General features: G+C 57.9%; 45 protein-coding genes. 23 read left to right on the top strand and 22 right to left on the bottom strand.

What is annotated here, in order from left to right:
- From F2P67_RS14180 to F2P67_RS14215, 8 genes are all read left to right on the top strand, one after another.
- Nucleotides 1-1977, top strand: a 1977-nt coding sequence (locus F2P67_RS14180; RefSeq protein WP_343045154.1) for a type VI secretion system Vgr family protein, incomplete at its 5' end; no start/stop codon positions are given.
- Nucleotides 1962-2795 carry a DUF4123 domain-containing protein gene (locus F2P67_RS14185; RefSeq protein ID WP_166221072.1) on the top strand — a complete coding sequence of 278 codons (834 nt, stop codon included), beginning with the start codon at nt 1962-1964 and terminating at the stop codon, nt 2793-2795. The genes F2P67_RS14180 and F2P67_RS14185, both read left to right, overlap by 16 nt.
- Before the next feature lies 1 nt (nt 2796).
- Complete coding sequence (locus F2P67_RS14190) at nt 2797-5805, top strand: hypothetical protein (RefSeq protein ID WP_166221073.1); 3009 nt, start codon at nt 2797-2799, stop codon at nt 5803-5805.
- The gene (locus F2P67_RS14195; RefSeq protein WP_166221074.1) at nt 5798-6766 is read left to right on the top strand and encodes a tetratricopeptide repeat protein; all 969 of its coding nucleotides are present in this window, start codon (nt 5798-5800) and stop codon (nt 6764-6766) included. Before F2P67_RS14190 ends, F2P67_RS14195 begins: the two co-directional genes overlap by 8 nt.
- A 32-nt stretch (nt 6767-6798) precedes the next feature.
- Nucleotides 6799-7818, top strand: a complete 1020-nt coding sequence (locus tag F2P67_RS14200; RefSeq protein WP_343045155.1) for a tetratricopeptide repeat protein — start codon at nt 6799-6801, stop codon at nt 7816-7818.
- Between the two features lie 86 nt (nt 7819-7904).
- Nucleotides 7905-8891 carry a tetratricopeptide repeat protein gene (locus F2P67_RS14205; RefSeq protein ID WP_343045156.1) on the top strand — a complete coding sequence of 329 codons (987 nt, stop codon included), beginning with the start codon at nt 7905-7907 and terminating at the stop codon, nt 8889-8891.
- 133 nt (nt 8892-9024) lie between these two features.
- On the top strand, nt 9025-9993 hold the full coding sequence (locus F2P67_RS14210; RefSeq protein WP_166221075.1) for a tetratricopeptide repeat protein: 969 nt from the start codon (nt 9025-9027) through the stop codon (nt 9991-9993).
- A gap of 300 nt (nt 9994-10293) precedes the next feature.
- Nucleotides 10294-11055: a tetratricopeptide repeat protein gene (locus F2P67_RS14215; protein WP_246226502.1), complete on the top strand. Its 762-nt coding sequence runs from the start codon at nt 10294-10296 to the stop codon at nt 11053-11055.
- Between the two features lie 149 nt (nt 11056-11204).
- Here F2P67_RS14215 and F2P67_RS14220 read toward each other — a convergent pair whose 3' ends face one another.
- Nucleotides 11205-11927: a tellurite resistance TerB family protein gene (locus tag F2P67_RS14220; protein ID WP_166221076.1), complete on the bottom strand. Its 723-nt coding sequence runs from the start codon at nt 11925-11927 to the stop codon at nt 11205-11207.
- Nucleotides 11928-12103: 176 nt separating this feature from the next.
- On the opposite strand from F2P67_RS14220, the gene F2P67_RS14225 reads away from it, so the two are divergent.
- The 8 genes from F2P67_RS14225 (at nt 12104) to F2P67_RS14260 (ending at nt 22217) form a co-directional block, all read left to right on the top strand.
- The gene (locus tag F2P67_RS14225; protein WP_065259672.1) at nt 12104-13018 is read left to right on the top strand and encodes a LysR family transcriptional regulator; all 915 of its coding nucleotides are present in this window, start codon (nt 12104-12106) and stop codon (nt 13016-13018) included.
- Between the two features lie 99 nt (nt 13019-13117).
- Entirely contained in the window at nt 13118-14605 is a 1488-nt protein-coding gene (locus F2P67_RS14230) for a gamma-aminobutyraldehyde dehydrogenase (protein ID WP_166221077.1), read from the top strand.
- Nucleotides 14606-14687: 82 nt separating this feature from the next.
- Nucleotides 14688-15839: a putative ABC transporter substrate-binding protein YdcS gene (ydcS, locus tag F2P67_RS14235; RefSeq protein ID WP_166221078.1), complete on the top strand. Its 1152-nt coding sequence runs from the start codon at nt 14688-14690 to the stop codon at nt 15837-15839.
- 284 nt (nt 15840-16123) lie between these two features.
- Complete coding sequence (locus tag F2P67_RS14240) at nt 16124-17161, top strand: ABC transporter ATP-binding protein (protein WP_166221079.1); 1038 nt, start codon at nt 16124-16126, stop codon at nt 17159-17161.
- 1 nt (nt 17162) lies between these two features.
- Entirely contained in the window at nt 17163-18098 is a 936-nt protein-coding gene (locus F2P67_RS14245) for an ABC transporter permease (RefSeq protein WP_166221080.1), read from the top strand.
- Nucleotides 18088-18915 carry an ABC transporter permease gene (locus tag F2P67_RS14250; protein WP_166221081.1) on the top strand — a complete coding sequence of 276 codons (828 nt, stop codon included), beginning with the start codon at nt 18088-18090 and terminating at the stop codon, nt 18913-18915. The genes F2P67_RS14245 and F2P67_RS14250 overlap by 11 nt, the downstream gene beginning before the upstream one ends.
- Before the next feature lie 171 nt (nt 18916-19086).
- Nucleotides 19087-20511, top strand: coding sequence for a gamma-aminobutyraldehyde dehydrogenase (locus F2P67_RS14255; protein WP_166221082.1), 1425 nt, complete (start codon nt 19087-19089; stop codon nt 20509-20511).
- Between the two features lie 221 nt (nt 20512-20732).
- Nucleotides 20733-22217: an APC family permease gene (locus F2P67_RS14260; RefSeq protein ID WP_166221083.1), complete on the top strand. Its 1485-nt coding sequence runs from the start codon at nt 20733-20735 to the stop codon at nt 22215-22217.
- A gap of 58 nt (nt 22218-22275) precedes the next feature.
- Here F2P67_RS14260 and F2P67_RS14265 read toward each other — a convergent pair whose 3' ends face one another.
- Both F2P67_RS14265 and F2P67_RS14270 read right to left on the bottom strand, forming a co-directional pair.
- Nucleotides 22276-22413, bottom strand: coding sequence for a hypothetical protein (locus tag F2P67_RS14265; protein WP_246226503.1), 138 nt, complete (start codon nt 22411-22413; stop codon nt 22276-22278).
- 464 nt (nt 22414-22877) lie between these two features.
- Nucleotides 22878-23063, bottom strand: a complete 186-nt coding sequence (locus F2P67_RS14270; RefSeq protein WP_102357616.1) for a hypothetical protein — start codon at nt 23061-23063, stop codon at nt 22878-22880.
- Nucleotides 23064-23467: 404 nt separating this feature from the next.
- Between F2P67_RS14270 and F2P67_RS14275 the strand changes: the two genes are divergently transcribed.
- Complete coding sequence (locus F2P67_RS14275; RefSeq protein WP_166221084.1) at nt 23468-25096, top strand: glucan biosynthesis protein D; 1629 nt, start codon at nt 23468-23470, stop codon at nt 25094-25096.
- A 159-nt stretch (nt 25097-25255) separates the two neighbouring features.
- Here the strand turns inward: F2P67_RS14275 and F2P67_RS14280 are convergent, their stop codons facing one another.
- The 4 genes from F2P67_RS14280 to F2P67_RS14295 form a co-directional block, all read right to left on the bottom strand.
- A complete protein-coding gene (locus tag F2P67_RS14280) occupies nt 25256-25789 on the bottom strand; it encodes a GNAT family N-acetyltransferase (RefSeq protein WP_166221085.1) in 534 nt (177 codons plus the stop codon).
- Between the two features lie 89 nt (nt 25790-25878).
- On the bottom strand, nt 25879-26985 hold the full coding sequence (locus tag F2P67_RS14285) for an NADH:flavin oxidoreductase/NADH oxidase (protein ID WP_166221086.1): 1107 nt from the start codon (nt 26983-26985) through the stop codon (nt 25879-25881).
- A gap of 268 nt (nt 26986-27253) precedes the next feature.
- Nucleotides 27254-28963, bottom strand: a complete 1710-nt coding sequence (recJ, locus tag F2P67_RS14290; protein ID WP_166221087.1) for a single-stranded-DNA-specific exonuclease RecJ — start codon at nt 28961-28963, stop codon at nt 27254-27256.
- A 55-nt stretch (nt 28964-29018) separates the two neighbouring features.
- Nucleotides 29019-29561: a YaeQ family protein gene (locus F2P67_RS14295; RefSeq protein WP_166221088.1), complete on the bottom strand. Its 543-nt coding sequence runs from the start codon at nt 29559-29561 to the stop codon at nt 29019-29021.
- A gap of 147 nt (nt 29562-29708) precedes the next feature.
- Here F2P67_RS14295 and F2P67_RS14300 point away from each other — a divergent pair, with 147 nt between their 5' ends.
- Nucleotides 29709-30908 (top strand): CaiB/BaiF CoA transferase family protein, encoded by a 1200-nt coding sequence (locus tag F2P67_RS14300; protein ID WP_166221089.1) that lies wholly within the window; start codon nt 29709-29711, stop codon nt 30906-30908.
- Nucleotides 30835-31815 (top strand): TIGR02285 family protein, encoded by a 981-nt coding sequence (locus F2P67_RS14305; RefSeq protein ID WP_166221090.1) that lies wholly within the window; start codon nt 30835-30837, stop codon nt 31813-31815. Before F2P67_RS14300 ends, F2P67_RS14305 begins: the two co-directional genes overlap by 74 nt.
- A 175-nt stretch (nt 31816-31990) precedes the next feature.
- On the opposite strand, the gene F2P67_RS14310 is transcribed toward F2P67_RS14305, so the two are convergent.
- The 7 genes from F2P67_RS14310 to xerD form a co-directional block, all read right to left on the bottom strand.
- Entirely contained in the window at nt 31991-32272 is a 282-nt protein-coding gene (locus F2P67_RS14310; protein WP_166221091.1) for a DUF3509 domain-containing protein, read from the bottom strand.
- A gap of 163 nt (nt 32273-32435) precedes the next feature.
- Nucleotides 32436-32843, bottom strand: a complete 408-nt coding sequence (locus F2P67_RS14315; RefSeq protein WP_166221092.1) for a response regulator — start codon at nt 32841-32843, stop codon at nt 32436-32438.
- Nucleotides 32844-32960: 117 nt separating this feature from the next.
- On the bottom strand, nt 32961-34334 hold the full coding sequence (locus F2P67_RS14320; protein WP_166221093.1) for a transporter substrate-binding domain-containing protein: 1374 nt from the start codon (nt 34332-34334) through the stop codon (nt 32961-32963).
- A 119-nt stretch (nt 34335-34453) separates the two neighbouring features.
- Complete coding sequence (gene thrC / locus F2P67_RS14325; protein ID WP_166221094.1) at nt 34454-35863, bottom strand: threonine synthase; 1410 nt, start codon at nt 35861-35863, stop codon at nt 34454-34456.
- 66 nt (nt 35864-35929) lie between these two features.
- Entirely contained in the window at nt 35930-37234 is a 1305-nt protein-coding gene (locus F2P67_RS14330; RefSeq protein WP_007908972.1) for a homoserine dehydrogenase, read from the bottom strand.
- 131 nt (nt 37235-37365) lie between these two features.
- On the bottom strand, nt 37366-38097 hold the full coding sequence (gene dsbC, locus F2P67_RS14335; RefSeq protein ID WP_166221095.1) for a bifunctional protein-disulfide isomerase/oxidoreductase DsbC: 732 nt from the start codon (nt 38095-38097) through the stop codon (nt 37366-37368).
- A 320-nt stretch (nt 38098-38417) separates the two neighbouring features.
- Nucleotides 38418-39314, bottom strand: a complete 897-nt coding sequence (xerD, locus tag F2P67_RS14340) for a site-specific tyrosine recombinase XerD (protein WP_166221096.1) — start codon at nt 39312-39314, stop codon at nt 38418-38420.
- A gap of 108 nt (nt 39315-39422) precedes the next feature.
- Here xerD and F2P67_RS14345 point away from each other — a divergent pair, with 108 nt between their 5' ends.
- A complete protein-coding gene (locus F2P67_RS14345; protein ID WP_166221097.1) occupies nt 39423-41228 on the top strand; it encodes a cation:proton antiporter in 1806 nt (601 codons plus the stop codon).
- A 118-nt stretch (nt 41229-41346) separates the two neighbouring features.
- Here F2P67_RS14345 and F2P67_RS14350 read toward each other — a convergent pair whose 3' ends face one another.
- From F2P67_RS14350 to ffh, 6 genes are all read right to left on the bottom strand, one after another.
- A complete protein-coding gene (locus F2P67_RS14350; RefSeq protein ID WP_166221098.1) occupies nt 41347-41760 on the bottom strand; it encodes an acyl-CoA thioesterase in 414 nt (137 codons plus the stop codon).
- A gap of 91 nt (nt 41761-41851) precedes the next feature.
- Nucleotides 41852-42202 (bottom strand): 50S ribosomal protein L19, encoded by a 351-nt coding sequence (gene rplS, locus F2P67_RS14355; RefSeq protein WP_003175895.1) that lies wholly within the window; start codon nt 42200-42202, stop codon nt 41852-41854.
- A gap of 45 nt (nt 42203-42247) precedes the next feature.
- The gene (trmD, locus tag F2P67_RS14360) at nt 42248-43000 is read right to left on the bottom strand and encodes a tRNA (guanosine(37)-N1)-methyltransferase TrmD (protein WP_003221981.1); all 753 of its coding nucleotides are present in this window, start codon (nt 42998-43000) and stop codon (nt 42248-42250) included.
- Between the two features lie 3 nt (nt 43001-43003).
- The gene (rimM, locus tag F2P67_RS14365) at nt 43004-43540 is read right to left on the bottom strand and encodes a ribosome maturation factor RimM (RefSeq protein ID WP_047601381.1); all 537 of its coding nucleotides are present in this window, start codon (nt 43538-43540) and stop codon (nt 43004-43006) included.
- 5 nt (nt 43541-43545) lie between these two features.
- Complete coding sequence (rpsP, locus tag F2P67_RS14370) at nt 43546-43797, bottom strand: 30S ribosomal protein S16 (protein WP_003185073.1); 252 nt, start codon at nt 43795-43797, stop codon at nt 43546-43548.
- Nucleotides 43798-44046: 249 nt separating this feature from the next.
- A complete protein-coding gene (ffh, locus tag F2P67_RS14375; RefSeq protein WP_008081630.1) occupies nt 44047-45423 on the bottom strand; it encodes a signal recognition particle protein in 1377 nt (458 codons plus the stop codon).
- 195 nt (nt 45424-45618) lie between these two features.
- On the opposite strand from ffh, the gene F2P67_RS14380 reads away from it, so the two are divergent.
- The 3 genes from F2P67_RS14380 to F2P67_RS14390 all read left to right on the top strand — a co-directional run bounded on the left by F2P67_RS14380 (nt 45619) and on the right by F2P67_RS14390 (nt 49222).
- Nucleotides 45619-46431, top strand: coding sequence for a cytochrome C assembly family protein (locus F2P67_RS14380; RefSeq protein WP_166221099.1), 813 nt, complete (start codon nt 45619-45621; stop codon nt 46429-46431).
- A 12-nt stretch (nt 46432-46443) separates the two neighbouring features.
- Nucleotides 46444-47679, top strand: coding sequence for a transporter associated domain-containing protein (locus tag F2P67_RS14385; protein ID WP_166221100.1), 1236 nt, complete (start codon nt 46444-46446; stop codon nt 47677-47679).
- A gap of 226 nt (nt 47680-47905) precedes the next feature.
- Nucleotides 47906-49222, top strand: coding sequence for an MFS transporter (locus tag F2P67_RS14390; RefSeq protein WP_166221101.1), 1317 nt, complete (start codon nt 47906-47908; stop codon nt 49220-49222).
- Between the two features lie 88 nt (nt 49223-49310).
- On the opposite strand, the gene purT is transcribed toward F2P67_RS14390, so the two are convergent.
- Nucleotides 49311-50492 (bottom strand): formate-dependent phosphoribosylglycinamide formyltransferase, encoded by a 1182-nt coding sequence (gene purT / locus F2P67_RS14395; RefSeq protein WP_102900595.1) that lies wholly within the window; start codon nt 50490-50492, stop codon nt 49311-49313.
- A gap of 100 nt (nt 50493-50592) precedes the next feature.
- On the bottom strand, nt 50593-51060 hold the full coding sequence (locus F2P67_RS14400) for a VUT family protein (protein ID WP_166221102.1): 468 nt from the start codon (nt 51058-51060) through the stop codon (nt 50593-50595).
- Nucleotides 51061-51124: the final 64 nt, after the last annotated feature.

A 51124-nucleotide genomic window follows, 5' to 3' on the forward strand; every position in this document is an offset into this window, starting at 1 on the left:
CCTTTTGTCTTCGAGGTGGAACTGGTCAGTGAGCAGCCGTCGCTGGACCTCGAAACCCTGCTGCACAAACCGGCCTTCCTGCAACTGTCGCCCGACGGCAGCGGCATCCACGGCCAGATCTACCGCGCCGCCCAAGGCGATTCCGGCAAGCGCCTGACCCGTTATTCGGTGACCCTGCGCCCGCAACTGGCGTACCTCGCGCACCGGATCAATCAGCGCATTTTCCAGAACCTCACGGTGCCGAAAATCATCGGCATGGTCCTCGAAGAACACGGCATCCAGAGCAACGCCTACGAATTCAAGACCGGGTCGATCTATCCCGAGCGCCTCTACTGCGTGCAATACGATGAATCGGACCTGCATTTCATCCAGCGCCTGTGCGAGGAAGAAGGTATTCATTACCACTTCCAGCACACCGCGACGGCACACACACTGGTGTTCGGCGATGACCAGACGGTGTTCCCGAAACTCAAACCGGTGGCCTATCAGCAAGACTCCGGCATGGTCGCCAAGGACCCGGTGATCAAGCGCTTCGACCTGCGCCTGGAAACCCGCACCAGCCGCACCACCCGCCGCGATTACGACTTCGAAAAACCACGGATCACCCTCGAAAGCGAAAACCGTGGCGACGCCCTGCCCGACCTCGAAGACTACGACTATCCAGGCCGTTTCATTGACCGCGAGCGCGGCAAACACCTGGCAAAACGTGCCCTCGAACGTCATCGCAGCGACTTCCAGCTCGCCGAAGGCAAGAGCGATCAGCCGCTGCTGGTCAGCGGCCACTTTCTGGCCCTGACGCAACACCCGAAAGCCAAATGGAATGACCTGTGGCTGCTCACCGAAGTCCTCCACGAAGGCAAGCAGCCGCAAGTGCTGGAAGAATCCGTCACCAGCGACACCACCGCGCTGAAAGACGATTTCCATCAGGGCTACCGCAACCGCTTTCAGGCCACCCCGTGGGACGTGCCCAACCGCCCGCCCCTGCGCCACCCGAAACCGCGCATCCTCGGCAGCCAGAGCGCCGTGGTCACCGGCCCCAAAGGCGAAGAGATTCATTGCGACGAATACGGTCGGGTCAAAGTGCAATTCCACTGGGATCGCGAAGGCCAGGCCGACGACAAGACCAGTTGCTGGCTGCGCGTCTCCAGCGCCTGGGCCGGCGCCCAGTACGGCGGCATCGCCATCCCGCGCATCGGCATGGAAGTACTGGTCACCTTCCTTGAAGGCGACCCCGACCAGCCGCTGATCAGCGGCTGCCTGTATCACAAGGAAAACACCGTCCCGTACGCCCTGCCGACGAACAAGACCCGCAGCACCTTCAAGACCCTTAGTTCGATGGGTGGCGGCGGCTACAACGAACTGCGCATCGAAGACAAGAAAGGTCAGGAACAGATCTACCTGCACGCCCAGCGCGACTGGGACGAAAATATCGAGCACGACCAGAAAATTCGGGTCGGCAACGAACGCCACGACACCGTCGAAAAGAACAGCTACAGCGAGTTCAAGGCCGAAGAACACCACACCGTCTACGCCGACCGCAAAGTTGAAGCGCGCGCCAACGACCACCTCACCGTGGGCGTCAACCAGCACATCAAAATCGGCACCGGCCAGTTCATCGACGCGGGGCAGGAAATCCACCTGAGCAGCGGCATGAAAGTGGTGCTGGAGGCCGGTGCCGAGCTGACCCTGATCGGCGGCGGCAGCTTCATCAAACTCGACGCCGGCGGCGTGACCCTGAGCGGGCCGGTGATCAACATCAACTCTGGCGGCGGGCCGGGCAGCGGCACGGGGGCGGCGCCTTTGTTGCCGGGGCCATTGAAGCAGGCGGATGCGGATAAGGCCGGAACCGTATTAGTGCCGGCCATGCTCAATCCGTTTGTACGAAAAAGCATGCAAGGCCTTCCCCTTGTTCCTGTCTGCGGAAAGCAATCCAACGGCGCTTGCTCACGAGAGGTTTGCCCATGTCTGCATGGTTGAGTCAATTCCTTGAACTACCAGTAGCCGCAGCGCCTTCGAGCAGCGGTGGAAGCCGTTGTCTGTATTGCATTATCGACAGTGTCCGCCAGCCCCGCGCCCTCGAGCAGCTCTATCAGCAATCCGACCTGAACGGAGTGGAAAAACTGTTTCAGGACACGCCTTTTGCTGAAATGGATGATGTCAGCCCGCTTTGGCTTCAACTGAAACCGGGAAGCGCCGCCGCAACCAAGGCCATTGAACTATGCCGAGAGAGTCGTGCAGGCATCCTTCTGACCTCCAGCGATACACCGGAAAATGCCTTACTGCATGCCCGTCGTCTGTTGCGAATGAACTCCCAATCCTACGGAGACTCTCTGGCGCGGTTCTACGACCCGGCTTTCTGGAGCGCATTGGCAATGACCGCCCCCGCACAGGCTCTCTACGGCCCATGGGAAAGTGTCCATACGCCGCCGGCTCATGTCGAAGATCAGAACTGGCGAACCTGGGAACGACCACGCGATGCCAATGGCGCGAAAGATGAGTTCAGGTATCCCCTGCAATTGCACGACGACACGCTTGCCGCGTTCGATGAAATCCGCTGGTGGTATTGGATCAGGTCCCGGGAGGCTGAATCAGCCAATGGGTTGCCCGACAGTGAACTACCTGTGGTGTCAGAAAATTTGCAGTTACTGGTAGATCACGGCATTGACGAGGGGCGACATCTGGAGCGCTTGCTGCCGCAATTGAGGCAGAACCTCTTACAAGAACGCACCGACGCCATGAACGTGCTGAGCAGCGAGATGCCGGCATTCGAGAAAGTACAACGACTGGAAGTCTGAGATGACAGGTACGTCCGAACAAACAACCCCGCAAGAGCCCACACCAGTCGTTATACCGGCGGATCCGCCAAAGACGCCCGCTGATGCCGAGACGTTCTGCAAAGACAAGAAGCCCGGTTGCAGCAGTAGCTACGACGACATCATCTACGTCACCGGCCAACGTCGATTCTGGCTACTGCCCAAACGCACGTCGGAAAAGCTGAAGGAAAGCGTGAGCTTGCTCAAGCAGAAGACCGTCGACACAGACAAGGCCACTCGCATGAGCAACATCGCCGATGCCGGATTGATGGAGTACTTCCTCACACCGGGGCCCGAAGCCTTTCTCGAAGGCGAGCAACGTAGCAATTACTTGGAGTCGAAGTCGGCAATCCCCGAAGACACTACCAAGAAAGCCCAGTGCCGTAAGGATTGGGAGGCGGCAAAAGCCAAGGGTGACAGCGACGCTACGATGCATGCCGAGCGCGAGATGTTCCACGCCGGACAACGCATCGAGAAAAACCAGAAAAACATGGAAACCCTCGAAAAAGTATCCGACGCAAAAGCAAAAACGTTGGGGTACAAACGAGAAAATGGGATCTTCTATACCCCGCGTGCGTTAAAGGCTCGTGACGCCATCGACAAGTACATTGAAGAGCGTGACAAGGCCAAAGCCCATGGCTACAAAATGTTCGACCCAGGCACCAAAAAAATCGCTTCCGCCTGGGAGCACTTGAAAGACTACAAGGCGCTACACAAAAAACTGATTGAAACCGGTGAAGTCGATAAGAAGGCGTTGAGGGGTGTACAGCTCAACATCCTTGCGTTGAAAGACCTGATGTCCAAGTACATCAACTCCATCGTGGAACTCGCTGAATGCGGGATCGCGGTTCCCGAGTTCGCCCTCAGCCCCGACGATCAGTATGCGGGCACCGAAGACTTCCAAGCCTTCGTAGAGCTGACCACCAAGCGAGATGAACTCGAGAAGAAAATTGAAGACCGCTATTCCCAGTGGGTCTCGGCCACTGGAGGCAAATCCGCGCCACCCGGGGTGCTCTTCGTCAAATTGAGAGATCAGTGGTACGAGCTGAATACCGAAGCAGAGCGGATTCAGACGACCGCCGAAGCCCGCGTGCGAGAAATCCGGCCCCCTCGTATGTTTCTATGGGACCCCGAAACCTATAAGCCAAAACCGATTGAGCGCCTTGCCAAGACCAACATTCCTTTGCGCGAACTCAGCAGCGCGTCGTCGACAACGATCCTGAACCACATCAGCCTCAAGCACTTGGCTCAGGTCAGCGGCAATGCATTCAAGGGGCAACTGAAAGAGCTTGCCACCAGCTTGCCCAAGTCAATCGCCAAAGAGGCCGACGACGATCGAGTTTTCAGTGACTGGCTCAATCAGGAGGGCGCACTTCAATTCGATGAGAAAGGTCCGTGGTTCGACGAGCATGGCTTGTTCGTGCCCGACAAATTCTTCGCTGCGCTGGAGGCCAAAGGCTACAGAGTTGAAAGCATCAAGGCTGAAGACAAGCGCAAACGTTGGGGTGAAAACCTCAAAGCGATGGTGTTCGAAGACAAGCAGCTTCGTAATCTCATGCTTTTTGACAACAGCCCGCAGGCGCAACTGGTCAGATGCTTGTTACCAGAAGGCGCCAACCTGCTGACAGAAGTCAAAATGGAAGGCCCCACCTGGAAAAATGGCGCCCCTCAAATTGCCAACGTTGAAGTCGCTCTGGATGTAACGGCATGGCGCGGGGAAGTGACCCTGCTGAAAGTCGAGCTACCAAAACGGGCCAAGGCTGAACCTTGGACCGCCAAATACAAGGCTCACGATGGCAGTATCCGCAGCGTCAATTTCGGCAAATTGTCCCTGGATCTGGAAGCCAAGGCCTGGGGCTTCGCCGGCGCCAGCCTGATGCTTTCCCGCGATCTGTCTCTGGATCAAAAAACCGGTTACACCAGCCTTGTTGGCGTAGACGTTGCCGAAAAAACCGGCGAAGTTGGCAAATACGAAGTGTTTGCTGGCGCCCAGGCTGGATGCAAAGTGACTGGCAAACTGTTCTGGTGCCCGCCTCCCGGCGTCCTCCCGCCTGCGCCAGTGCCGAACCGTCTGGCAGCCAACCAATGGCGCCCGCTGGCAAAGCTGGAAGTCGAAATGGCGGTGGCGGTCGGTGCCGGCATTTCGGGAGATCTGAACCTGCGAATGCACGACGGACGTCTTTTACTGTCGATCAAAGGCGCGCTCGTTTGGGGCGCTGGGGTCAAAGGCTATTTGACCTTTGAGGTCGGATACGAAAGCATCGTAGCCCTGACGGAACTGGTGCGACAGGAAATGGCCGCGAACCAATACAAGGATCTGGAGTGGGTGGAAACCGAAGCCTTGGCCTACGTGAAAAAACTGAGCTTCCTCGGCGCCACGGGAATTGATGTGGCGTTTGCGTATGTGCGTGGGTATGCAATTGTTAAAGAGATTTTTGATGCTCTTACTGCGGGGGATCGTGGGGGGCAGATTGCGTATACCTTAGTGAGAGATGAAAATCAGCAAGCGATGCAGGAGTGGGTATATAACCTACAACCACAAGCATTTGGCCCGCTCCTTTATACTTTAAGCAATCCGCCTATGGCCTTTACTATCGAGGCCGACAACCAGACACGGCAATTTAACCAGGATGAAACTCATCTTCTTCAGCAACAAGCTATTGAACAATGTTTAGACTGGATATCAAAAAAACCAAGAGCCTCCTCTCAATTTGAAGAATCTATAATTCGAATGAATAGAGATGGAGCTCGGCCTGGCCAAGCAGGCCTTATGTACTGCAAAAACAAAATCAGGCTAGACACATTTATGTCCGAACGTGTTTTGGCGCTGAGAGATGGAAGTAATGAAATGCGAGATCGATATCGAGGACTCGTTTCAAAACTTGGAACACGCTTGAATGATCACTGTACTTATCAAATGGAATACAAAGGTCCAGCCTTCGCACCAATTCAAAAAATCAAAAGCACTTACAAAGGACCAAACATTGATTAAGAAATTTTTATTCAGCATTTTAGCTTCATTATTTTTCTGCAATTCCGCCCTAGCGGAGTTAAGCACGGCACAGCGAATAGCCAAAGAATCGGGAATTGTACTTTTCCGCCAGAGTAATTGGCATAGCTCCCAGCCATCTTTAAACATAGCAGCAGAAGCAGGAGATCGTGAGGCCCAATACTACCTAGCTGAAGCAATTCGACTTAGCAAGCGCTATACAACTGAAGAAGCAAAAAAATGGTATGAGGCTGCGGCGGCTCAAGGCGACCTTTATGCAATGCTTCGCTTGAGTAACGAGGATGATCTGTGTAGCGGAATGGGAACCTGTTCTGGGAAAAACGCAGCGGATTGGAGAGAGAAAGTAATTGAAGAGGCGAGCGAGCGAGCTTCTAAAGGTGATACTGAAGCGATGACTGTCCTCTTTACGGCAGGACAGGGTCTGCCATGGTTGGAGCAAGCCTCCGAAGCGGGTGATAGTTACGCCCAACAACTATTAGCCAGTGTTTATAAAAGTGGTGGGGGATGGTTCCTAATCCCAGGCAATCGTGAAAAAGCAATAGCAAAATGGTTTAAAGCATCTTCAGAGGGCGGCAACCCAAGAGGAATGTTTTTTTACGCAAACTATCTATTTGACAACAATGGTGACATGCAGGAAATTGCCCACTGGGTAAAAGAAGCAGCCGAGAAAGGCCATATAGACTCAGTAAGCACCTATGCGGGAAAACTATCCAGAACTGACAATGAACTCGGATTTAAAGTAAATCTAAAAGAAGCCTACGGCCTTAACTATCTCCTTGCAAAAATAAATTCCGGAACTGCCCCAAAAGATGCAAAACGAAAGCTTTCAGAACTAGAAAAAAAGTTGAAGCCTGAAGAAATAAAAGAAAGTATTGATTTCGCTGGAACATGGGAAAAAACACATCCTCCTCTTTCTTACTTCGACCCCATATATGGCTACTAATCCAAAACAAAAACAGAAGCAGGTGAATTTACTTGACTCAAAACCCACTCTCAACCTACGCCTTACCAAATGGCAACGCTTTGATTAGTGGAGTTTTTTTAGGCTGTTTATTTTTGATGTTTTTAACCTGCGCTTCCGCCGCGCAGCTCACAGAAACTCAAACAGCAGCCAGAAATAAGGGTATTGCTCTTTACCAACAAAGCGCATGGACTTCCTCACAACCATTTTTAAAAACCGCCGCTGAAGCTGGCGACCGTAACGCTCAGTATTTTTTAGGCGAGGCGATACGACTGAGTAATCGTTACATGACGGACGAAGCCAAAAAATGGTATGAGGCCGCCGCCGAGCAGGGCGACCTTTACGCCATGCTACGTCTCAGCAATAAAAATGACCTGTGCACAGTATTGGAAGAGTGCACAGGTAAAAATAGTGAAGAATGGAGGGCGCATGCGGTAAAAGTCGCTCGTGAGCGTGCAGACAAAGGTGACACAGAGGCAATGATCGTGCTGTTTACGGCCAAACAAGGATTGGAATGGCTAGAAAGGGCTGCGGAGTCTGGTGATAGCTATGCTCAGCAATTACTCGCCAGTGCCTATAAAAGAGGACAGGGCTGGTTCCTGATTCCAGGTAGTCGCGAGAAAGCAATAGAAAAGTGGTTTAAAGCATCGGCTGAAGGCGGCTACCCTCCGGGCATGTACCTCTATGCAAACTATCTGTATGAACACAATGGAAGCAAAGAGGACGTAGGACGTTGGCTTAAAAAAACGGCCGAATCCGGTCATATTGAGGCACTAGGAGGGTACGCCTTAAACATCGCACACTTACCAGATAGTTATGGATTCCCTCTAGACTTAGTGAAAGCCTACGGATTTACATATTTAATATCAAACCTCAAAGGTGGGGCGACTTCTCCTGAAGAGGCAAGACTCAACCTTCCAGAAATAGCAAAAAAAATGCAACCCAAGGAAATTGAACTTGGAATTTCCTTTGCAAAGGAATGGGAAAAAACACACCCGCCACTCTCCTATTTCGATCCTATATACGGCTATTAAGACCTAGCAAACTCAAGAAAGGCCAGCGCCCCCTAAAGCTGGCCATTTTCAAAAAACAATATACTCCCAACAGAAAAAGAAAAGAGGTGACAGATTTAACTTTGATTAAGAAAATTCTTGCCATAATTTCATGCTCAATTTTATTTTCCGATTCAGTTTTTGCCAAACTAACTACTGAGCAAGAGGCCGCAAAAGAAAAAGGCATTTCACTTTACCAACAAAGTGACTGGTACGACTCCCAACCGCTACTCAAAATTGCGGCAGAGAGTGGAGATAGTGTTGCGCAGTACTATCTAGGAGAAGCCATTCGTCTTAGTAAACGCTACATCACAGAAGACGCAAAAAAATGGTACGAGGCAGCAGCCAGCCAAGGTGACCTTTACGCAATGCTACGTCTAAGCAACACAGATGATCTATGTAAAGAAATGGGTAGCTGTGCCGGTAAAAGCGGTGAAGAGTGGCGAGAGCATGCTTTGAAGATTGCAAAAGAACGTGCCGAAAAAGGCGATTCTGAAGCAATGACTGTTTTATTCACAGCGAAGCAAGGTTTGGAGTGGTTGGAAAGAGCGGCAAACGCTGGTAACGGGTTTGCCCAGAAAGTCCTTGCAGGGCTTTACCAAGACGGTGGCGGATGGTTCCTGACTCCCGGTAGTCGCGAGAAAGCTGTTGAGAAATGGTTTAAAGCCTCAGCCGAGAGCGGTTATGCGCCAGGCATGTATCTTTATGCAAATTTCTTGTACGAACACAACGCAAGTAAAGAAGAAGTTGGATACTGGATTGAGAAGGCTGCTGAGATGGGCCATATCGATGCTGCGGGTGGCTATGCTTTGACGGTAGCCCATCTTCCTGACAGCTACGGTTTTCCATTGGATTTAGTGAAAGCTTACGGAATAACCTACCTTATCTCGAAACTAGAGGGGGGTGGAGTCGCACCGGAAGATGCTCGCAGAAGCCTTCCAGAAATAGCAGAAAAAATGACTCCAGAAGAAATCAAAAAAGGGATAGCTTTCGCAAAAGAGTGGAAAACAAAGCATCCTCCACTATCTTATTTTGTTCCACCTTATGGATACTAACCTAAGAAAAAGGCGGCAGAATTAATTTCTAAAAAAGTTTTTCCACCTTTTTCTTGTCATCTGTTTCTTTCGTATATAAGAGTCGACTCTCGCACCAGTCAAAGGTCTGACGCCGCTTATAAAGGACCAAACATTGATTAGGAATTTTATTGGAGCTTTCTGGCTCTCGTTGATTTTCTGCAGTAGCGCAACAGCTGAGCTCAACCCAGCGCAAAAAACAGCCAGAGATTCGGGCATTGCGCTTTTTCGTCAAAGTGATTGGTACGACTCCCAGCCACTCCTCACGATCGCAGCGGAAGCTGGAGATCGTGACGCCCAATATTATTTGGGCGAAGCAATTCGACTAAGTAAACGCTATATCACTGCCAATGCTAAAAAATGGTATGAGGCATCTGCTGAGCAGGGCGATCTTTATGCAATGCTTCGTTTAAGTAAAGAAGATGACTTGTGTACCATTATGGACAGCTGCTCTGAAAAAGGCGCTAAAGATTGGCGAGAGCAAGTATTAAAAGCGGCAAACGAGCGAGCAGTTAAAGGCGACACTGAAGCAATGACAGTGCTCTTTACAGCTGGCCAAGGGATTTCCTGGCTTGAGAAAGCGGCGGAAGGCGGTGACAGTTATGCCCAACAACTATTAGCCTGCGTTTACAAAAGCGGTGCTGGTTGGTTTTTAGTTCCAGGGAGCCGCGAAAAAGAGATTAATCGATTGTTTAAATCTTCTTCTGAGGGTGGTAATCCGAGAGGAATGTTTCTCTACGCAAATTATTTATATGACCACAACGGCAGCAAAGAGGAAATTGCACACTGGGTAAAAAAAGCTGCAGAAAACAGCCACATAGACTCATTAATTACCTATGCATATAAAATTTCCGACCCTTCCAACGAACTCGACTACCCAGTAAATCTGAAAGAAGCATACGGTTTGATTCTAATACTTTCGAAACTTGAGGCCGGAACGGCTCCAGAGGACGCAAAACGAAAGCTTCCAGAGCTTGAGAGCCAGATGAAACCAGATGAAATAAAACAAGGTATCGAATTTTCCAAAGAGTGGAAAAAAACTCACCCGCCACTTTCGTATTTTGATCTAATTTACGGATATTGACACCCAGCAGAGACAAGCAAGGCCAGTTCAACAACACCAACATAGACCTGGCCGCTTTCAAAAAAACAAGAAACCCTGACAGAGCTGCACTTTGAATATAAAAAACATTGCACTCGCTCTATATTTAACACTTTCATCATACACGGCCTGTGCCCAGCTCTCTGCGGACCAGCAAATAGCTAAAGATCAAGGCCTAACTCTGTATCAGCAAAGTGACTGGTACGACTCTCAACCGCTACTTAAAATCGCAGCCGAAGGAGGAGATCGAGTTGCCCAATACTACTTGGGGAAGCTCTTCGCTTGAGCAATCGCTACACCACTGCCGAAGCAAGAAAGTGGTACGAAGCAGCTGCTAATCAAGGCGATCTTTACGCGATGCTGCGCTTGAGCAGCAAAAGCGATCCCTGCAATGTTTTTGGGGATTGCACAGGAATGAGCGCTGACGAATGGCGCGATCAAGCAATAGAAACAGCCAAGGAACGTGCTAAACATGGCGACACTGAGGCTATGACTGTACTTTTTATCACCAAACAAGGATTTAACTGGTTAGAACAGGCTGCAGAAGCGGGCGACCCTTTGGCACAAAACACACTCGCGGGAATGTACAAAGACGGTGGTGGCTGGTTTTTTATTCCGGGCAGCCGGAATAAAGCCATTAAAAAATGGTATAGAGCATCGGCTGAAGGCGGATACCCACGGGCAATGTATCTATACGCAAACTATCTTTTTGAAAACAACGGCAAAAAAGAAGACGTTGCTTTCTGGCTCAAAAAATCTGCGGAACATGGATATATTGAGGCGGTTGGAAACTACGCCCTGAGTGTAGCTCATATGCCTGACGATCTTGGCTATACAAAAGACCTGACGGAGGCATATGCCCTTGCTTACTTGATGTCTGGACTCAACGGTGGCGGAACGGCTGCTGAAGATGGAAAAATGATACTTTCTGACATCGCCAAAGAGATGACAGAAAAAGAAATAAAGCAAGGCATACTGCTTGCCAAAAACTGGAAAAAATCACACCCTCCTCTTTCATACTTTCCGCCAATCTATGGATACTAAAAAAGCAAACAATTACAACAATCCAAGCGCAAGCCTTGCACACACTAAGTTAGTCCATAACAAAAAAGGAAGATCAATATAAAATATCATCTTCCTCCTTTTTCTTGCATCAAATTACTCATTGCACAGACAAGAGCAGATCACCCCGCTTAAACCAAAGCCACCCTAACCTGCCTCTCCAACTCCACCTTCAACCCCGGCTCCAGCTTCAACTGCCGCGCCAGTTCATCCAGATAGCTCTTCTCCATGAAGTTTTCCTCATCCACCATCATCACGCTCGCCACGTACATCTCGGCGGCCATCTCCGGCGTGCTTGCCGCGCGGGCGACGTCGGTGGGGTCGAGGGGTTTGTTGAGTTCGGCGTGGAGCCAGTGTTTGAGCTCCTGGTCGTTGTCGAGTCGGGTGAATTCGCCTTCGATCAGTTGGCGTTCGCGGTCGTCGATGTGGCCGTCGGCCTTGGCGGCGGCGACCAGGGCTTTGAGGATGGCCTGGCTGTGTTGTTCGACTTGCGCCGGTGGCAGGCGATCGAGGGTTTGCGGTTCGCTTTGTGGGGCGGTGCCTTTTTGGGCGTTCCAGTTGCCGTAGGCTTTGTAGGCGATCACGCCGAGTGCGGCGAGGCCACCGTAAATGGCGACTTTACCGCCAACCTTGCGGGCCTTATTACTGCCAAGCAACAGGCCCATTGCGCCGGCCGCCAGGGCACCGCCGCCTGCGCCTGACAGCAAACCGCCGAGTGCACCGTTACTGGAAGATCCGCCCAGCAAGCCGCCCAAGCCACCGGCAGCCGGCTTGTTCTGCGCCCCGCCGGCCTTGTTCTGCAGCAGTTCCTGGCCGGATTTGAGGAGTTGATCGAGCAATCCACGGGTGTTCATGTTCCGTCTCCAAACAGGGGTTATCCGGATCAATAAGGCCCTCAGCCTAGTTCGAAAGTGCCCGTCACTTGGGTGCGAGTGTGCTTCCAGATGTTGCCTGGCCCACCGCAGCCCTTCGCGAAAATAGATATACACTCGAGGCAATCTATAAAAACCGCCCACCGGGTAAACCTTCCATGATGACCTTGCGTCAGATCCGCCATTTCATCGCCGTGGCTGAGACCGGCTCGATCTCCGCCGCCGCGCAAACCGCGTTCATTTCCCAATCGACCCTGACCCTGGCCATCCAGCAACTGGAGGAAGAAATCGGCGTCAGCCTGTTCAATCGCCACGCCAAGGGCATGACGCTCACCCATCAGGGACATCAATTCCTACGCCAGGCGCACCTGATTCTGGCGACCGTGGACAACGCCAAACGCAGCCTGCAACAGAGCACCGATCAGGTCGCCGGGCAGTTGATCGTCGGCGTGACCAGTCTGGTGGCCGGTTATTACCTGGCGGATTTGCTCACTCGTTTCCAGCGCGCCTATCCGAATGTCGAGATCCGGGTGATGGAGGACGAACGGCCGTACATCGAGCATTTGCTGGTCAGCGGCGAGATCGATGTCGGGGTGTTGATTCTCTCCAACCTCGAAGACCGCCACGCCTTGCAGACCGAAGTGCTGACCCACTCGCCGCACCGTTTGTGGCTGCCGGCCCAGCATCCGTTGCTGGAACACGACAGCATCAACCTCGCCGACGTTGCCCGGGAGCCGTTGATTCAACTGAACGTCGACGAGATGGATCGCAATGCCCAACGCCTTTGGCGCGGCGCCGGGCTGCAACCGAAGATCACCCTCAGAACCGCGTCTACCGAGGCCGTGCGAAGCCTGGTTGCGGCGGGACTCGGCGTATCGATCCAGCCCGACATGACCTACCGCCCTTGGTCACTCGAAGGCGACATCATCGAGGCCCGGCCAATCGCCGACCTCAGCCAGACCCTCGACGTCGGCCTGGCCTGGCGTCGTGGCACCGCGCGGCCCGCGCTGGTCGATCCTTTCCTGACCGTGGCCCGCGAACAGCCTCACGGCGGACGCAAGCCATCTATTTAATCGAATGCCACCTTCAGTATTTAGAATTTGTCGACCCCGGAGCCGCGCACTAGTCTTGCTGCATCTATAAGACGGTCGGCTCCCGGAACAGGGAGCAACATGGCCATACAAGAAAAGAGATCACGGAAAATGGCTGGCGCGCAGACCCACATGCACACCGCATTGCTAATCGACGGCGAACTGGTCGCCGGCCAGGGTTTTGTCGAACCGATCCTCAACCCGGCCACCGGCGAAGTCCTGACCCAGATCGCCGAAGCCAGCACCGAGCAAGTCGAAGCCGCCATCCTCGCCGCCCACCGCGCCTTTGCCGAGTGGTCGCGCACCACCCCGCAACAACGCTCGAATCTGCTGCTGGAAATCGCCAACGCCGTCGAAAAACACGCAGACCACCTCGCCCGCCTCGAAGCCCTGAACTGCGGCAAGCCGCTGCACCTGGCCCGGCAGGACGATTTGACCGCCACCGTCGATGTATTCCGCTTTTTCGCCGGCGCCGTGCGCTGCCAGACCGGCCAGCTCAGCGGCGAGTACGTGCCGGGCTACACCAGCATGGTGCGCCGCGATCCGATTGGCGTCGTCGCCTCGATTGCGCCGTGGAACTACCCGATCATGATGGCCGCGTGGAAGATCGCCCCGGCCCTCGCTGCCGGTAATACGCTGGTGTTCAAGCCTTCCGAACACACGCCGCTGTCGATTCTGGCGTTGGCCCCGGCGCTGGCCGAGATTCTGCCGCGCGGAGTGATCAACATTGTCTGCGGTGGCGGCGAGGGCGTCGGCAGTCACTTGGTCGGCCATCCGAAAGTGCGCATGGTGTCGCTGACCGGCGATATCGTCACCGGCCAGAAAATCCTCCAGGCCGCCGCCAAAACCCTGAAACGCACCCACCTCGAACTCGGCGGCAAGGCCCCGGTAATCGTGTGCAACGATGCCGATCTCAAAGCCGTGGTCGAAGGCGTTCGCACTTATGGCTATTACAACGCCGGGCAGGATTGCACGGCGGCTTGCCGGATCTACGCCCAGGCCGGGATTCACGACAAATTGGTCGCCGAGCTCGGCGCGGCGGTCAGCAGCCTGCGCTTCGCCGGCAAACGCGATGCGGATAATGAGATCGGCCCGCTGATCAGCACCCGCCAGCGCGACCGCGTTTCCAGTTTTGTCGAGCGCGCCCTCGGTCAGCCGCACATCGAACGGGTGACCGGCGCAGCGGTGCATTCCGGCGCCGGGTTCTTCTATCAGCCAACCCTGCTGGCCGGTTGCAAACAGAGCGATGAAATCGTCCAGCGCGAAGTGTTCGGCCCGGTGGTGACCGTGACCCGCTTCGACGAACTGGCGCAAGCGGTGGACTGGGCCAACGACTCGGAATACGGCCTCGCCTCGTCGGTCTGGACCCAGAACCTGGACAAGGCGATGCAGGTCGCCGCGCGGCTGCAATACGGCTGCACCTGGATCAACAGCCATTTCATGCTAGTCAGCGAAATGCCCCACGGCGGCCTGAAACGCTCCGGTTACGGCAAAGACTTATCCAGCGATTCGCTACAGGACTACAGCGTGGTGCGGCACATCATGGCCCGCCACGGCCAGCATCTCTGACTACGCTAATAACAAGCCGACCACGGCATGCTTCACCGCGTTCACAACTGCCCCGACCATAATTTAAAGAAGAGGGTTCACCATGTTCGTGCACAAGACCGCACTGCTCAGTGCAATCACCACGGCCCTGCTGGCCAGCGCCAGCCTGCAGGCCGCCGAGCCGCTGAAAGCCGTCGGCGCCGGCGAAGGCCAGTTGGATATCGTCGCTTGGCCCGGTTACATCGAACGCGGTGAAAGCGACAAGGCCTACGACTGGGTGACCGGTTTCGAGAAGGAAACCGGCTGCAAGGTCAATGTGAAAACCGCCGCCACCTCTGACGAAATGGTCAGCCTGATGGCCAAGGGCGGTTACGACCTGGTGACCGCGTCGGGCGATGCCTCGTTGCGGTTGATCGTCGGCAAGCGTGTGCAACCGATCAACACCGCGTTGATTCCGAACTGGAAATCCCTCGACCCGCGCCTGAAAGACGCGCCGTGGTACGTGGTCAACAACCAGACCTACGGCACCCCGTACCAGTGGGGCCCGAACGTGCTGATGTACAACACCAACGTGTTTAAGACCGCGCCGACCAGCTGGAACGTGGTGTTCGACGCGCAGAACCTGCCTGACGGCAAGCCGAACAAGGGCCGCGTGCAGGCCTACGACGGCCCGATCTACATCGCCGACGCGGCGCTCTACCTTAAATCCACCAAGCCTGAGCTGGGCATCAAGGATCCGTACCAACTCACCGAAGATCAGTACAAAGCTGTGCTGGAACTGTTGCGCGCCCAGCAGAAGCTGATCCACCGCTACTGGCACGACACCACCGTGCAGATGAGCGACTTCAAGAATGAAGGCGTGGTCGCGTCGAGTGCCTGGCCGTATCAGGTCAACGGCCTGATGAACGAGAAGCAGCCGATTGCTTCGACCATTCCGAAAGAAGGCGCTACTGGCTGGGCCGACACCACCATGTTGCACGCCGAGGCCAAGCACCCGAACTGCGCGTACAAGTGGATGGACTGGTCGCTGCAGCCGAAAGTCCAGGGTGATGTGGCGGCATGGTTCGGCTCGTTGCCGGCGGTTCCGGCGGCTTGCCAGGGCAGTGAGTTGCTCGGCGCCGAAGGTTGCAAGACCAACGGTTTCGACCAGTTCGACAAGATCGCTTTCTGGAAAACCCCGCAGGCTGAGGGTGGGAAGTTTGTGCCTTACAGCCGCTGGACCCAGGACTACATCGCGATTATGGGCGGTAGGTAAAACCTGGAACAACGCGGTCTGCTCCCTTTCCCCCTCGCCCCCCTGGGGGAGAGGGCTGGGGTGAGGGGGTGGCTTTTGATCTTGCTCTTAATTTCAGGGCAAAGGCCGAAACCGCTGCCCTCACCCCCCGCCCTCTCCCGGAGGGATAGGGAGCTAAAAGCGAACCGCGTCGCCCTCATCAAACAGGTGAGCCAACACGGGCATACACCGCCAAACGATCCAGTTTTTTCAGAAGTCCAGGCAGGGCCGCTGCGACGGCCCTCGCCTTTTCGGAGCACCGCATCATGACGCTTGCAGTCCAGTTCACCAACGTTTCCCGGCAGTTCGGCGAGGTGAAGGCCGTTGACCGGGTTTCCATCGACATTCAGGACGGCGAGTTCTTTTCCATGCTCGGCCCCTCCGGTTCGGGCAAGACCACCTGCCTGCGCCTGATCGCCGGGTTCGAACAACCGAGCGCCGGCTCGATTCGCATTCACGGCGCCGAAGCCGCCGGTCTGCCGCCCTATCAACGCGACGTCAACACGGTGTTTCAGGATTACGCGCTGTTCCCGCACATGAACGTGCTGGACAACGTCGCCTACGGTTTGAAAGTCAAAGGGGTGAGCAAAAACGAGCGCCACAAACGCGCCGAAGAAGCGTTGGACATGGTCGCCCTCGGCGGCTACGGCGCGCGCAAACCGGTGCAGTTGTCCGGCGGCCAGCGCCAGCGCGTCGCCCTCGCCCGCGCCTTGGTCAATCGTCCTCGGGTGCTGCTGCTCGACGAGCCGTTGGGCGCTCTCGATCTGAAGTTGCGCGAACAGATGCAGAGCGAATTGAAGAAGCTGCAACGCCAGCTCGGCATCACCTTCATCTTCGTCACCCACGACCAGACTGAAGCGCTGTCGATGTCCGACCGCGTGGCCGTGTTCAACAAGGGTCGCATCGAGCAGGTCGACACGCCGCGCAATCTGTACATGAAACCGACCACCACGTTTGTCGCCGAATTCGTCGGCACTTCGAACGTGATTCGCGGCGATCTGGCGCGCCAGCTCAGCGGTCATCCTCAGCCGTTTTCGATCCGTCCGGAGCATGTGCGGTTTGCCGAAGGCCCGTTGGCCAGCCATGAAATCGAAGTCAGCGGTCTGCTCCACGACATTCAGTATCAGGGCAGCGCCACGCGTTATGAACTGACCCTGGAAAACGGCCAGACCCTGAGCATCAGCCACGCCAACAATCAATGGATCGACAGCAGCGCCCAGCACCAGACCGGTCAGCGCCTCAGTGCTCGCTGGGCACGGGAAGCGATGATTCCGTTGCACGACACCGTGGCGAGCGGGGTATGACATGACCGCCCTCGCCCTCCCTCAATCGGCGCCGCTGCGCAGGTTTTCCAACCTGCTCTATCGCAGGCCGAATCTGTATCTGTCGATGCTGCTGGTGCCGCCGCTGCTGTGGTTCGGCGCGATCTATCTGGGGTCGCTGCTGGTACTACTGTGGCAAGGTTTTTACACCTTCGACGACTTCACCATGGCGGTCACGCCGGATCTGACCTTGGCCAACTTCGCCGCGCTGTTTCAGCCGTCGAACTTCGACATCATCCTGCGCACCCTGAGCATGGCGGTCGTGGTGTCGATCGCCAGCGCCATCGTCGCGTTCCCGATTGCCTACTACATGGCGCGCTACACCACCGGCAAGACCAAGGCGTTTTTCTACATCGCGGTGATGATGCCGATGTGGGCCAGTTACATCGTCAAGGCCTACGCCTGGACGCTGCTGCTGGCCAAGGGCGGCGTGGCGCAGTGGTTCGTGCAGCACTTGGGGCTGGAGCCGGTGCTGCAGTTCCTTCTGGGGATTCCCGGCGTGGGTGGCAGCACCTTGTCGACCTCGCATCTGGGACGATTCATGGTGTTCGTCTACATCTGGCTGCCGTTCATGATTTTGCCGATTCAGGCCTCGCTGGAGCGCCTGCCGCCGTCGTTGCTGCAAGCCTCCGCCGACCTCGGGGCCAAACCGCGCCAGACCTTCATGCAGGTGATTCTGCCGCTGTCGATTCCGGGGATTGCCGCCGGCTCAATCTTCACGTTCTCGCTGACGTTGGGCGACTTCATCGTGCCGCAACTGGTGGGCCCGCCGGGCTACTTCGTGGGCAGCATGGTTTATGCGCAGCAAGGTGCAATCGGCAACATGCCGATGGCGGCGGCGTTCACGCTGGTGCCGATTGTGCTGATCGCCATTTACCTGTCCATCGTCAAACGACTGGGGGCCTTCGATGCACTCTAATTCAGAAAAGCAGGGGGAGAAAGCCTCTTTAGGCCTGAAAATCGCGGCTTGGGGCGGGTTGGTGTTTCTGCACTTCCCGATCCTGATCATCTTTCTTTACGCCTTCAACACCGAGGAAGCGGCCTTCAGTTTTCCGCCGAAGGGCTTCACGTTGCACTGGTTCAGCGTGGCGTTTTCAAGGCCTGATGTGCTGGAAGCGATCAAGCTTTCACTGCAGATCGCAGCCATCGCCACGTTGATTGCGATGGTGCTAGGCACGTTGGCTTCGGCAGCGTTGTACCGCCGGGACTTTTTCGGCAAACAGGGCATTTCGCTGATGCTGATCCTGCCGATCGCGTTGCCGGGGATCATCACCGGGATCGCCCTGCTGGCGACCTTCAAGACGCTGGGAATCGAGCCGGGGATGTTCACCATCATCGTCGGCCACGCGACCTTCTGCGTGGTGATCGTCTACAACAACGTCATCGCCCGTTTGCGCCGTACTTCGCACAGTTTGATCGAGGCGTCGATGGACCTAGGCGCCGATGGCTGGCAGACCTTCCGCTACATCATCCTGCCGAACCTCGGCTCGGCGTTACTTGCCGGCGGCATGCTCGCGTTTGCGCTGTCGTTCGACGAAATCATCGTCACCACCTTCACCGCCGGCCATGAGCGCACGTTACCGCTGTGGCTGCTCAACCAGTTGAGCCGGCCACGGGATGTGCCGGTGACCAACGTCGTCGCCATGCTGGTGATGATGGTGACCATGCTGCCGATTCTTGGCGCGTACTACCTGACCCGCGGTGGCGAGAGCGTGGCCGGCAGCGGCGGCAAATAACCGAATAACTGAAGAAACCGGATCGAAATGTGGGAGCGGGCTTGCTCGCGAAGAGGCAATCAAATTCAGCATTGATGTCGGCTGACCCACCGCTTTCGCGAGCAAGCCCGCTCCCACAATCGAACCCGGTTTCTTCAGAAAAATAACAATTGCTTCGAAGAGGACAATCAAATGCAAACCAAACTTTTGATCAACGGCCAACTGGTCAACGGCGAAGGCCCGGCGCAACCGGTGCTCAACCCGGCGCGCGGCGAAGTGTTGGTGGAAATCAACGAGGCCACCGAGGCCCAGGTCGATGCCGCCGTGCGCGCCGCCGACAATGCCTTCGCCGAGTGGTCACAAACCGCGCCGAAAGACCGCTCGTTGCTGCTGCTCAAACTCGCCGACGCCATCGAAGCCCACGGCGAAGAACTGGCGAAACTGGAATCGGACAACTGCGGCAAACCCTACAGCGCCGCACTGAACGACGAGATCCCGGCGATTGCCGACGTGTTCCGTTTCTTCGCCGGCGCCAGCCGTTGCATGAGCGGTTCGGCCGGCGGCGAATACTTGCCCGGCCACACCTCGATGATCCGTCGCGATCCGGTCGGCGTAATCGCCTCAATCGCGCCGTGGAATTACCCGCTGATGATGGTCGCCTGGAAAATCGCCCCGGCCCTCGCCGCCGGTAATACCGTGGTGCTCAAGCCGTCGGAACAAACCCCGCTGACCGCGCTGCGTCTGGCCGAACTGGCGTCGGAAATCTTCCCGGCCGGTGTACTCAATCTGGTGTTCGGTCGTGGCCCTACTGTTGGCAGTCCGCTGGTCACGCACCCGAAAGTACGCATGGTTTCGCTGACCGGCTCCATCGCTACGGGCGCCAACATCATTTCCAGCACTGCCGACAGCGTCAAACGCATGCACATGGAACTGGGCGGCAAGGCGCCGGTGATCATCTTCGATGACGCCGATATTGATGCAGCGGTTGAAGGCATTCGTACCTTCGGTTTCTACAACGCCGGCCAGGATTGTACGGCTGCGTGCCGGATCTACGCGCAGCAAGGCATCTACGACAAATTCGTCGAGAAACTCGGCGCAGCGGTCAGCAGCATCAAGTACGGCGTGCAGGATGATCCGTCAACCGAATTGGGCCCGCTGATTACTGCGCAGCATCGCGACCGCGTCGCCGGGTTCGTCGAACGTGCAGTGGCGCAGCCACACATCCGCCTGATCACTGGCGGCAAGGCTGTCGACGGCAACGGCTTCTTCTTCGAACCGACCGTGCTGGCCGATGCGCAACAGGACGACGAGATCGTCCGCCGCGAGGTATTTGGCCCGGTGGTCTCGGTGACCAAGTTCACCGATGAAGCCCAGGCGCTGGAATGGGCCAACGATTCGGACTACGGCCTCGCGTCCTCGGTGTGGACGGCGGACGTAGGACGTGCGCATCGACTATCCGCCCGTTTGCAGTACGGCTGCACGTGGGTGAACACGCACTTCATGCTCGTCAGCGAAATGCCCCATGGCGGTCAGAAACTGTCCGGCTACGGCAAGGACATGTCCATGTATGGGCTGGAGGACTACACCACGGTTCGGCATGTGATGTTCAAGCATTGAAAAAGCATCGCGAGCAGGCTCACTCCTACGAGGGATCACATTTCAACCTGTAGGAGTGAGCCTGCTCGCGATGGCGTCAACTCCGGCTTCAAGGCAGAAACCGGCACTGCGCACCACCAGGATTCAACACCTAACAATAACTACCGAACCGGGCGGCGCCTGCATGGCCCCGCCACGGCCTCGGCCATCCGAAATCTGCCGATTTCACGGAGCAAACACACATGAGTGCATCACCCGATCTCTCAGCCGCCGTTGCCGACAGCGATGCCGAACAACTGCGCCAACTGGGCTACACCTCCAACTTCAACCGCAGCATGAGCCTGTGGGAAAACTTCGCTTTAGGCTTCACTTATCTGTCACCGGTCGTAGGGGTTTATACCCTCTTCGGCCTGTGCCTCGCCGCTGGCGGGCCACCGATGTTCTGGGCTTACTTGCTGGTCGGCTGCGGGCAACTGCTGGTGTGCCTGATCTTCGGCGAAGTGGTCTCGCAGTTCCCGATTTCCGGCGGTGTCTATCCTTGGGCGCGGCGTCTGGTGGGCAAGAAATGGGCGTGGATGGTCGGCTGGATCTATTCCATCGCCCTGTGCGTGACCATCGCCGCCGTTGCAGTCGGCGCCGGCCCGTACCTCGCGGCCATGCTGGGTTTTGAGCCGAGCAACAACACCAACATCGTTATTGCTTTGGTACTGACACTATTCGCCACCCTGGTGAATCTCAGCGGCACCAAAGTGCTGGCGCGGATCGCCATGTTCGGCTTCCTCTGCGAACTGGTGGGCGCGGTGATCGTTGGCGTGTACCTGCTGATTTTCGAGCGTCACCAACCAATCAGCGTGCTGTTCAACACCTTCGACATCAGCGTCGACGGCTCGTACCTGCCAGCATTCCTCACTGCATCACTGGCGGGGATGTTCCTCTACTACGGCTTCGAGGCCTGCGGCGACGTTGCAGAGGAAACCCCGAACCCGAGCGCAAAAATCCCGGTGGCCATGCGCATGACCATCTACATCGGCGGCATCGCGGCAATGTTCGCTTGCCTGGCACTGATCCTCGCCGTGCCGGACATGCAAGCGGTGATCAACGGCACCGACAAAGACCCGGTCACCACTATACTCAACAACGCGTTCGGCCCGGTCGGTTCGAAAGTGGTGATGGGCGTGGTGATGATTTCCTTCATCTCCTGCGTCATCAGCCTGCAAGCGGCGGCGAGCCGCCTGCTGTACTCCTACGCTCGCGATGAAATGGTTATCGGCAGCCGACTGCTGAAAAAGATTTCTCCTACGACCCAGGTTCCGGTTGCCGCGCTGTTCGTGTCCGGCGTCCTGCCCGGCCTGATCATCGCCCTCGGTTTTTTCCTGCAAGACGCCGTGGCCACCATCGTCAGCTTCGCCGCCATCGGTATCTACCTCGCGTTCCAGATGATCGTCCTCGCCGCGCTGTACGCCCGCAGCAAAGGCTGGAAACCGAGCGGCAAATTCAACCTAGGCGTCTGGGGCTGGCCGGTGAACATCGGCGCACTGGTTTACGGCGTCGGCGCAATCATCAACATGGCCTGGCCACGTACGCCGGATGCGGCTTGGTATGTGAACTATGCGATGGTGTTGAGCACCGCGATCGTGATTGGCTTGGGGCTGGTTTACATGTGGATTGGCAAACCGTATGACCATGGCAAGGCGCCGGCTGGGGATGCGTGGAAGGTGAGTCGCTAAGAGCCTGTGACCCCGGCACCGACAAGGTGCCGGGGTTCAGGAAAGCCAAGAAACATCATCAAAAAGAAAGCTCTGCCTGATCGTGTTTCAGCAAGGAAATACGATCGAAGAGTTTGATTTTTTCATTGGCTTTTTGCTTGGCATGGTCGGACATGAACGCAATCAATTCTTCGAGCTGACCGACGTCTCCGACCACTTTGAATTGCTTTTCCTTGTTGACGAAAACCAGGGACTTCTTCTTCCTCGATCTGCTTGAGAGACACCTTCATTGAATTCTCCGTTATTCGTAACAATCCTTTGAGCCCTGAAACCAAGGGCCGAGCATCTGCAGCGATGCGCAAGACTCAAACAAGTAACGGAAAAAACACGGGTTAGGGGCGGGTTCGCTGGCACCTATGCAAAAACAGGCACTTCCTACAGATACGACCCTCAGAGATAAATCCTCTTTCCTACAGAAGGTATCGATAGAGCCGACTTCCGGGATGTTCCAGAGTTAATGCAAGGCCAACGGCGGTATCCGCCACAGGAGACTTGCCGCTAAACCCCAGTGAACAAAAAAACTGTGGCGAGGGAGCTTGCTCCCTCGCCACAGGTTCATTAGCAGGTTGATTGATCTGGCCACCGTTAAAGCAAAGGGCTTTCACGGTGCCCACCCCAGCGTTAAAACCGCGAAACACTCCGCATCGCATCCACCAGATACCGCATCGCGATCCGGTCGCTCTCCGAAAGCTCCCGATATCGCTCCACCAGTTTCAGCTCGTCCGAGCTCAACCGACGTCTTCTGCGGCCGCTGCCGAGGCAGGGGAAGATGCCCAACATGTCGGTGATGCCTTGAATTTTTGCCATGGACGATGTCCTTCTCTAGTACTTCAAAGAATTGCTTAAACACCACATCGCCCTGCCCCTTACAGCAGCGCCGTGTGCCCTGCCGGCCGAATGGGTCACGCCGGTCATGCCCATAGAATAGAAATTTAATCGGCGCTGAAAAGCGGTTTTTAGAGTAATTAGTCGAGAAAAGCAGATATGTCGTATAAATCAGAATGCCCCGTAAGAAATTTAACCGACATGTCTTGTTTCATTGACACTCTGTCATTGTGCTATCAACGAATTTTGCAACGCGAGCGAACCGTTTAAGCTAGCGGGCATCTGTTTATAGTCCGTTGCGTTTGGCCGAAGGCTTGTCCGAACCGTTATTTCTGATCCAGCACGTGCCAGGAAAGGCGCGGGATTGCACAAGACAGGTTGTATTTATGCACCGCAGGAATTTGCTCAAAGCGTCCATGGCCATTGCGGCTTACACCGGTCTATCGGCTACGGGCCTGCTGGCCACCCGTGCCTGGGCAGCCAACGGCGGCGCCGCCGATGGCGAGGCTCAGGCCTTTGATTTCGAAGCGCTGAAGCGTCAGGCCAAGCAACTGGCCGGCACTGCGTATCAAGACACCAAACAGGTGCTGCCGCCGACGCTGGCAACCATGACCCCGCAAAACTTCAATGCGATCCGCTACGACGGCGAACATTCGTTGTGGAAGGAGAACAAGGGTCAACTGGACGTGCAGTTCTTCCACGTCGGCATGGGCTTCCGTCAGCCGGTACGCATGTACAGCGTCGATCCGAAGACCCGCACCGCCCGTGAGGTGCATTTCCGTCCGGCACTGTTCAACTACGAAAACACCTCGGTCGATACGCAACAGCTCAAGGGTGATCTGGGTTTTGCCGGTTTCAAATTGTTCAAGGCACCGGAACTGGATCGCCACGACGTGGTGTCTTTCCTCGGCGCCAGTTATTTCCGTGCAGTGGACGCCACTGGCCAATATGGCCTCTCCGCGCGCGGTCTGGCGATCGACACTTACGCCAAAAAACGCGAAGAATTCCCCGACTTCACCAAATTCTGGTTCGAGACGCCGGATCAGAACGCCACGCGTTTTGTGGTCTACGCCCTGCTCGACTCGCCGAGCGCCACTGGCGCGTATCGTTTCGACATCGATTGCCAGGCCGAGCGCGTGGTGATGGAAGTCGATGCGCACATCAATGCACGTACCGCCATCGAACAACTGGGCATCTCGCCGATGACCAGCATGTTCAGCTGCGGCACCCACGAGCGTCGCATGTGCGACACCATTCACCCGCAAATTCACGATTCGGATCGTCTGGCGATGTGGCGCGGCAACGGCGAGTGGATCTGCCGCCCGCTGAACAACCCGGCGACCCTGCAGTTCAACGCCTTTGCCGATACCGACCCGAAGGGTTTCGGTCTGGTACAGACCGATCACGAATTCGCCAATTATCAGGACACCGTCGACTGGTACAGCAAGCGTCCGAGCCTGTGGGTAGAACCTACGACCGCGTGGGGCGAAGGCTCCATCGACCTGCTGGAGATTCCTACAACCGGCGAGACCCTCGATAACATCGTGGCGTTCTGGACACCGAAAAAACCGGTGGCTGCCGGAGATTCGCTGAACTACGGCTACAAACTCTACTGGAGTGCTCTGCCACCCGTGGGTACGCCGCTGGCGCGAGTACATGCAACGCGCTCGGGCATGGGCGGCTTCGTCGAAGGCTGGGCACCGGGCGAGCATTACCCGCCGGTCTGGGCGCGTCGTTTTGCCGTGGACTTCACCGGTGGCGGTCTGGACCGCTTGCCGCAGGGCACCGGGATCGAGCCGGTGGTGACGTGCTCCAACGGCAAGGTGCAGGACTTCAGCGTACTGGTGCTGGACGACATCAAGGGCTACCGGATCCTGTTCGACTGGTACCCGACCAATGACAGCGTCGAGCCGGTGGAGCTGCGCTTGTTCATCCGCACCAACGACCGCACGCTGAGCGAGACCTGGCTGTACCAGTACTTCCCGCCAGCGCCGGACAAGCGTAAGTATCCTTGATGATTTGAGGCGCCTGCACGGGCCTCCTCGCGAGCAAGCCCGCTCCCACACTGGATCTCGGTCGATTACACAGTTTGTAAGCGACACGTGACCAGAGTGGGAGCGGGCTTGCTCGCGAAAGCGTCAGAACATTCAACCTCGGATATTGAAGCAACTGCGTCAGGTCAGCGGGCAATACAGATGTATGTCTTTGGGTTCTTGGTCAAACAACCCGGGGTCCGGGTGATCAACCAACCGGCAACCCTGACGCTGATAGAACTCCACGGTATTTCGTGATTCCGTGGCCGAGACATACAAGGCCTCGGCGCCTGACTGTCGGGCATGCTTACAGGCCAGTTTGAACAAGCTCACGCCAACCCCCTGCCCCCGGTAATCATGGCTGATGTGCAAAAACTTCAATTGCCGCATCGTCAGCCCCTGATTGTGAATAACCCGGTTATCCACAACCACCGCCGCCACCAACATCTCCGCTTCGAAAACCCCGTACAGCCAGCCACCGCGCCGCAGGCACTGCTCCAGCGTCAGCGCGTTTTCTTCGGCCTCCCCTTCGGGCCAGCCGCGCATGTCGAATCGTGCCGGATATAAAACCAGCGCCCCGTTTTCCACGCGATAGCATTCTTCGACCCGCTCGCTGCGATCGATCTGCGCCAGCAGCGGCAAGTCGTGCTCGGTCAGTTCTCGCTCAATCAACATCGTCGATTTCCCTGTCATCCACACACCGCAGGCAAGAAAAAACCCGCCGGTTCAATGGCGGGTTTTATAGGCTGGCAAAGGCTTGAAAATCAATCGCGCAGATCAGACTCGCGAATCGGCTGATCACGATGGGTCGCCCGCTGATATTGCGCCGGCCACACCGCTTTGCGGCCGCCCAGATCATCGTCGGCATGCAGCGGCCAGTACGGATCACGCAGCAGTTCACGGGCGAGGAAAATGATATCGGCCTGACAGGTGCGCAGGATGTGTTCGGCCTGAGCCGGCTCGGTAATCATTCCGACAGTGCCGGTGGCGATGCCTGACTCTTTGCGTACGCGCTCGGCGAAACGCGTCTGGTAACCGGGCCCCACGGGAATCTCTGCGTTAGCCGCTGTGCCGCCCGAGGAAACGTCGATCAGGTCAGCACCCAGTGTGTGCAGACGTCGCGCCAGCTCCACTGTTTCGTCCGGGTTCCAGCCGTCCTCGACCCAATCGGTGGCCGACACTCGTACGAACACCGGCAACTCTTGCGGCCAGACAGCACGTACCGCTTCGGTAACTTGCAGCACCAGACGAATGCGGTTTTCGAACGAACCTCCGTACTGATCGCGCCGTTGATTACTCAGCGGCGAGAGAAACTGGTGCAACAGATAGCCGTGAGCGGCATGCACCTCGACCACGCTGAAACCGGCGGCCAGCGCACGTTTGGCGGCCGCAACAAAGGCCTGGATGACCTCGGCGATCTGCCCTTCATCGAGCTGTTTCGGTTGCGTGTGTTGCGGATCGAAAGCAATCGGCGATGGCCCCACCGGGGTCCAGCCGCCGTCGTCCGGTTTGACGCTGCCGTGTTTGCCGATCCACGGCCGATGAGTGCTGGCCTTGCGCCCGGCGTGGGCCAGTTGAATGCCGGCGACTGCGCCTTGGGCGTTGATGAATCGGGTAATGCGTTGCAGTGGTTCGATCTGTTCGTCGTTCCACAGGCCAAGATCTTCGGCGGTGATCCGCCCGTCGGCCGTGACCGCCGTGGCTTCGGTGAAAACCAGCCCGGCACCGCCCACCGCACGACTGCCGAGGTGCACCAGATGCCAGTCATTGGCCAGGCCATCGACACTTGAGTACTGGCACATGGGTGACACGGCGATGCGGTTGGGCAGGGTCAGTTGGCGCAGGATAAAGGGTTCAAGCAGCAGACTCATGGGGCACCTCTCAAATCAGTGGGCAGGCTCCAGGGTTCTGTTTGAAAAGTCGACGAGTGACAGGAAAAGGTGCAGCACCCGCCCCCGCGGGTAAAAAATTCGACAAGACGTCACAAGGCCAATCAAGCAGTGCTTAGAGCCTAGTCGACAACCGGGGATGAAGGAGGGTTCAGAGTGATTCAGTGTGTGAAAGAATGCTTTAGCGAGCAAGCTCGCTCCCACATGGAAATGCATTTCAAATGGGGGAGCGAGCTTGCTCGCTAATGAATCAGCGCGGTTCGATGTGGGCAATCATCAACTGAACGGTTTCGTTGCCACGGAACTCGTTGACGTCGAGTTTGTAAGCCAGCTCAACCCATTGAATCGTTGGATTCGGCCAGATGTCGCGATCGATACCGAACGCGATGCCATCGAGTTTCACCGAGCCACATTCGCTTTTCAGCACCACTTTCAGATGACGCTCGCCGACCACTCGCTGCTCGACCAACTGGAACACGCCGTGGAACAGCGGCTCCGGGAAGTGCTGCCCCCAAGGCCCGGCGTGGCGCAAGGCGCGGGCCAGTTCGAGGTGAAACTCTTCGACCGCCAGGGTGCCGTCCGACAACATGCGCCCGGTCAGGTCTTCTTCGCGAAGTTGCCTACGCACTTCAGCGTCAAAGGCCTCGGCGAACAGCGGAAAATTCTCCTGCGGCAAGGTCAGTCCGGCCGCCATCGCGTGGCCACCGTATTTGGCAATCAGGTTCGGATGTTGCGCTGCCACCACACTCAGCGCATCACGGATGTGGAAACCCTGCACCGAGCGCCCCGAGCCTTTGAGCAGCCCATCACCGGCATCGGCGAAGGCGATGGTCGGGCGGAAATAGCGCTCTTTCATGCGCGACGCGAGAATGCCGATCACCCCCTGGTGCCACTCCGGGTCGAACAGGCACAGACCAAACGGCATCGACTCCACCGGCAAGTCCTTGAGTTGGGCCAGCGCTTCGCGCTGCATGCCCTGCTCGATGGATTTGCGATCCTGGTTCATGCCGTCCAGCTGCGCGGCCATTTCTCGGGCGAGATTGGCGTCGGCGGTGAGCAGGCACTCGATGCCCAGGCTCATGTCATCCAGGCGTCCTGCCGCGTTCAGACGCGGGCCGACGATGAAGCCCAGATCGGTAGAAGTGATCCGCGCGGCATCACGCTTGGCCACTTCAAGAATTGCCTTGATACCCGGTCGCGCGCGCCCGGCACGAATCCGTTCCAGCCCCTGATGCACCAGAATCCGGTTGTTGGCGTCCAGCGGCACGACGTCGGCAACGCTGCCCAGCGCCACCAGATCAAGCAGTTCGCCGATGTTCGGCTGCGGCTTGTTTTCGTACCAGCCGAGGCTGCGCAAGCGCGCGCGCAACGCCATCAACACATAAAAAATCACCCCGACCCCGGCCAGTGCCTTGCTCGGGAACTCGCAACCCGGCTGGTTCGGATTGACCAGCGCATCGGCCAGCGGCAGTTCATCGCCGGGCAAGTGGTGATCAGTAATCAACACCTTCAGGCCTGCGCGTTTCGCTGCCGCCACACCCTCAACGCTGGAAATACCGTTGTCCACGGTGATCAACAACTGTGGCTCGCGGGTCAGCGCGACTTCAACGATTTCCGGGGTCAGGCCGTAGCCATATTCGAAGCGGTTGGGCACCAGATAATCGACATGCGCCGCGCCCAGCAAGCGCAAGCCGAGCATGCCGACAGTGCTGGCCGTCGCGCCGTCCGCGTCGAAGTCACCGACGATCAGGATGCGCTGACGCTGTTCCAGCGCCGTCACCAGCAAGTCCACCGCCGCATCGATGCCTTTGAGCTGCTGGAACGGGATCAACCGCGCCAGGCTCTTGTCCAGCTCCGCTTCGGACTGCACGCCCCGCGCCGCGTAGAGGCGGGTCAGCAGCGGCGGAATGTCACCGAGAAATGGCAGAGTGGCAGGCAGTTGACGAGGTTCGATACGCATGGGGTGACGGATACTTCTCTTGAATACGTGGGATTAATCGTTTGGCAGCGCAGGATCAGCCGCGCTCACCTTGCAACCATTGCAACTGGACTTCGTGCTGACCACGGTCGTCGGTGACGAAGATCGTCCCTTCGCTGATCATCACGTCCCACTTGATGACGCGGGGCATTTCCTTGGCCAGGGTCTCCAGCACTTCTTGCGGGACCGCAGCAATGTTGACGTTTTTCAGGTTCTTGATCGCCGGGATCACTTTGGTTTCCCAGACGCGCAGGCTGCCGTAGGCCAGCAGGCTGGTACGCTCGGTGCGACGCGAGCACCAGGTCAGGCGATCGGCGTCCGGCTGACCGACTTCGATCCAGTGCAGGACGCGGTCGTCCAGGCTTTTTTCCCACAGCGCAGGTTCATCCACGTCTGACAGACCACGGCCAAACGACAGTTGTTCGTTGTACCAGAGGGCGTAGGCCAGCAACCGCACGGTCATACGCTCTTCGGTTTCCGAAGGGTGACGGGCGATGGTCTGCTTGACACTCTCGTAGACGCTGCGGTCGAGGTCGGTGAGGTTCAGTTCGAATTTATACGTGGTGGACGGCTGGGCCATGAACGGGCTTCTTGATACGGGGGAAAGTCGGCAAGTCTAACCGATGCTGTAGGCAATCATCGAATTGATGGCGATCAACCTGCGGCGCCTGACAGCCGGCTATGTTAAAACGCTGTATCCGCTCAACCTTGTCCTACAGGATTCAGCATGCCGTTTTCCAGCAAGCCGCTCAGCGGCGTGAAAGTCATTGAACTGGGTACGTTGATTGCCGGGCCGTTTGCCTCGCGCATCTGCGGCGAGTTCGGCGCCGAAGTAATCAAGATCGAATCGCCCGATGGCGGCGATCCGCTGCGCAAGTGGCGCAAATTGTATGAAGGCACGTCCTTGTGGTGGTTCGTCCAGGCGCGTAACAAGAAATCGCTGACGCTGAACCTCAAGCATCCCGACGGGTTGGCGATCCTGAAAAAACTGCTCAGTGAAGCCGACATCCTGATCGAGAACTTCCGCCCCGGTGTGCTGGAAAAACTCGGCCTGAGCTGGGAAACGCTGCACGCGCTGAACCCGAAACTGGTGATGGTCCGCCTGTCCGGTTTCGGCCAGACCGGGCCAATGAAGGATCAGCCAGGCTTCGGTGCCGTCGGCGAATCCATGGGCGGTTTGCGCTACATCACCGGTTTCGAGGACCGCCCGCCGGTACGCACCGGCATTTCCATCGGTGATTCGATTGCTGCGCTGTGGGGCGTGATCGGTGCGCTGATGGCGTTGCGTCATCGCGAAGTCAACGGTGGACTCGGCCAGGTGGTCGACGTGGCGCTGTACGAAGCGATTTTCGCGATGATGGAAAGCATGGTTCCGGAATTCGATGTGTTCGGGTTCATCCGAGAACGCACCGGCAACATCATGCCCGGCATTACGCCGTCGTCGATCCACACCAGCGCCGACGGCAAACACGTGCAGATCGGCGCCAACGGCGATGCGATTTTCAAACGCTTCATGCTGATCATCGGTCGTGAAGATCTGGCCAACGACCCGACGCTGGCCAGCAACGACGGCCGTGACAGCCGCCGCGACGAGTTGTATGGGGTGATTGATCGTTGGGTCAATTCGCTGCCCCTGCAAAGCGTGCTCGACCTGCTCAATAAGGCCGAGGTGCCGGCCAGCCGGATTTTCAGTGCCGAAGACATGTTCAACGATCCGCAGTACCTGGCGCGGGAGATGTTCCTGCAGGCAAAACTGCCGGACGGCAAAGACTTCAAGATGCCCGGCATCGTGCCGAAACTCTCTGAGACACCGGGCTCCTCCGAATGGGTCGGACCGCAGCTGGGTGAACACAATGCGCAGGTACTTACCGATCTTGGCTACGACGAGACACAGATCGCCCGGCTGCGCGAAGACGGAGCCATTTAAGCTGAAGCTTCGATCGCCATCGAACGCCAACCGCGCCCACCACTGGTGGACGTGGCGGGTGTTCGGCTTGCTGTTTCTGCTGGTCTTGTCGGCTGGCGCGCAGGCCAGACCGACGCTGATCTGGTTGCTGCGCGACCTACCGCCGTTGACCATTTTCGAAGGCCCGAAAAAGGGCCAGGGTGTGATCGACCACCTGATGCCGTTGCTCATCGCCGGCATGCCGCAATACGAACACACACTGATGCGGGTCAATCGTGCCCGCGGTCTGCAAATGCTTCACGAGAATCCCTTCGCCTGCGACCCCGCGCTGTTATGGAACAAAGAACGCGCGCAGTGGGTTGCCTATTCGATTCCGGCGATTCGCGCGGTGAGCAACGGTCTGGTGATACGGCGCAAGGATCGTGACGTGCTGGCGCCTTACCTGGTGCAGGGTGAGGTGGATCTTTCGGCGCTGTTGGCCGGTGGAGGAAGCAAAGTCGGTGTCGTCGCTCAGCGCAGCTACGGCGAATTCATCGACGAGATCCTGCACCACGCCCCCAGCGGTGCACTGACGCTGCACTACGGCAATGATGCGTTGAGCAATTTGTTGTCGATGCAGCGTCTGGGGCGATTGGCGGTGGTGCTGGGTTACTGGCCGGAGATCCGCTATCAGGCGAAACAGGCACAGATTGCCGAGGATGAACTGGAGTTTTATGCCATTCAGGGCACGGGGAAATACATCTCGGGTTACGTCGCCTGCTCCGACACCACTCAGGGCCGTCAGGCCATTGTCGAGATCAATCACTTGCTGCGCACCCTGCCTCACGACCATCTCAATCAGTTGTACGCAGACTGGCTGGATCCGGAGCGGCAAGTCGATTATCTGGAAGAAGCACGCTCGTTTTTCGAGCGTCAGGCAGCGCAATGAGCAAACAGCGGACAAAAGAAACCCCGAGAAGTGGGGAGACGACTCGGGGTTAAACGTGGTCTACAAAGGACCCGTAGCAGCAAGCGACAAGCACCGGAGCACAATGCTTGATCCTGCTGTTATGGGGTCTGACTGACAGGTATGCAGGAAGGTTCCCACAAAAAATATTTCATTTTCAGAGCAGTGGACGCTTGTCCAATGCCGCGTTGCGCAGGGCCGCGATCACGCAGGGCTCCAGTCGCCCTTCGGCAATAAGGACGTCACGGTGCAAGCCGTCGACCACATCGGTCAGCAGACGTTTGTCGCTCAATTGCGCCCGATTGAATTCGCGTTCCACGACGATGGCGCCGTTGCTGTTCTTCAACGTCACCAGGCATTCGCCCTTGATGCCGCGAGGGGTCAGCGTTACCTGATACGGGCTCAGAGCCTCACCGAGCAATAGACTGATACTTTCCATCTCGATCTCCACTCAATAGTCCGAAAACTGTGTGCCTGGGGCGTGTCCACAATAAATGACCGCCAGCCCGAGAAGAAAGTTCTGCCTGCCGGGCTTCTTCCCTGAGAGTCACCGGTCTTTCAGAGCATGCCGTGTGCAGATGACAGAAAAATAACCGTCCGCTTCAAATATTGACTGCCCGTCGGGTCGAGCGCAGGTACTCGTCCACCAGGCCCCTCATCAGTACCGCAGACACCGGCGTCTGCAGTCGCCCCAGCAGGCACAACTCGTGTTCGCGAACGATCGCGTCGAGCCCTTCGGTCAGGCTAGGAATAACACTGCCCAGCAGAATGACGGCGCGCGCCCGTTGCTGAAAGGCCAGATGCTGGATCAGCGCCATGCCCTCGCCTCTTTTGAGTTGCGGATCGCAGATCGCGATGTCGACCGCACCACGATGCCCCAACGAACGCAACGCCGATGCCAGCGACGGCGCCGTCATGACGTCGTAGATGCCCATTGCGTTGAGCATCTGGTGCAGTGCCATCAGTTGAAACGGGTTGTGTTCAAGAATCAGGACTTTGAGCGAGCGCATGGACGACCTCTGACACGACAATCGCGGACTCTCACCGCCGTTGCCCCTCACTCTAGGGCAGCCGTCTTCAGCCTCCCATCGGAAAAGTAGCCAAGTCGTGAAGGAAACTTCCTTACTTCATTGCAGGCATCGGCAGTCACTGTTTTTGCGCCGCTGAGTGATGTCCGTCCAGCCACCCAACAGCCCGCGCAAACTGCCGTCGGCACTGTAGAACGGCACAGTCCACTGATAAATCTCGCGAGGCCCGTTCTTGAACTGCAGCTGACGTTTGCTGAAGCGCGTCTTGCGGGTATTGAGTTGCACCATGAATTCGTCGTGCAGCATCAGCGAAGTGGCTTCAGGCAGCGCATCAACTTCGAGCAGCGAGCGCCCCTGCACCTGATCGAAACGAATCGACAGTGCGTCCTCATAACTGCGGTTGCATTTGAGCAACCGGCCCTGCAGATCGCGGACAAACATCGGGTCAGGCATGGCATCGAACAACGCGTGCTGGAATGCCAGTTGATCACCCAGACTTCGCTCGGCTTCACGCTGCTTTTTGATCACCGCACTGAGACGACGATTCCAGACCATCGAGAGCAGACCGAATACGCCGACAATCCCCATCACCCAGCAACCCCAATCGATGACCTGCTGCCAGAGCGAGGGCTGCGCGACCGGCGAGATGCCGTTCAGCCATTTCAGACGGATTGCCCGCAACTCTGCCGGGGGGAACGCCTCCAGGGCTTTGTTGAGGATGCTCAGCAACTCTGGTTGCCCTTTGCGCACGGCCAGATGATCGGCCTCCCACTTGCCTTCCAGCAGGTCGCCGACCTTGAGCAACCCGGAAGGAAACAATTGCGCTCCGATTTCGTTCTCAATGGTGGCGTAAGCGTCGCCGCTTTCTACCAGCGCACGGGCTTCGGCATGGGTCTTGACCGAACGAATCTCGATGGACGGATAGTTGCGTCGCAGCACGCCCTCCAGAGCGTGCCGTGCCGGCAATACCAGCACTCGCTTGGCCAACTGCTCCAGCGAGCCGATTGTCGGTTGATCGGCACGCCCGACAAACACCCAGCCGGCGCCACCGAACGCATGGCTGAAATCGAGGAACCTTTTACGCTCCTCATTCACCGCCAACGTTGTGCTGATATCCGCCGTGCCCTTTTCCAGACGTTCAAGCATCTGATCGGTGGAGAACGACTCCTGATGAACAAACATCAGACCGGTCATGGCACTGATGCGGCCCAGCACATCGTTGTTCAAACCGCTCCAGTGGCCGTGTTTGTCCTGGAACAGGTACAGCGGATATTGCACAGATGCCACGGTCACCTGCGGATTATTTTTGATCCACTGGCGCTCGTGTTCATCAAGCGCTATCGATGGCGTCGGGTTTAATGCCGCGCCCTCGTGCAGGGCCAACTGAGCCGCCATGCTCGATTGCCCCAACCCGATCAACACCCACAAAAGCACCCGGCTCAGGGCCGGTTTCAATCCTCGTTCAAACAGCATTGCCACTTCCTTCGTGATCGACTCACCCGTCCTTCGTGGGTGAAAACCCGAGCAGTGTGGCAGCAGAAACAAAAAAGCCCGTCAGGAGACGGGCTTCAAAATGTGACAGGTTTTTCGGATTAAAGCGGCTTGCCGCGGTTGCCATGCTGACTGACAAAGGCTTGCACGGCTTTCAGCTCGTTTGGCAGAACGGTGCAGCGCTCGTTTCGCTCAAACAAATCAGAAAGATGTGCAGGTAGTTCGAGAGCTTTTCCTACACCGGCCTTTTCCACCGCATCCGGGAATTTCACCGGATGGGCCGTGCCCAGAATCACCATCGGGATGTCGAGGCTGCGACGACATTCGCGTGCAGCCTTGACGCCGATAGCGGTGTGCGGATCCAGCACTTCGCCTGTCTGCTCGTAAACTTCGGCAATGGTTTCGCAGGTTTGCGCATCATCCACGGCCAGCGAGTCGAACAGTTTGCGTGCTTCGGTCCAGCGCTCTTGCTCGACGCTGAAGCTGCCGTCCTTCTTGAACGAGTCCATCAGACCGGCAATCGCCGCGCCGTTGCGACCGTGCAGGTCGAACAGCAGGCGTTCGAAGTTCGACGAGACCATGATGTCCATCGACGGCGACAGGGTGGCGTGCAGGGTTTCCTTGACGTACTGATTGCCGCTCATGAAGCGGTGCAGGATGTCGTTGCGGTTGGTGGCGACGATCAACTGGTTGATCGGCAGGCCCATGTTGCGCGCCAGGTAACCGGCGAAGATGTCGCCGAAGTTGCCGGTTGGCACCGAGAACGACACCGAACGCGCCGGGCCGCCCAACTGCAGGGCTGCGTGGAAGTAGTAAACGATCTGGGCCATGATCCGCGCCCAGTTGATCGAGTTCACGGCGACCAGACGCGTGCCTTTGAGGAAGCTCTGATCGGCGAAGCTCGCCTTGACCATTTCCTGGCAGTCATCGAAGTTGCCTTCGATGGCGATGTTGTGGATGTTCTCACCGAAAATCGTCGTCATCTGGCGACGCTGCACCTCGGACACACGGTTGTGCGGGTGCAGGATGAAGATGTCGACGTTTTCGCAGTGCTTGCAGCCTTCGATGGCGGCCGAACCGGTGTCACCGGAGGTGGCGCCGACGATGACCACGCGCTCGCCGCGCTTTTCCAGCACGTAATCGAGCAGACGACCAAGCAATTGCAGGGCGAAGTCTTTGAACGCCAGGGTCGGGCCGTGGAACAGCTCGAGCACCCATTCGTTGCCGTTCAGCTGACGCAGCGGCGCAACGGCATTGTGGGCAAACACACCGTAGGTTTCTTCAAGAATCTTTTTGAAATCGGCGTCGGGGATGCTGCCGGTGACAAACGGGCGCATGACGCGGAAGGCCAGCTCGTGATACGGCAGGCCAGCCCAGGAAGCGATTTCTTCCTGGGTGAAGCGTGGCAGGTTTTCCGGGACGTACAGACCGCCGTCGGTGGCGAGACCGGCCAGCAGGACGTCTTCGAAATTCAGGGCCGGTGCCTGGCCGCGGGTACTGATGTAACGCATGACTGACTCCAATGGAGAGTGTTCGCAATGCCGGGCACGCGCACGGGCCCGGTGAACGATGACGACTTAGTTCAGGTGCTCGACGCGGATCCGTACGACCGGACCATTCACGCCGGCCAGCGCTTCGAGGGCGGCGATCGCGTCGTTGATGCGCTGCTCGACCACGCGGTGGGTCAGCAGGATCATTGGCACCAGACCGTCGTGTTCCTCGACTTCCTTCTGCATGATCGACTCGATGTTGATGCCGCGCTCCGAGAGGATGCTCGCCACCTGAGCCAGTACGCCCGGATGATCCTTGGCCTGAATGCGCAGGTAGTAGGCGCTTTCGCAGGCTTCGATCGGCAGGATCGGATGGGCCGACAGCGAATCTGGCTGGAAGGCCAGGTGCGGCACGCGGTTTTCCGGGTCGGAGGTCATGGCGCGAACCACATCCACCAGATCGGCGATCACCGACGAAGCGGTCGGCTCCATGCCGGCGCCAGCGCCGTAGAACAGGGTCGAACCGGCAGCGTCACCGTTGACCATCACCGCGTTCATCACGCCATTGACGTTGGCGATCAGGCGATCGGCCGGGATCAGCGTCGGGTGTACGCGCAGCTCGATGCCGGCGGCGGTGCTGCGTGCCACACCGAGGTGCTTGATGCGGTAGCCCAGCGCTTCGGCGTAGTTCACGTCGGCGGTGGTCAGCTTGGTGATGCCTTCGGTGTAAGCCTTGTCGAACTGCAGCGGAATGCCGAACGCGATGGAGGCCAGAATCGTCAGCTTGTGCGCCGCGTCGATGCCTTCGACGTCGAAGGTCGGATCGGCTTCGGCATAGCCCAGCGCCTGCGCTTCGGCCAGCACGTCTTCGAAGGTACGACCCTTCTCGCGCATTTCGGTGAGGATGAAGTTACCGGTGCCGTTGATGATCCCGGCAACCCAGTTGATGCGGTTGGCGGACAGGCCTTCACGGATCGCCTTGATCACCGGAATGCCACCAGCCACCGCCGCTTCGAACGCCACGATTACGCCTTTCTCGCGTGCCTTGGCGAAAATTTCATTACCGTGAACGGCAATCAGAGCCTTGTTCGCGGTGACCACATGCTTGCCATTCTCGATGGCCTTGAGTACCAGCTCGCGGGCAACGGTGTAGCCGCCCATCAGCTCTATGACGATGTCGATCTCAGGGTTCGTGGCCACTTCGAAGACATCGTTGGTAATCGCAATACCGGTCGTCTGGAACTGAGGCTTTGGCGTGCGCATGGCAATTTGTGCCACTTCGATTCCACGCCCGGCACGACGAGCAATTTCCTCGGCGTTGCGCTGAAGTACGTTGAAGGTTCCGCCACCGACGGTCCCTAACCCACAGATGCCTACTTTGACCGGATTCACTGTGAACTCCCCATAAAACGGCCGACTCAGGGTCGGCCGGAAAACAACCGCGTGCTCGCGGCTCTCTATTAATGGCCCGGCGGTGCTGCTGCCGGACCATGATCGTCAAAGGCTGACCGTGACGATGCGAATTACTTCGCGCCCAGCGCCAGTTTGGCGACTTGTGGCGCAGGCTGGTAGCCCGGAATGACTTGTCCGTCGGCCAAAACGATGGCCGGTGTGCCATTCACGCCGATCGACTGACCGAGAGCGAACTGTTTCGAAACCGGGTTCTCGCACTTGGCGGCTTTGATTTCCTTGCCATCGACCATTTTGTCCATGGCAGCTTTCTTGTCTTTCGAGCACCACACCGCTTGCAGTTGCTCGTCACCTGGCGAGCCGAGGCCCTGACGCGGGAACGCCACGTAACGCACCTCGATGCCACGCTTGTTCAGCTCCGGCACTTCGGCGTGCAGTTTGTGGCAGTACGGGCAGGTGGTGTCGGTGAACACGGTGATGTGCGATTTGGTTTCGCCCACAGCCGGGTAGACCACGGTTTCGGCAACCGGAATGGCGTTGATCAGTTTGGAGATGCCCAGGCGTTCGGTCTTCTCGGTCAGGTTGACCGGTTTGCCGTCCTTGAGCTGGAACAGGTAGCCCTGAACGATGTACTGGCCATCGGCGCTGGCGTAGAGGACGCGGCTGCCCTTGAGTTTGACTTCGTACATGCCCGGCAACGGGCTGGCGCTGATGCTTTCGACCGGAACCTCGAGTTCGAGTTTTTCCAGGCTTTGACGAATCGCTTTGTCGGCCGCGTCATCGGCGACGGCAAAGGTGCTGACCAACGCAATGGCTGCGGCGGCGAAAATCTGGGTCAGACGCATGATAACTCCTGAAGGCGGACAAATGGATCGGTCAGAACGCCCGTGCCGGAACACCGGGTCATAACCGTCCATCGTGCAAACCGGCAAAGCCTAACACATAAGAACACGGTGGCCGAATGCGCCTGATACAAGACACTCAGACCAACTGACACACATTATTGTGGCGAGGGGATTTATCCCCGTTGGGTAGCGAAGCAGCCCCAAAAACATCCACTGCGAGTTACCAGGAAAAACGAGCCAGCCGGATTAGCGACTGCTGCGCAGTCGGACGGGAATAAATTCCCTCGCCACAGATCAGTATTCCAACATTGGTGGATGTTTTAGCCACGCGGATGATGTTTGGCATGCAGATCCTGCAAGCGGGCGCGGGCGACGTGGGTGTAAATCTGCGTGGTCGACAAGTCACTGTGCCCGAGCAGCATCTGCACCACGCGCAAGTCCGCGCCGTGGTTGAGCAGGTGCGTGGCAAACGCATGGCGCAGGGTATGCGGCGACAGCGATTTGCCGATCCCGGCGACCTTGGCCTGATGCTTGATACGGTGCCAGAACGTCTGGCGCGTCATCTGCTCGCCGCGCTGGCTGGGAAACAGCACATCGCTGGGCCGCCCGCCGAGCAGTTCGCTGCGACCATCGCGCATATAACGCTCGACCCAGACAATCGCCTCCTCGCCCATCGGCACCAGGCGCTCTTTGCTGCCCTTGCCCATCACCCGCAATACGCCCTGACGCAGGTTGACCTGTTCCAGGGTCAGGCTGATCAGTTCGGTCACCCGCAGGCCGCAGGCATAAAGGACTTCGAGCATGGCGCGGTCACGCTGGCCGATGGATTCGCTCAGATCGGGCGCCTTCAGCAAGGCTTCGACGTCGGCTTCCGACAGGGATTTGGGCAATGGCCTACCCAACTGCGGCATGTCGACACGCAAGGTCGGATCGACGCTGATGAGCTTTTCACGCAGCAGATAACGATAAAAGCCACGCACACCGGAGAGAAATCTCGCGGTGGAGCGCGGCTTGTAGTTCTGTTCCAGCCGCCAGGCCAGGTGATCGAGAATCAGCTCACGTCCGGCGTTGGCCAGCTCGAGGTTTTTCTCCTGCAACCAGCCATTGAACAGGGCCAGATCGCTGCGATAAGCGTCGCGGGTGTTGTCGGACAGGCCTTTTTCCAGCCACAGGGCGTCGAGAAATTGGTCAATCAGCGGGTGGTCGATGGCAGGCATGGGCGCTCAAGACACGCAGGCGCAGGCACTGCGTACAAATAAAGAGTGAACGGTTGAAATCGCCGCTAGTCTTTCATAGCCCGCTATTTCAAGGAACAGGGAGCATCAATGAACGAGCAGCAAATTCTATTGGCCTTTGGCGGGATCGGCGCGGCGGCGCTGGGTTGTCAGTGGCTGGCCTGGCGCCTGAAGCTGCCGGCGATTTTGTTTTTGTTGCTGACTGGCATTCTGGTCGGCCCGGTACTGGGCTGGCTCGATCCGCAGGAAATGTTCGGGCCGCTGCTGATGCCGCTGGTGTCGTTGGCGGTGGCGCTGATTCTGTTCGAAGGCAGCATGACGCTGCACCTCTCGGAATGGCGCGAGATTGGAAGCGTGGTGCATCGATTGGTGACCGTCGGCGCGATTTCCACCTGGATCGTCATCGCGGTCGCGACGCACTTTCTGCTGGGCTTCGACTGGATGCTAGCCATCCTGTTCGGCAGCCTGACGCTGGTCACCGGCCCGACGGTGATTGTGCCGATGCTGCGGGTGGTGCGCCCCAAGGCGTCGATTGCCAACATCCTGCGCTGGGAAGGCATCGTCATCGATCCGATCGGCGCGCTGCTCGCGGTGGTGGTTTACAGCTTCATCATCGCCAGCGCCGAAGGGCATGGCCTCAAACAGAGCCTGTTGACCTTTGGCGGTGTGATTCTGTGCGGCAGCGTCTTCGGCATCGCCGGCGGCTGGTTGCTCGGCACGATCATCCGTCGCCAGTGGTTGCCGGAATACCTGCATAACCTCGCCTCGCTGGCGGCAGTGCTGGGGATTTTCATCGCGGCCAACGAAGTCATGCACGAGTCGGGCCTGCTGGCAGTGACGCTGATGGGCATGTGGCTGGCCAACATGAAAGGCGTGGACGTGCGGCACATCCTGCACTTCAAGGAAAACCTCAGCGTCCTGCTGATCTCTGGCCTGTTCATTCTGCTGGCAGCTCGCCTGGACTTGAACGCCTTGATTGGCCTTGGCCCGCTGGTGCTGATTTTGCTGCTGGTGATTCAACTGATCGCCCGGCCGCTGAACGTCTTGCTGAGCACCGCCGGCTCCAGTCTGAACTGGCGCGAGCGCGCCCTGTTGTGCTGGATCGCGCCGCGCGGGATCGTCGCGGCGGCGGTTTCGGCGATTTTTGCCATTCGTCTGGATGAAGCAGGTCACGAAGGCGCCCTGCTGCTGGTGCCGCTGACCTTCGCCGTGATTATCGGCACCGTGGTGCTGCAAAGCGCCACCGCGCGGCCATTGGCGCGCATGCTCAATGTCGCTGAACCCGCGCCCAGCGGCTTCCTGATTGTTGGTGCCAATGGCCCGGCGCGCCTGCTCGGCAAATCATTGCAGCAACTCGGCAGTCGGGTATTACTCACCGATTCGAGCTGGGAAAACATTCGGGCGGCGCGCATGGAAGGCTTGCCGACGTACTTCGGCAACCCGGCCTCGCAGCATGCCGATGCGCATCTGGATCTGGTCGGTTTGGGGCATTTGCTGGCGCTGTCGCCGTCGGGTGAACTCAACACGCTGGCGGCGATGCGCTTTCGCCATGACTTCGGCCATCAGCGCCTGTTCGGCCTGGCCAGCGGCCAGGAAAGTCGACGCAGCGACAAACATCGCGCCAGCCTCGAACATCGTGGCAATCAACTGGGTAGCGAAGCGTTCACCTATACGAAGCTGGCCAGCCAGATGGGACAGGGGGCCGAGTTGTACAGCACAACGTTGACGGATGGTTTTGGCTGGGAGGATTACCAGGCGCTGCATGGCAATCGGGCGACCCTGCTGTTCATGCGCGATGACAGTGACTGGGTGCACGTGGTGACGCCGGAGACGGCGCTGAAGCCGGCGTCGGGTTGGACGTTGCTCGCTTTGATTCAGCCTGAGAGCAGCGCCTGATCTGACGCCTTCGCGAGCAAGCCCGCTCCCACAGATTCTGTGCCCGACACAATTTTTGTGATCGACACGCCCGCTGTGGGAGCGGGCTTGCACGCGAATGGCACGACTCGGGATCAAATCAGACAGCAAAGCCCGGCAGCACCGGCACAGGTCGCTTGTCGTCATCAATGGCAACAAAGCTGAACTGACCGTGGATCGCCTTTTCGCGCCCATCACAGCTCATGCTTTCAACAAACACTTCCACCTCGACCTTGAGGCTGGTGTTACCGACCTTGATCACCTTTCCCACCAGCTCGACGATCGAGCCGGCCGGGATCGCGTGGTTGAAGTCGATGCGATCAGTCGACACAGTCACCAGCGGCAAACGGCAAAAACGCGTGGCGGTGATGAACGACACTTCGTCCATCCACGCCAGCGCAGTGCCGCCGAAGAGGGTGTTGTGGTGATTGGTGGTTGGCGGGAAGACGGCTTTGGTTACGCGGGTCACCGAGAGTTCGGTGCGGCGCTGGATTTCCTGGTCACGAGTGGTCATGGATCTGGCCTGAAACAAAAATGCTGTGGATAAATTGCAGGCAACAAAAAAGCAGCCCGTAGGCTGCTTTTTTCTGCATCGGAAGCTGGACTTAAGCCAGTTTTTCCTTGATGCGAGCTGCTTTACCCGACAGGTCGCGCAGGTAGTACAGCTTGGCTTTACGTACGTCACCGCGACGTTTAACAGCCATGCTGTCGATCTGCGGAGAGTAGGTCTGGAAAGTACGTTCTACGCCAACACCGTTGGAGATTTTACGAACGGTGAACGCACTGTTCACGCCGCGGTTACGCTTGGCGATTACAACGCCTTCGAACGCTTGCAGACGGGAACGATCGCCTTCCTTCACTTTCACCTGAACGACGATGGTGTCGCCCGGGGCAAAGGTAGGGATTTCTTTGGTCATCTGCTCTGCTTCGAGTGCAAGGATGATTTTGTTGGTCATGCTGTGCTCCTAAGGTAAATCAACTGATCTACCATCGATACGTTGTTAACTATCGTCCCGCTCGCGGATGTATTCCTCGAGCAGCTTCTTCTCTTCTCCAGAAAGCGAGCGGCTTTCCAGAAGATCGGCGCGTCGTTCATAGGTCCTACCAAGGGACTGCTGTAAACGCCAACGCCGGATATGCGCGTGATTGCCACTCAGCAACACGTCGGGAACACGCTGATCCGCATACACCTCAGGTCGGGTATAGTGCGGGCAATCCAGCAGACCATCCGTAAAGGAATCTTCCTCAGCGGAATCCGCATGCCCTAAAGCTCCGGGCAGCAGTCGTGTAACCGCATCGATCATGACCATGGCCGGCAGCTCGCCGCCAGACAACACATAGTCACCAATCGACCACTCTTCATCGACATGAGCCTCAATAAAACGCTCGTCAATGCCTTCATAGCGACCGGCAATCAGGATCAATGCATCCGATTTCGCCAGTTCGCGTACCGCCGACTGAGTCAGCTGACGGCCTTGGGGGGACAGGTAAATCACCTTCGCCGCCTCCCCGGCTGCTGCCTTGGCCTGAACCAGAGCATCTTCCAGGGGTTTGATCTTCATCACCATGCCCGGACCACCGCCAAACGGGCGATCGTCCACAGTGTGATGCCGATCCGTCGTGTAATCCCGCGGATTCCAACAGGTCAGCTGCAAGAGCCCCTGTTTGACCGCTCGACTGGTAATGCCGTATTCACTGATGGCCGAGAACATCTCGGGGAACAACGTTATGACGTCTACGCGCAGGCTGGCCATTGCTTAGAAGTCCGCATCCCATTCCACCCGCATCACGCCAGCTTCCAGGTCGATTGCCAGCACGCATTGCTCCGTATAGGGCAACAACCGCTCGCGATCATCCAGGCTGCCCGCGCAGGGCTTGACCACCAATACATCGTTCGCGCCGGTCTCCAACAGGTGATCAACCTTGCCGAACAATTGCTCGTCCTGGTTGATGACGCTCAGACCCTGCAACTGGTACCAGTAGTACTCGTCGCCTGTCAGGTTGGGCAAAAGGCTTCGAGAGATGCAAATCTCATAACCGCTCAGAAGACGCGCTTCATCACGATCATCGAGGCCTTTGAGCTTGGCAACCAGATCCTTTTGAGTGGATCGGCCGCTGACCAGCTCGACCTGCTTGACCACGCCTTCGCGCCGAAGCGTCCAGTTGCGGTAATCCAACAGGTTTTCAATCGGATCGGTAAAGGAAAAGACCTTCACCTCGCCGCGAACGCCGTGAACCGAAAAAATCTTGCCGACAACGATCAGGTCATCAGCTTTTTCTGGCGTCGCGCTCATACTGCTCAGGCTGCAGCCTTGGCAGATTCCTTCAGCAACTGAGCAACACGCTCAGAAGGCTGTGCACCAACGCTCAGCCAGTAGGCAACGCGCTCTTGGTTCACGGACAGACGGATTTCCTGACCACGGGCAACAGGGTTGAAGAAGCCAACCTGTTCTTTGTGGGAGCCGTCACGCGGGTTACGCGAGTCGGTTACGGTCAGGTGGTAAAACGGGCGCTTTTTGGAGCCGCCAAGGGCAAGACGGATTGTTAGCATGTGAACATCGTTCCTGTAGTCGGTGCTGCAAATCTAAATGCACAGCGGGCATGGGTGCCCGAAAGGCCGCATATTCTAAGGAATATCCGGACTTTTGCAAATGACTTTTTCCGGCGCCCATGGCATGCCGTGCGGATTTGCATATAGAGCCGTCGATGAAAACGGCCGGTCAGCTCCCGCCGAGTGCGGGTTTGCTGTTGAACCCGCATCCTTGCGGGGCCTGTGCCGGTGCGACGACCGGCCAGTTTTTTACATTTTCGGCATGCCGCCGCCGGGCAACATACCGCCCATGCCGCGCATCATTTTCGCCATACCGCCTTTGGCGGTGAATTTCTTCATCATCTTCTGCATCTGCTTGTGCTGCTTGATCAAGCGACCGATGTCCTGCACCTGAGTGCCGGAACCCATGGCGATCCGGCGTTTGCGCGAACCACTGATCAGCTCAGGGTCGCGGCGCTCGGCCGGGGTCATGGAGTTGATGATGGCTTCCATCTGTTTGAACTGTTTCTCTGCAGCGTTCTGGGCATTTCCCATTTGCGACAGGTTGACGCCGCCGATGCTCGGCAACTTGTCCATGAGCCCGCCGAGGCCGCCCATGTTCTTCATCTGTTGCAGCTGATCACGGAAGTCTTCGAGGTCGAAGCCCTTGCCCTTCTTCAGCTTCTTGGCCAGTTTGTCGGCCTTGTCCTTGTCGAGGGTCGCTTCGGCCTGTTCGATCAGGCTGAGCACGTCGCCCATGCCGAGAATGCGCGAGGCGATACGCTCAGGGTGGAACGGATCGAGCGCTTCGCTCTTCTCGCCCATACCAATGAACTTGATCGGCTTGCCGGTGATTGCGCGTACCGACAATGCAGCACCGCCACGGGCGTCGCCGTCGACCTTGGTCAGGATCACACCGGTCAGCGGCAGTGCATCGCCGAAGGCCTTGGCCGTGTTGGCCGCATCCTGACCGGTCATGGCGTCGACCACGAACAGGGTTTCAACCGGGTTGATCGCGGCGTGCAGTGCCTTGATCTCACCCATCATCTCTTCGTCGATGTGCAGACGACCGGCGGTATCGACGATGACCACGTCGATGAATTTCAGTTTCGCTTCTTTAATAGCCGCGGTGGCGATGTCGACCGGCTTCTGGCTCAAGTCGGACGGGAAGAACGTCACGCCGATGTCGTTGGCCAGGGTTTCCAGCTGTTTGATAGCGGCTGGACGGTAAACGTCCGCCGACACCACCATGACCGACTTCTTCTTGCGCTCCTTCAGGAAGCGCGCCAGTTTGCCGGCCGTGGTGGTTTTACCGGCGCCCTGCAGACCGGCCATCAAAATGACGGCGGGCGGCACGGCGCTCAGGTTCAAGTCTTCGTTGGCTGCGCCCATCAGGCTTTCGAGTTCAGCCTGGACGATCTTCACGAACGCCTGGCCCGGCGTCAGGCTGCGCGACACCTCGGTGCCGACAGCGCGCTCCTTGACCGAATTGACGAAGTCCTTGACCACCGGCAGGGCGACGTCGGCTTCGAGCAACGCCATGCGCACTTCGCGCAGGGTGTCTTTGATGTTGTCTTCAGTCAGCTTTGCCTTGCCGGTGACATGGCGCAGCGTCTGCGAGAGACGGTCGGTTAAGTTTTCAAACATTGCGCGATCCTTTCAGGCCCTGTGTAGACCGGGATAATGGCGGCCCAGACCGGAATCAACATGTGCTCGGCGAGCCTGCGGCGTGGGCAGGTCGCGGATTATAGCGAAGACTGCGTCGGGCGGACACCTCGCACTTTCGTGCTGTGACGGTTCTATGCCAAACTCAGCCCCTTTCGGGCTTGCCTAACAGGATTTATGCTCCCCTTGTCACCCAGTTTGCTGACCACTCTCGCCGCCGCCCTTCTATATGCCGCTGCGACTCTTTATCAAGGCACTCGTCTGGCCACCGGCGCCAAGGCGAACAAGCGCCTGCTGGTTACGCTCGGCATTCTCGCCGTGGTGGCCCACAGCGCCAGCCTGCTCACGCATTTGCTGACCCCGATCGGTCTGGGCCTGGACTTCTTCAGCGCCTCAAGCCTGATTGCGGCGGCAGTGATTGCCCTGACACTGATCGCCTGCTCGCGGATTCCGGTGGAAAACCTGCTGGTGCTACTGTTTCCGCTGGGAGCGATCACGGTCTTGCTGGCGCAGTTCGCGCCGACCGGTACGGTGCAGATCATTGATGAAGAGCCGGGCATCCTCGCTCACATCTTATTGTCGATCCTCGCCTACGGCATGTTCACCATCGCGGTGTTCCAGGCCTTGCTGCTACTGGTGCAAGACCACCAGCTCAAGCACAAGCACCCGTCCGGCCTGATCAAGAACTTCCCTCCGCTGCAAACCATGGAAAGCCTGCTGTTCGGCTTCCTCTGGGCCGGCTGGACGCTGCTGTCGCTGTCGCTGATTTCCGGCTGGCTGTTCGTCGAGAACCTGTTTGCTCAACATCTGGTGCACAAAACCCTGCTGGCCTGCCTGGCCTGGGTGGTGTTCAGTGTGCTGTTGTGGGGTCGCAATCGTCTTGGCTGGCGCGGCCACAAGGCAATTCGCTGGACCCTCGCCGGTTTCTGCCTGCTGATGCTGGCGTATTTCGGCAGCAAGCTGGTTCGTGAATACATCCTGCACATCTGACGGGCGGCATAAATGGACGGTTTGCCCATAGGGCCGATGCTCGCGGTATTTGTCCTGCTGATTTTATGGTCGGGGCTGTTTACCGCCGTCGAAATCGCGCAACAGCATCTGCTCGCGCAACGCACCGCCTCGCGCGCAAGCGATAAACCGCTGGCGAAGCTGAGCTTCCCGCTCGACAGCCTGATCCTCTGCAACACCCTGTGCCGGGCGCTGGCGGTGATCATTGCCACACTGCTGGCGATTTTCCTTTGTGAAGAAAACGGCCCATGGGCTGCCTGCCTGAGTGCCGGCGTGATCTTGCTGGTCTTCGCCGATTACTTCCCGCGCTCGCTCGCCAAACGCTATCCGGACGCGGTGCTCACCTTCGGCAATACCCTGCTGGCGGTGCCGTTGAAAGCGGTATATCCATTGGCCTGGTTGCTCAGTCGCCTTAGCGGTTTGCTGACTCGACCATTTGCGCGCAAAGCCCAGGTGGTGCAGCAAAGCGAAGACGATCTGCCGGTGGATCATTCCGATGACCCTGAGCATCCGAGCCGTACGCATCCGGTGTCTGGCATTCATGCGCTGGACAACATCACGGTCAACGACATTCTGGTGCCGCGCAGTGACGTCGACGGCATCAACCTCGATGACCCGATCGAAGACATCATCGAGCAACTGCGCCACAACAAGCGCACACGCCTGCCGGTGTTCCACAGCGACATCAACCAGGTCGAAGCAGTGCTCAACACCCGGCAGATCCGCCACCTGCTCAGCAACGACGACCTGACCCGCGAAGCCTTGCTGGCCGCCAGTTACGAGCCGTATTTCGTGCCTGAAAGCACGCCGCTGCAACTGCAGCTGCTGAACTTCCACAAGCAGCAACGCCGGTTGGGCATGGTGGTCGACGAATACGGCGAAGTGCTGGGGATCGTTACGCTGGAAGACATTCTTGAAGAGATTGTCGGCGAGTTCGAAAGCGAGCACAGCCTCGATAATCCGCACATTCATCCGCAGGCCGACGGGCGCATGGTGATTGATGGCGCGGCATCGATCCGTGAGCTGAATAAATGCCTGGGCTGGCACTTGCCGAGCGATGGACCGAAAACGCTCAACGGACTGGTGACCGAAGCGCTGGAGACCATTCCGGAAAGCGCGGTATGCCTGAAGATCGGCCGCTATCGCCTGGAGATTCTCGAGACTGAAGAGAACCGGGTGAGCAAGGTGTTGATCTGGCATACCTCTTCGGTGCCTGCGACAGTTCAATAGCGTTTTTGCGCTTGTTTGATCGTTAGCCTCCTTCCTATAATCGAGACGCTTACCCAAGCGTCGCTGAGCCACGTGCTTACCCCGCACCCGACAGGTTTCGGCCATTTCCGCTTCACTCCGGCGACTGTTCCTACTCGAAACAGCGACCGCGCCTCATCCCACATCCCTGGGTGTTCGACCATAATAATTCGCTCCAACGGAGCTCATGACTGTCAGGGATCACCGCATGACGACCAGTACCGCTTACAGCGACACCACGCCTGCCCAACCGACCAATTCCGCCACCCGAGTGGCCACGGCGAGCTTTATCGGCACGGCCATCGAGTTCTACGATTTCTATGTGTATGCCACCGCCGCCGCGCTGGTGATCGGGCCGGTGTTCTTTCCGCAAACTTCCGGCACCGCGCAGATGCTGTCGGCATTTCTGACCTTCGGCATTGCCTTCCTCGCCCGACCATTGGGTTCGGCGCTGTTCGGCCATTTCGGTGACCGCATCGGGCGCAAGTCGACGCTGGTTGCTTCGCTGCTGCTGATGGGGGTCTGCACCACGCTGATCGGCGTGCTGCCCGGTTACGCCAGCATCGGAGCCTGGGCGCCGATTTTGCTGTGCGTGCTGCGCTTTGGTCAGGGGCTTGGGCTGGGTGGTGAATGGGGCGGCGCAGCGCTGCTGGCCACGGAAAATGCACCGAAAGGCAAGCGTGCGTGGTTCGGCATGTTCCCGCAGCTTGGCCCCTCCATCGGCTTTCTTGCCGCCAACGGCTTGTTCCTGACGCTGGCCATGACCCTCACCGACGAACAATTCCGCAGCTGGGGCTGGCGCATTCCGTTCCTGCTCAGTGCTGCACTGGTGATGGTGGGACTGTATGTACGTCTGAAACTCCACGAAACCCCGGTATTCGCCAACGCCATCGCGCGTCAGGAGCGGGTGAAAGTGCCGCTGGTCGAGCTGTTCAGTCAGTACTGGGCGCCGACATTGCTGGGCGCGGCGGCGATGGTGGTTTGCTACGCACTGTTTTATATCTCGACGGTATTTTCCCTGAGCTATGGCGTATCCACCCTCGGCTACAGCCGTGAGACGTTCCTCGGCCTGCTGTGTTTTGCCGTGCTGTTCATGGCGGCCGCCACGCCGCTGTCGGCGTGGGCCAGCGACCGTTACGGGCGCAAACCGGTGCTGATCATTGGTGGCGTGCTGGCGATTCTGTCCGGGTTTCTGATGGAGCCGTTGCTGACGCAGGGTTCGACCTGGGGCGTGGCGCTGTTTCTGTGCATCGAGCTGTTCTTGATGGGTGTGACATTTGCACCGATGGGGGCGCTGTTGCCGGAGTTGTTTCCGACACATGTGCGTTATACCGGCGCGTCGGCGGCGTATAACCTCGGCGGGATTGTCGGGGCCTCGGCGGCGCCGTTCTTCGCGCAACAACTGGTGGCGATGGGTGGTTTGAGTTACGTCGGCGGGTATGTGTCTGCGGCCGCGGTGCTCAGCTTGATCGCTGTGCTGTGCCTGAAGGAAACGCGCAATAACGATTTGAATCAGGTTGCCTGATAGATCGCTATCGCGAGCAGGCTCACTCCTACAGGGGAACGCATTCCAATTGTAGGAGTGAGCCTGCTCGCGATGGACGCGACTCGGTTTACAGCTCTACAACAACCGCCTGAGCAGCGCGGGTCGCTTTGGCACGAGCCGCTTCAATCGACTCATCCCGCGCCAGCGCCACGCCCATGCGGCGCTGACCATTCACTTCTGGCTTGCCAAACAGACGCAGCGCGGTATCCGGTTCGCTCAAAGCAGCGCCGAGATTGGCAAAGGCTGTCTGCGTCGACTGCCCTTCCACCAGAATCACCGCCGAAGCCGAAGGGCCGAACTGGCGAATCAACGGCACCGGCAGACCCAGAATTGCCCGGGCATGCAGGGCGAACTGCGACAGATCCTGGGAAATCAGCGTCACCAGACCGGTGTCGTGCGGACGCGGCGACACTTCGCTGAACCACACCTGATCGCCTTTGATAAACAGCTCGACGCCGAACAGACCACGGCCGCCCAGCGCTTCAGTCACCGCTTTGGCGACGCGCTCGGATTCCGCCAAGGCAATCGGGCTCATGGCCTGTGGCTGCCAGGATTCCTGATAATCGCCCTTCTCTTGACGGTGACCGACTGGCGCGCAGAACGTGGTGCCACCGATGTGGCGCACGGTCAGCAGGGTGATTTCGTAGTCGAAATCGATGAAACCTTCGATGATTACCCGGCCTTTGCCGGCGCGACCGCCCTCTTGTGCGTAATCCCAGGCTTTCTGCACGTCATCGGCGCTGCGCAGCAGGCTCTGGCCTTTGCCCGACGAACTCATCACCGGTTTGACGACGCAAGGGAAACCCAGGTCCTCAACCGCTTTGCTGTAATCCTCGAAGGTGTCGGCAAAGTGGTAAGGCGAGGTCGGCAGGTCCAGCTCTTCGGCGGCCAGACGACGAATACCTTCGCGGTTCATGGTCAATTGCGCGGCGCGAGCGGTCGGAATCACGGTAAAGCCTTCGGCTTCCAGTTCGACCAGTGTGGCGGTGGCGATTGCTTCGATTTCCGGCACGATGAAGTGCGGCTTCTCGGCTTCGATGACTGCACGCAGGGCAGCGCCGTCGAGCATGTTGATCACGTGGCTGCGATGGGCAACCTGCATGGCCGGCGCGTTGGCGTAACGATCGACGGCAATCACCTCAACGCCCAGGCGTTGCAGCTCGATCACCACTTCCTTGCCCAACTCACCACAGCCACACAGCAATACGCGGGTCGCGGTCGGCGACAATGGAGTTCCGATACGGGTCATCTCAGGTCCTCAAAGAAGCGGATCATCGAGGAAAGCGTCGCCATGCGCACTTTCCATGGGGAGAAAGCGCGGCATTTTACATGAACCCGAGGATTTGGCTTCAGCCGGCGACAGCCTGTTTGCGTTCGCGCCAGGCCATGATCAGCCAGACGGCGGTGACACCGGCGAATTTCGAGGCCAGCGCGGTGATGATCACCGGCGGCGTCATCAGATCGATCATGCCGAAGAAGATGAAGGTATCGAGGGGAATGCTCAGCGCCGAGCTGATCCACAAGCGGTCGCGCAACGGCCGTTTGGTGATACTGAACACCAGCCAATCGATGATCTCGGAGACGGCGAACGCCGTCGCGCTGGCCAGCGCGATGGACGGATCGGACGTGACATAAGACAGTACCAGCGCCGCCAACATCGCCACGATGGCGCCGTGGCCGAAGCGGGTCTGCACCATGTCGCGCAGCACGAACACCAGACCACCCCAGGCGGACCAGATGATGTCCAGGTGCGGCGCCGTGGAGAAGGCGAAGTTGATCAGCACGACGCTGCTGATGTAGGCGATGAGGAAAATCATGGGGGAGCGACCTGTCAGATTGGCGCACAGATTACTGGACCCGCAGATCAAGAGCCACCCCCTC

Source organism: Pseudomonas atagonensis (assembly GCF_011369485.1).
GTDB lineage: Bacteria > Pseudomonadota > Gammaproteobacteria > Pseudomonadales > Pseudomonadaceae > Aquipseudomonas > Aquipseudomonas atagonensis.

Bases quoted from the DNA above. Each gene is read 5' to 3' on its own strand.
- F2P67_RS14185 (WP_166221072.1), top strand. From the start codon at position 1,962: ATGTCTGCATGGTTGAGTCAATTCCTTGAACTACCAGTAGCCGCAGCG.
- F2P67_RS14190 (WP_166221073.1), top strand. From the start codon at position 2,797: ATGACAGGTACGTCCGAACAAACAACCCCGCAAGAGCCCACACCAGTC.
- F2P67_RS14220 (WP_166221076.1), bottom strand. From the start codon at position 11,927: ATGAACACCCGTGGATTGCTCGATCAACTCCTCAAATCCGGCCAGGAA.
- F2P67_RS14225 (WP_065259672.1), top strand. From the start codon at position 12,104: ATGATGACCTTGCGTCAGATCCGCCATTTCATCGCCGTGGCTGAGACC.
- F2P67_RS14230 (WP_166221077.1), top strand. From the start codon at position 13,118: ATGGCCATACAAGAAAAGAGATCACGGAAAATGGCTGGCGCGCAGACC.
- ydcS (WP_166221078.1), top strand. From the start codon at position 14,688: ATGTTCGTGCACAAGACCGCACTGCTCAGTGCAATCACCACGGCCCTG.
- F2P67_RS14240 (WP_166221079.1), top strand. From the start codon at position 16,124: ATGACGCTTGCAGTCCAGTTCACCAACGTTTCCCGGCAGTTCGGCGAG.
- F2P67_RS14245 (WP_166221080.1), top strand. From the start codon at position 17,163: ATGACCGCCCTCGCCCTCCCTCAATCGGCGCCGCTGCGCAGGTTTTCC.
- F2P67_RS14250 (WP_166221081.1), top strand. From the start codon at position 18,088: ATGCACTCTAATTCAGAAAAGCAGGGGGAGAAAGCCTCTTTAGGCCTG.
- F2P67_RS14255 (WP_166221082.1), top strand. From the start codon at position 19,087: ATGCAAACCAAACTTTTGATCAACGGCCAACTGGTCAACGGCGAAGGC.
- F2P67_RS14260 (WP_166221083.1), top strand. From the start codon at position 20,733: ATGAGTGCATCACCCGATCTCTCAGCCGCCGTTGCCGACAGCGATGCC.
- F2P67_RS14270 (WP_102357616.1), bottom strand. From the start codon at position 23,063: ATGGCAAAAATTCAAGGCATCACCGACATGTTGGGCATCTTCCCCTGC.
- F2P67_RS14275 (WP_166221084.1), top strand. From the start codon at position 23,468: ATGCACCGCAGGAATTTGCTCAAAGCGTCCATGGCCATTGCGGCTTAC.
- F2P67_RS14280 (WP_166221085.1), bottom strand. From the start codon at position 25,789: ATGTTGATTGAGCGAGAACTGACCGAGCACGACTTGCCGCTGCTGGCG.
- F2P67_RS14285 (WP_166221086.1), bottom strand. From the start codon at position 26,985: ATGAGTCTGCTGCTTGAACCCTTTATCCTGCGCCAACTGACCCTGCCC.
- recJ (WP_166221087.1), bottom strand. From the start codon at position 28,963: ATGCGTATCGAACCTCGTCAACTGCCTGCCACTCTGCCATTTCTCGGT.
- F2P67_RS14295 (WP_166221088.1), bottom strand. From the start codon at position 29,561: ATGGCCCAGCCGTCCACCACGTATAAATTCGAACTGAACCTCACCGAC.
- F2P67_RS14300 (WP_166221089.1), top strand. From the start codon at position 29,709: ATGCCGTTTTCCAGCAAGCCGCTCAGCGGCGTGAAAGTCATTGAACTG.
- F2P67_RS14305 (WP_166221090.1), top strand. From the start codon at position 30,835: ATGCGCAGGTACTTACCGATCTTGGCTACGACGAGACACAGATCGCCC.
- F2P67_RS14310 (WP_166221091.1), bottom strand. From the start codon at position 32,272: ATGGAAAGTATCAGTCTATTGCTCGGTGAGGCTCTGAGCCCGTATCAG.
- F2P67_RS14315 (WP_166221092.1), bottom strand. From the start codon at position 32,843: ATGCGCTCGCTCAAAGTCCTGATTCTTGAACACAACCCGTTTCAACTG.
- F2P67_RS14320 (WP_166221093.1), bottom strand. From the start codon at position 34,334: ATGCTGTTTGAACGAGGATTGAAACCGGCCCTGAGCCGGGTGCTTTTG.
- thrC (WP_166221094.1), bottom strand. From the start codon at position 35,863: ATGCGTTACATCAGTACCCGCGGCCAGGCACCGGCCCTGAATTTCGAA.
- dsbC (WP_166221095.1), bottom strand. From the start codon at position 38,097: ATGCGTCTGACCCAGATTTTCGCCGCCGCAGCCATTGCGTTGGTCAGC.
- xerD (WP_166221096.1), bottom strand. From the start codon at position 39,314: ATGCCTGCCATCGACCACCCGCTGATTGACCAATTTCTCGACGCCCTG.
- F2P67_RS14345 (WP_166221097.1), top strand. From the start codon at position 39,423: ATGAACGAGCAGCAAATTCTATTGGCCTTTGGCGGGATCGGCGCGGCG.
- F2P67_RS14350 (WP_166221098.1), bottom strand. From the start codon at position 41,760: ATGACCACTCGTGACCAGGAAATCCAGCGCCGCACCGAACTCTCGGTG.
- rplS (WP_003175895.1), bottom strand. From the start codon at position 42,202: ATGACCAACAAAATCATCCTTGCACTCGAAGCAGAGCAGATGACCAAA.
- trmD (WP_003221981.1), bottom strand. From the start codon at position 43,000: ATGGCCAGCCTGCGCGTAGACGTCATAACGTTGTTCCCCGAGATGTTC.
- rimM (WP_047601381.1), bottom strand. From the start codon at position 43,540: ATGAGCGCGACGCCAGAAAAAGCTGATGACCTGATCGTTGTCGGCAAG.
- rpsP (WP_003185073.1), bottom strand. From the start codon at position 43,797: ATGCTAACAATCCGTCTTGCCCTTGGCGGCTCCAAAAAGCGCCCGTTT.
- ffh (WP_008081630.1), bottom strand. From the start codon at position 45,423: ATGTTTGAAAACTTAACCGACCGTCTCTCGCAGACGCTGCGCCATGTC.
- F2P67_RS14380 (WP_166221099.1), top strand. From the start codon at position 45,619: ATGCTCCCCTTGTCACCCAGTTTGCTGACCACTCTCGCCGCCGCCCTT.
- F2P67_RS14385 (WP_166221100.1), top strand. From the start codon at position 46,444: ATGGACGGTTTGCCCATAGGGCCGATGCTCGCGGTATTTGTCCTGCTG.
- F2P67_RS14390 (WP_166221101.1), top strand. From the start codon at position 47,906: ATGACGACCAGTACCGCTTACAGCGACACCACGCCTGCCCAACCGACC.
- purT (WP_102900595.1), bottom strand. From the start codon at position 50,492: ATGACCCGTATCGGAACTCCATTGTCGCCGACCGCGACCCGCGTATTG.
- F2P67_RS14400 (WP_166221102.1), bottom strand. From the start codon at position 51,060: ATGATTTTCCTCATCGCCTACATCAGCAGCGTCGTGCTGATCAACTTC.